The organism is Tuberibacillus sp. Marseille-P3662 (genome assembly GCF_900178005.1).
GTDB lineage: Bacteria > Bacillota > Bacilli > Bacillales > Sporolactobacillaceae > Marseille-P3662.
This window is the reverse complement of the sequence record NZ_FXBS01000003.1, coordinates 342081-399751: the sequence shown is the minus strand read 5'-3', so window position 1 is coordinate 399751 and position 57671 is coordinate 342081. Positions and strand designations below refer to the sequence as shown.

Genomic DNA, 57671 nt, shown 5'->3' with positions numbered 1-57671 from the left:
ACCAGTGAAAGACATTTGGAACGTGTCTTCAGGTAAACCGTCAGCCCCATGCTCACTAGATATGTGATGGCCTAAGACGGTACCCACAGCCCGGTCAGTATTATTAATCTCATAATGTCTCATCATCGGTTGTTGTTCAGCTATCAAGCCTTGAAAATCAGGGAGCAAGTGCCGATAGTCAAAACTGTGCTCCAATTGATGATCCTGTTCACGAGCAAATCGGCGCTCCAAATTCGCATCAACGGGTTGCAGCAATGGATCTAAGTTAAGATGCTTAGCTTTAGAATGGGAATCCAGCTTTGATTTCTTGGCTAATACCGATGTGTCACCAATCAATTCATCAAGAGTACGAAATCCTAGTTCAGCAAGCAGCTCCCGGATCTCTTGTGCAATAAATTGCAAATAATTGACGACATGTTCCGGTTTTCCCATCATTCGTTTTCTTAGCTCTGGATTTTGAGTGGCAACACCAACGGGACAGGTGTCAAGGTGACAGGCTCGCATCATCACACAGCCAAGAGCAATCAGCGGAGTGGTTGAAAAGCCATATTCCTCAGCACCTAAGGATGCAGCTATTAACACATCCCGTCCCGTCATCATTTTTCCGTCAGTTTCAATAGTGACTCGATCACGCAGCCCATTTAACACCAATGTTTGCTGGGTTTCTGCCAAACCTAATTCCCACGGAAGGCCCGCATGCTTAATACTTGAACGTGGTGATGCTCCTGATCCACCGTCATGACCACTGATTAATATCACATCAGCTAATCCCTTTGCAACGCCGGCAGCAATCGTACCCACACCTGATTTCGCAACCAGTTTGACACTAATCCTCGCCTTTGGATTAGCCCGCTTCAAGTCGTGGATGAGTTGAGCCAAATCCTCGATTGAATAAATATCATGGTGAGGCGGCGGTGAAATCAGCCCAACACCCGGTGTCGTGCCGCGAACCTCTGCTATCCAGGGATAAACTTTATGGGAAGGGAGCTGCCCCCCTTCACCTGGTTTGGCCCCCTGGGCCATTTTGATTTGGATTTCGTTAGCGTTTGATAGATAGTGACTGCTCACACCGAATCTACCTGATGCCACTTGTTTGATCGCACTTTTTCGATCAAGGCCATCATCATCAAGTTCGTAACGCTCTGGATCCTCACCGCCTTCACCGCTATTACTTTTTCCGCCGATGATGTTCATAGCAATCGCAAGCGCTTCGTGAGCCTCTTGACTTAACGCACCGTAGGACATCGCTCCGGATTTGAACCGGCGCGTAATCGCCTCAACTGGCTCGACTTCATCAATGGGAACTGGCTGACGGTTGCTATTCAACGTCAATAAATCGCGGATATTAACTAAACTCTCTTGGTTGGCTAATTCACTAAATTGCTTATATAATTCATAATCATTTTTTCGTGCAGCCTGTTGTAACGTATGGATGGTCTTCGGATTGAGCTGATGATGCTCACCACCGCGGCGCCATTGCATGTCACTGCCGGAATCCAATGTTGCTTCAGCTGAATCATCAAAGGCTTGCTGATGTCGTCTGAGGGCATCCGAAAAGATATCTTCTAACGAAATGCCATCCAGTTGCGAAACCGTTCCCGTGAAATAGCGCTCAATCACGTCTTGACCAATACCGACCGCTTCAAACGTTTGCGCACCACGATAACTTTGAATTGTTGATATTCCCATTTTTGACATAACCTTGACAATACCCGTGGTCAAAGTAGAGAAATAGGTTTGAGTTGCATCTGCCTTCGAAACCCCTTCAATATGACCATCATCAATGAGTTGATGAAGCGTGGCCACACCAAGATACGGATACATAGCGTCTGCTCCGAATCCAAGCAGCATCGCCATTTGATGCACGTCCCGTGCCTCTGCCGTTTCAATAATCAAACTGACTTTTGTCCTTATCCCCTGGCGAATAAGATAATGATGGACGGCCGATGAAGCAAGCAACGCGGGAATAGCGGCATGATTAGTATTAACACCTCTGTCTGACAATACCAAGACCTCAGCCCCCGCTTCTAGGCAATCATCCACTTGAGTGAATAAGCGGTCCATCAAATCCTTGTAATCAATTGAAGCATCCGTTTCAAAGTTAAGCGAAACAGTATCCGTCTTTAATAAACCTGCAATTTGTTGAATTTGGTCATAGCCAATAACAGGTTGCTGCAATTGCACCCGACGACAATGATCGGCTTCCGGTTGCAGGATATTCCCTTGCGGCCCCATCCATGTCAGTGTTGCCGTCATGCTTTCTTCACGGATGGCATCAATGGGCGGATTCGTCACCTGAGCAAACCATTGTTTGAAATAGTTATACAATAACTGCGGCTTTTCCGATAACACAGCTAAAGGGGTATCCACCCCCATTGAACTAAGCGGATCCTTACTATCCGTAACCATCGGTTTTAACCCTTTCATTAACTCTTCATAGGTATACCCAAAAGCCGTCTGTAACTTAAAGAGTTCCTCCGGCGTTATATCAGGTTCCTGCTCATGTTCATGATCCACCGTCATTTTCTCTTGACTGAGCCACGCCCCATAAGGTTGTTCCGTACTGAGATTTTGTTTATATTCTGTATCAGGGATGATACGTTTTTCTTCTAAATCGATGACTAATAGTTCACCTGGTTTGATCCGGCCCTTCGTCTTGACTTCCGATTGAGGAACGTCAACGACACCGAATTCCGATGAAAAAATGATTTTATCATTGTTCGTTAGATAATAGCGTCCAGGTCGTAAGCCATTCCGGTCTAATAAAGCTCCGATTTGCTGCCCATCTGTGAAAGCTAATGCCATTGGACCATCCCAAGGTTCCATAAATGCACTATGATATTCATAGAAATTCTTCATAAGTGGATCAACATCGTCTGAACGTTCCCATGGCTCGGGAACCATCATTAATGCCGCATGCGGCATCGGACGTCCGCTAAGGGTTAGAAATTCTAATACATTATCAAAAACAGCCGAATCGCTGCCCTCATTATCAATAACCGGATGCAATTCCGATAAATCATCACCAAAAACGTCGGTCGACATCTGCTGTTCCCGGGCTTTCATCCAATTAATATTGCCTCTCAACGTATTAATTTCACCGTTATGAACCGTTGATCGATTCGGATGCGCCCGCTCCCATGTCGGAAAGGTATTTGTGCTAAAACGCGAATGCACTAAAGCTAATGCTGATGCAAACGAAGGATGACTTAAATCAAGATAAAAGTCTTTCAAACGTTCTGGTTTGATCATCCCTTTATAAACGATCGTCCGACTGGAAAAACTGCAAAAGTAAAGATCTGAACAACGTTTTTCCACGCTTCGTCTTATAATATATAACGCCCGTTCAAATTGTTTTTGATCCATGCCGAACGCTTTTTTTACAAACACCTGCTTGATGGAAGGGCAATCTTCATTAGCTTTCCGGCTGATCCTTTCGTTATTTACCGGGACATCGCGCCACTCTATTAAAGTTAAAGATGATTTTTTTATAATTTGATTGATTTCGGTTTCATAAGTTTCTCTTAAACGTTGCTCCTGTGGCATGAACACCATACCTACAGCATAATCGCCCGCTTGAGGTAAATGACACGGGAGATGATCGCGAAAGAATTGATCCGGGATCTGAACGAGGATACCCGCACCATCACCCGTATCATCATTTTGACCAGCCCTGTGATTCAGTCGGCTTAACATATGCAAACCATCTATAATCGTTTCGTGTGATGGTTGATTATTAATATCAGCAATGAAACCGATCCCGCATGCATCATGCTCAAAATCCGACCGGTACATTCCGTTGTTTTGCATCAAAACATCTCCCTTCCTAGTCGAGCGACAGAAATTTTCTGTTAATTACCAGTTTACTGCAAATCAATTGTTCTATACAATATATAATTAATATATAAACAATCTCAAAATAAGAACGGTTGTGAAATAACCATGGAATTACGGCAGATTCATTACTTTATGGAGGTCGCAAGAAGGGAACATGTCACGGAAGCGGCTCATGTTCTGCACGTGGCTCAGTCAGCGATCAGTCGCCATATCTCTTTATTAGAAGAAGAATTGGGCGTATCGCTTTTTATTCGAGAAGGGCGGAACGTTAAATTAACATCCGTGGGGCGAGTGTTTCTGAAGCACATGGAGCGCGTGGTGTCTGAGCTCGATCAAGCCAAACAGGAAATTGACGATTATTTGAATCCGGAAAAAGGATTAATTCGACTAGGATTAGCAACAAGCCTGTCAATTGAAACCTTGCCGATGGCCCTCTCACAGTTTCGGGATGAGCATCCAGACATCCAATTTCAACTTCACCAAGGGTCAGCACAATATTTGAAGCAGTTAATTGATCAAGGTGATATTAATTTGGCTGTGATCTCACCGGTCCCGCACAATGTTGAACGCCTAACCGGCAACATTTTTTATACAGAAAAGCTCATCGCTTTGCTACCCTCTGACCATACGCTTGCTGAACAGGAGCGGTTAAGTTTAAAACAATTACGCCGAGAGCGGTTTGTGACTTTTCACAAAGGGATTGCGCTTCACGATATTGTCGTCAATGCTTGCAAGCAAGCCGGTTTCACTCCAGACATTGCGTTTGCGGGGGAGGATATTGAAACCATTAAAGGGTTGGTTTCCGCTGATTTCGGCATTGCTTTATTACCTGAACACGCCTTCCCTCATTCCCGAACGCCTGACTTGGTCACCAAGCAGATAACAGAACCTGAAATCACTCGAACGGTTGGCATTATCAAACCCAACACAAGAACAATGGCACCATCAGAAGAATTATTTAATCAATTTTTGATTGACTTCTATGAACGATTGTATAAATTCGGAAGCTAATCTCTATAAAGAAAGTACAGGATACTGGAACAAAAGGATATGAGTCACAGAATCATCCGAACATGTTTATTTAATCAGTTCGGATGATTTGTTGACACTTAAAGAAAGTATAAAAACTTTCTTCAAGTATAAGTGCAACTAAGGCTTTCGCCATTAAGGCTTGGCGACAAGCCAAGTTTTCTTTAAAATCGTCATTCCTGTCATCGCGTCGTCAAAATCCTTCGCTTGCCGCGAGCGTCTACGTATTTTGACGACGCTTAGAACGTGCTTTCATATCTCATGTCGGCTTCTGAGTACCCTGTTTTAGATTTGTCCCAGCCTTTGTTGGATTGACATTTCACATACTGCTTTCGACATCTTCCTCTTCGTATTGTAATTGACGGCGTCGTGAAGCTTCATTTACTTGCTCATCAGCATGATAGGAAGAGCGCACCATTGGTCCTGCCTCACAATGACGGAAACCTTTTTCTAAAGCGATACGCTTGAGTTCGTCAAATTCATCCGGATGATAATAACGCTCAACGTTCAAATGTTTCTTCGTTGGTTGCAAATATTGGCCAATAGCCATAATATCCACATCATGAGCAAGCAAATCATCCATCGCCTGTTCAATTTCCTCTTTGGTTTCACCCAAGCCAACCATCATACTTGATTTCACAGGTGTATTTGGCGAGATCTCTTTGACCCGCTGTAGTAATTGCAGTGAACGGTCATAAGTTGCAATTGCCCGAACCCGTTTCGTCAGACGACGGACGGTTTCAATATTGTGGTTGAAAATATCCGGCCCTGAATCCATTAACGTATGTAAACTATCGTAATCGCCCTTCATATCAGAAGGTAAGATTTCAACAGTACACCAGGGAACACGGCGGCGAATCGCGCGCACCGTTTCAGCAAAAACGGCTGCTCCACCATCTGCAAGGTCATCACGAGCAACAGCTGTAATCACGGCATGACGCAGTCCCATCATTTCAACCGATTCAGCAACGCGTTCAGGCTCGGCCCAATCTAATTCATTTGGTAAACCGGTTTTAACAGCACAAAAGCGGCAACCGCGGGTACATGTATCACCGAGAATCATGAAAGTGGCGGTCTTTCTAGTCGCCCAGCATTCATGAATATTCGGACACTTAGCTTCTTCACAGACCGTATGTAAGTTTTTCTCCCGCATCATTTTTTTCAAACCGGTATAATTTTTATTAGTATTCAGTTTAACTTTAAGCCAATCTGGTTTACGAACATGCTCTTCCTTCTTTGTCATATGTCAGGTCACTCCTTAACCGATTTAGCGCGAAAATGTATAGCTATCATCACTATATTTTGTTTTGGCCAATGTTTCAACTTCTTCTAATTGTTCCTTGGTTAAAGTATAGGGCTCTAACTTTACACCCAAACCCTTTTCAAATCCAGATTTAAATGCCGCCTTAACATCGGCAAGGTTTTTTTTATCCTCAAGAACATCGTTAATGGCCACTGCTTTACCTCCAAAGGACCGCCGCGCCCGTTCTTTGATACGTTCATTCGGATAGACAAATAAGTCAAAAAGCGCAACTTCATCAACATCAATCGGAATTGACCCGTGTTGTAAAATAACGCCCTTTTGCCTAGTTTGGGCGCTCCCGGCAGCTTTGCGGTCTTCAACAATCAACTCATACCAAGAAGGTTCTTCAAAACAAACGGCAGAATTCGTTTGTCCAAGTTTACCCTCGGGAATGGAAAAGTCAGCCTGAATGCCCAGACCGCTAAATCCTTCCAAAAGTCCTTGGGAAATCACCCGATAAGCTTCTGTCACCGATTTCGGCATTTTTTCATGCTCTTCCGCGACAATAACACTATAAGTGAGCTCATTATCATGCAAGACCGCCCGGCCTCCGGTTGGACGTCGCACAATGCGATAGCCGTGGTTGTGAGTGGCCTCAATATCAATTTTTCCTTTTGATTTTTGAAAATACCCTAATGACAAGCCTGGAGGGTCCCAACCATAAAACCGCAAGACAGGGGGAATCAACCCTTGACTGTGCCAATTCAGTAAAGACTCATCCAACGCCATATTGAATTCTGGCGTATGATAACCTGTATCCAAAAACACCCAAGTCTCAGTCATGATGTCACCTCAATTCTGATTAAGTTACTTTATTGCAGTAAATTAATTTCCATAATTATCATAACAAGCTTTGAACCAGGGTGTAAACATAATTGTGTTATAAAAAAAGAGGGGTGCTCCCTCTTTTTTACACCTTATACCGGTTCATATCATCGTTCAAAAGAGCCACCATAGTATCTAACTCTTCAACCTGGCTTAACATTTTTTCAATGGCTGATTCCTGTTCTGAAGTTGAAGCGGAAATTTCTTCTGAACTCGCGGCTGATTCTTCAGTTACGGCACTAATATTCTGAAAGACAGCAAGGATGCTTTGACTATTTTCTTCAGATTGTTGGATACGTTCCCGTAACGTTTGAATCTGTTGATTAATATGACTGACTTGTCCATCAATATCGCCAAAAGCCTCCGTTGTTTCTTCCATCGCCACATTTTGTTGATTCACTGTTTCAACATTGCTGTCCAAATTTGCAAAAACAGATTTTAAACCTTGGTGAATGTCATTAACACGATCAAAAATTTGTTTCGTAGCCTGGTCAGATGCCTCAGCTAATTTTCGAATTTCATCCGCGACCACTGCAAACCCTTTACCGGATTCCCCAGCACGGGCGGCTTCAATAGATGCATTTAATGCTAGTAAGTTGGTTTGTTCAGAGATATCCGACACTGTTTTTGCCATTTGATCAATCCCAGATGCATGACTTGAAAAATCCTTCAAAGCCTTTTCCATGTCTTTCGTAACCTTTTGACTGTTCTTGACCGCAGTCTGTTGTTTATCAACAGCTTCACGCCCTTTATTAATGGCCGTAACGGCTTGTTCAGTTTGTTGGACTGATTCATTAGAAACATTAAGTGTGTCACTGAATTGCGTTTGAATTTGATCCATCGACTCAACTGCACCGGCTAAATCACCCGAGACATTTTGCGTTCCTTGAGCCAGTTCATTGGTTGATCCAGCAATCTGCTTACTAATGTCTTTCAAGGTATGATTTTGATTCTTAATATCTGATGAAAATTCACCGAGTGTATAAGAAACCCCTTTAATCGAGTTCACCATACCTTTCAAATTAGTGACCATTTCATTGAAGGAATCATAGAGGTGCCCAATTTCATCATTGCGTTCATTATTAGGAAGCTCTGTCGTTAAATCGCCATCCGCAATCTTGCCGGCTGTTCGGGATAACCCATTAATAGACTTTGAAACTTGCAATGATAGAAAGGTGCCACATAAAGCAGCGATAACAAATAGAATCGCTCCTGCAACAGCGGCAAATATAACGATGGATTGAATTTCACTATCCGTCCGTTCTTCAAGGTAGTTATAGTAGTGATTCGCTCTTTCTCGCAATGTATACACATCATTAAGAATCCCTTTTATTCGGACAGACTGTGTTTTGGCGAGTGACGGCTTCTCATTTTCTAATGCGTTAAGAGCCTGATCTGTCAACGCTTTGGTTTTGTCTTGCATTTTTGCCAACAATTTGTCGTGCTGATCAATAAGTGTGGCCTGACTTAGTTGATCAAGCCGCTCTGATACACTTTCTAATTTCGATGTCGCATTGTCTTTATTTTCAAGTGTGTCATTCGTTGCATAATTGCTTAATGCTTGTTGAGCGCCAACCAACGAGGCATTGAGTTTTTCAATTTTCACCTTAACATCAACGTAATTGTTGTTTGAGTGCACCCCAAGTATTTGCCAGATGATAACGCCTAATAAGATAAAGACTAGAACTAATGGGGTTAAATTGATCAATAATAACCGATTTTTTAACTTTAAGTTCATGATTCTCCCCCCTCATTTTTCACAACGATCGTTCCGTCTTTAATCTTTTTCTTGATTGTTTGTAGGGTCTGTTTTTCTTTCTCAGTCAGTTTTGTTACCCGAATCGGTGCCAACGACACGCCTTCTTCATTTAAACCGAGAACCATTTGTCCCTTATCTAACTTGTTATCCTTAACAAGATCTTGAACAACCGTGTACATGGCCGTGTCAACACGTTTCATCATTGACGTCATGACAGCTTTTTCTGCGACATGAAATTGATCACTATCTACACCGATCGCATAGACACCGTTTTCCTGAGCGGCCTTTATCATCCCAACACCACTTAAGCCAGCGGCAGCGAATAAAACATCCGCCTTCTGATTGATCATGCTTTCAGCTATTGTCTTACCTGGAGCGGTTTGATTAAAAGTCCCAGTATAATCAATCAATACTTCAGCATCAGGATTCACTTTTTTTACTCCTTGCTGAAAACCGGATTCAAATTTTTTAATAACAGAAGCTTTCTCCCCTCCCACAAATCCGACAACATCAGATTTTGTTTTCATACCAGCGATCACACCCGCAAGATAACTGCCTTCATGTTCTTTAAAAGTGAGTGAAGTGACGTTTTTTAATTTTGAGACACTATCCACTAACAGAAATTGTTGGTCAGAGTGGTTCTTAGCAACTGTTTCAAGCGCTTCTTGACCTTCAAATCCTAAGCCGACAATTAAATCATAATCACCTTTCGCCAAATCCTTAAATGCATCCTCATAGGTCACCTCATCAGAGATTTCTCTATAATCAAATAAAATATTGAGTTTATTCCTTGCTTGGGTCAAACCGTTAAAAGCGGCATCATTGAAGGATTGATCCCCTAATCCACCATTTGATAAGACAATGCCAACTTTAGTAAATTCCTTTGGTTGATAATTTGCCTCGCTCTGACAGCCTGATAGCAATAGTCCCGTTGCAAGACATAGTATGACAAAAATATGGCGCACAGCTAACTCCCCTTTTAAATAAAAAATGTTTATGTTTTACATATCGACAAACGAACACATTTTTTTATGAAAAGGGTAATTTCAGCAATTGTGGCTATATAATGAATAATCTAATATATAAAACACGAGCCGCAGATCCACTTGGTAAAGGGGGGTTCTTGACCAAGTTAACTGAGGCCGTGCCCGCGGCAAGCGAAGGATTTTGACAAAACGATGACAGAAATAACTATTCTAAACAAATCATCCGAACGGATTAAATAAACAAGTTCGGATGATTCTATGACTCATATACTTTTGTTCCAGTCTCTTAGGATAAGATATAAAAACTTGAACCATCCACAATTTCTACATCTTCACGCTTTTTCAAATCAGTTATCAACTGAAATAAAGCGCCATCTTTTTTCTTTGCTTCAATCATGCAATCAATTTGCGGAACCGATCCGTTCACGGCTTTGACAAAGTGCATGAACCTATCAGCATCAACCGTATCGGCGTGACTGCGAAAGGCTTGGTCACTTTTCGGGCTTGAGATATGCATTTTCAACGGCAAGGGCGAGTTAGCCCATGTATCCACAATTCGGGGCCAATGACTTTCCCAGTCAGGATCGTCATGGTTAGCGAGATGATGGTGATAGTCGAACACCAATGGTACACCCAGTTTTTCACTTAAATAAAGGCCGTCCAACAGCGTAAATGACTTATCGTCGTTTTCAATCATTAACATCTGTTGAATGTCTTTGGGAATATACGCCCAGTTTGTCACAAACCGTTCCAAGGCCTTGGGTTTATCCTTGTAAGTACCGCCGACATGCAAGACACAACGATGCCTTGAATCTAAGTTCATACCCATTAACAATCGTCGATGGTAGCGTAAAATGTTGATGGATGCTTTCAATGTTTCCTTCTTAGGTGTATTGAGAACAACGAAATGATCCGGGTGAAAATCTAAGCGCATTTGGTGTTCTTTAGCGTAAGCACCCAATGATTGCAGCGGCTCCTGAATGGCTGACATGTAGTCCCAATCAGCAAGGGCCTCGTGTGTAGCTAACGGGACGAGCCGGGAACTTAAACGAAAAAAATGAATATCATGCGCCCAGTTATGCTTTAATAAACGTAGACAATTGTTAATATTAGACTGTGCGATATGCTCCAAACGCCGTCGGGCAGCGGCTGGATCATCCAACTGATTATAGCGTTTATACGTCATCGTTTGCGAGGGTGAGCTGTTTTCCAAATGGACACTCATCGCAACGTAACCGAGTCTGAACAACGTAGATGAGGGCATATGCTTCACTTCCTTGATCATCATTTTTACTAAGTCTCGCCTTTGGCACCATTGTTAAAATGCTATAGTGGTGCTTAGCGAGCAGGGAAGTGCCCTTAGATAGAAACTAGGATTAGTATATCGCATCACCGACATCATACTCATAAATGTTGTGTTTTATCGTTCACCGGTAGCTTTTTAATGTTTTGGCTACAAGTCCACTTAATGCCAACAAAGCCATCACATTTGGCAAGATCATAAAAGCATTAAGGGTGTCGGCGATTTCCCATACCAATCCAATTTTCAGCTGAGTACCAATAAAGACAAATCCAAGGACAAGACATCGATACAACACCGTTCGATTACCGAATAAGAATCTAACGTTAGTCTCCCCATAATAGTACCAGCCTAATATGGTGGTAAACGAGAAAAACAATAAGCTTATGGCAATGAAGTATTGACCGAATGCTCCAAACCCGCGCATGAAGCCCTCTTGGGTCAATGCAATGCTTGTTTCGTCGGTTGTAAATGCTCCTGTGGAAATGATGACCAATGCCGTCAAGGTACAAATCAGCAATGTATCAATAAGTACGCCTAACATCGCGACAAAGCCTTGTTCAACTGGATGATTCACGTCGGCCGCTGCATGGGCATGCGGCGTGGAGCCCATCCCTGCTTCATTCGTGAACAAACCACGGGAAATGCCGTACCTTATTGCTTCTTTGACCGTTGCACCAAGCAAGCCACCGCCAGCAGCTTCTGAACTGAAAGCATCGTTAATCATCAAACGAATCCCCGGCAAAAGTGCATCTACATGCATCACTAGAATCACAATACATCCAATAATATAAAATAACGCCATAAATGGGATCACTTTCTCGGCCACGGAAGCAATCCGATTAACACCACCAAAAATGATCAAACCAACAAAAACAACAAGAAGAATTCCGATCGTCGAAGATCGTATGGGAAAAGCTGTACTAAACGCAGCAGCAATTGAATTCGATTGAACCATGTTACCAATGAGTCCTAATGCGAGAACAACCGCCACCGCAAAAAATCCAGCCAACCACCGTTGATTAAGTCCCATGGATATGTAAAAGGCCGGACCACCATAAGCTTGATTACCAGATTTCACTTTAAACAATTGCGCAAGAACCGCTTCTGAAAAAATGGTAGCCATACCAAGAAATGAACTGATCCACATCCAAACAATCGACCCCGGACCGCCGCTGGCAATCGCCGTTGCTACTCCTGCCAGGTTACCCGTACCGACTTGCGCGGCAATCGACGTTGCTAATGCCTGAAATGACGTCATGCCGCTTGGTTGTCTTTCATTTTTCTTAAAAAGCGGACCCACAACTTGTTTTATCATCGCAGGCATTTTAAAGACTTGTAAAAAGCGTAGCCGGATCGTTAAATAGCATCCCGTACCAAGCAGGACAATCACCATCACCGATCCCCATAAAACATTATTAATGGCGTGGAAAATATCTGTTAACACCTGCATGTGCATTCACCTTTTTCAGTAACAATGTTGTAAAGAAAATGAATACAACATTATATGTGAAAGCAACGCCCAGCTATGCGGACGAGTTTATTTATGGGTACATTTGGGATATATGAATGGGATGAGGTACCTTCTATGGGACAAGTGCGTTCCAGCATTCTTCATTTTCGGGACAGAATAATTACAGTACGGGACACTTTTGTTGCGTTGCGGGACACCTACGGGACAGCGCACCTTCTATGGGACAAGTGCGTTCCAGCATTCTTCATTTTCGGGACAGAATAATTACAGTACGGGACACTTTTGTTGCGTTGCGGGACACCTACGGGACAGCGCACCTTCTATGGGACAGATGCGTTCCAACTTTCTTTATTTACGGGACAGAATAATTACAGTACGGGACACTTTTGTTGCGTTGCGGGACACCTACGGGACAGCGCACCTTCTTGAAGGCTACGGTCAAATTTACCCTAACCTAAAAAATTAGTTAGTAATGATCTGCAACCGTACATACCGAGCAGCAAGAAGACAAACCAAATAAAAAAATATATCAAGTCACCGAAAAAGGAAAACAAGCTCTGCAAGACTGGCTCGAAAACCAATTGAACATTTGCCACCAGCGATTGTGACTGTGACACTCGCCATCAATGCAGCCAACGTCCTCCTACTCCACAATGCCCGATTTTGCTTATCTGATTCCTGCCAACCATCATCGGAACACCGATCATTTCTTTAACAATACGAAAATATGCCAAAAATAAACACAAAGGGAAACCATTGAAGACGAACTAAGCCTTCCATTTCTCCCCTTGCTTCATTGCACTTTTACAGATCGGACATTCTTTTTCTTGAATCTGGGTTTCTTTATGGTTCGTTATTTGCTGCCAGCCATTACAAGACGAGCTTGTACACACCCAAGCGACAACTTTCTTATTTTTCTCATGGTTATCCTTTCTTCGATGATGTGGCTGCCGCTGGTTTTGGGTCTTCCGAGAGTCTGTTTCTTTTTCTTGAACCGGTTCGCCAAAGGCTTCGCACAAAAAGCGTGAGACGGCCGCTTTTTTTCCTCGATAAAAGGCGGGCGAACCTATGTATAATTCGTTTTCAGCTCTAGTGATCGCAACGTAAGCAATCCGCCTTTCTTCTTCAAGCGCTTCTGTGACTTGATCCCATGCCACACCGTCTTCCATATCGCCAGCTTCCAAGGCGGACCGATGTGGCAAGATGCCTTCTGACGCACCAATCACATAAACGACTGGGAATTCAAGTCCCTTGGCCCGGTGAATGGTCATTAATGAAACAGCATCAACTGACATATCGTTACGATCGTTCTTCATACCCTCATTTTTTTGAATCATATCATCGATGAAAGCAATAAAATTCGAAACAGTGTTAAACCGTTTTGCTGAGGATTCCAGTTCGTCCAACGATTCCTTGATGACTTCTTTATTCATCGTTAGCGACTGCCCCTCATCCGCTTCGATAAATTTATCATAAAATGTATCTCGAATCGTGCGGATTGCCTTAACGGGTTGATCTTCCTTCAATTTTTTAATCAGACGGATCCGTTCTTCAATCTTTTTCTTTTGAAAATCTTTAACCCGCGAGAAGCTCTGCAAATGTATCAGCGGGTATTTTTTCTTAGTCCAGGCTTCTTGATGTCTGACAAACTCAATACCTTTTTCTCTATTAATATACAAACTTGGTAAAATACTTTCGATCGCGTCTAAATCCCGTGGATTGAGTGATAACCTTAAATGGTCGATTACCGGTTTGACGCTCCATTGTTCATAGAAAACCTGATTGACCGATGAATAGTGAACGAACGGGAGCTCGTCGAGCGTTAATTGCTCGAACATAGAACGGCTATTGTTGGCGGTTCTATGTAAAATCGCAAAATCACCGTAATGATAAGCACCGCTCGCGACCTTAGCTTCGATATCTTCAGCGATCCACTTGGCTTCATCATCTGTCGTATCCGGATGAAAAAATTGAGGAACATGATGACTTTGTTTTGTCGCTTGCAGTATCTTGCTTTTTCGTTGTTTATTAGTTCGAATCACATCATTCCCAAGGCCAACAATCCCCACGTTTGATCTATAATTAATATCGAGCGTCACCGTTTTCACCTTAGAAAAAATCTTGTCAAAGTTTAAGATGATATCGCTTTTGGCGCCATTAAATGAATAGATGGTTTGGTCATCATCACCGACGACCATTAGATTTTGATGGCTGTCGGCCAGCATTTTAACAAGCTCATATTGTAAAGTATTCGTATCTTGAAATTCATCAACCATAATATAGCGAAACCGCTCTTGTAAAACTTGCAGCAACTGCGGCGACTGCTTTAACATTTGATAGGCTTCACATAAGATATCGTCAAAATCCCATTGGTTATTCTCACGTTTCCAAGCCTCGTACCGTTTGAAAATGGATTGAACATTCTTATCAGCCGTCGTCTTAGAAGGCATTTGTTCAGTCCCCATCCGATTCACCTTATAATAGGAAAAAAGCGCCAAAAGGGTTTCCGGTTCATGCGCGTCGACAATGCCCATCTCTTTTAAAATGAGTTTAATAATGGTCTGCTTGTAGCGTTCATTGCTTAAAATCACTTGCTTGTAACCCCGGCTTCTAAGGAGTTTTAAGAAAAACGCATGGAATGTACTGGCTTGGATACTCCGAGCCATTTGCTCCGTTAATCCCGGCAATCCTCCGATTCTCTCTTTCATTTCTTCCGCAGCTTTCTTGGTAAACGTAACGAGAAGAATATTTTTGGGATGAACCTTTTGTATGCTCACTAAATATCCCGTACGACAAACTAATACGGAGGTCTTCCCTGAACCCGCACCGGCCAGCGTCAATAATGGCCCTTCAGTATAACGGACGGCTTCAGTTTGCGCTGGATTGAGATAGACACCCGACTCTTCTAGCTTACGAAAATAAGCGGCATCAGTGTCATGGTCTTGAACGATTTGACTGGTATGGACAGTATCAGCCACTTCTGCCATGGGCACCGGTCGCTCTTTGACCCCAAATGGCCTTTGATAAAAGCGTTGCTCTGACATATGTATCACCTTGGATGTAAATTAAAATGTATCAATTGTTCGTATGTCGAATCCTGTAATCATCCCTCAATGTCACCTAAGGGATCCTTTTTGTATGCTTCATTTTACCGCGTGATGCTCTTAACGATCACAATACCCATCGGTAAATCGCTTGAGCAACACCATCATTATTATTCGTCCCCGTTATGCCATCAGCAGCATCTTTGACATCCTGCTGGGCATTACCCATAGCAATGCCATATCCTGCTTCATTGATCATCGCGATATCATTTAAACTATCCCCCATAGCTAGGACATGATCCATGGTTATATTAAGTCGATCACAGACTGATTGTAATCCATTGGCCTTGTTCACACCTTTTGCATTAACTTCAATATTGGTCGGATTAGAATTGCTAATTTCAAACTGATGACGGTTAGCCAATGTTCTGAGAACGCTCGTCCTCGCTTGATCATCACTTGTTTGAAATCCAAATTTGAGCCATTGGTGAAGAGACACATCATCTGGAAATTCATTGCGCCATACCTTGTCTGTTGTGACACACCAAAAGTTTGTAAGATACCGTTCTGCCAGTTCATGCATCCATAGAATTGAATCAGTTGGAAGCGAATGTTGTTCCACTAATTCGCCAGAGTCACCCCAAATTTCGCTACCATTAACCGTAACGAGATAAGATGATAATTGTAGTGCATCGGCATATTCTCGGCAAGTAGCGATTGAACGCCCTGTGCTTAAAACAACATAGATGCCCCGTTCTTGAGCTCCACGAATAGCCTGGCGATTCTTCTCCGTTATCTCTTCCTGATCGTTTAATAGCGTTCCGTCCATATCTAAAGCAATGAGCTTAATCTGGTTCATAGCGATGCCCCCAATTTAATTCCGCATAACATAACTAAATTATATCCAAACTCCCACCGCCATTCAATGGAAAGTAAAGGCCTATTAAACCCTTCCACAAGATGATGTATGTTAATATTGATTTGGAAAGATCCTATTAAGATTAGCTAAATTAGAGGTGTTATGAATGGAAGCATTAAATCTTAATCTTGAAGAAACCGCGCTTATAGTGATCGATTTACAAAAAGGCATTGTTGGTATGGGTGGACAACCTTATGACAATCAGGATGTCGTCAACAATAATAAGAAGCTAGCTGAAGCTTTCCGTGAAAAAGGCGGGTTTGTCACTCTTGTTCATGTGGATTTTCATGATGGCGGAGATGCTTTACAACCCATCACGGATCAACCCAGCGCTTCAGGTCAATCTGAAAGACCTGACGATTGGACCGATATGGTCCCTGAACTTGGACCTGAATCCACTGATCTTATTGTCACCAAACGCAATTGGGGCGCCTTTTTCGGAACTGATCTAGATTTGCAATTACGGCGACGTGGTATCAAAAATATTGTCCTAAGTGGTATTGCGACAAATATTGGTGTGGAAACAACTGCTCGTGAAGCTTTCCAGCGGAACTATCAGCAAGTGTTTGCTACCGATGCGATGAATGCTCTGACCAAAGAAGAACATGACTTCACCGTATCATATATGTTTCCGAAAATGGGACGGGTGCGGTCAACTGAAGATATTTTAAACAACCTATAATAGGCAGTTGAATTGTTATCCAAACCATCATTAAAAACCCCCGGAAGCTTATGCCTCCGGGGTTTTTAGTGTCATCCTTATGCTTCTGTAACCACAATGTCGTCATCAGCGGCATCAACTTTAACGTTCGTGATATCACCTTTTTGTAACATTAAGTCAGCGATGCCGTCTTCGACTTTTTCTTCGATGACGCGTCGCAATGGACGAGCACCAAATTGTGGATTATAACCGAGTTCAGCAATTTTATCTTTTGCGGCGTTGGTTAATTCAATATTGACACCTTGTTCATGAGCCGCATCATAGACCTCTTCCATCATCAAATCAACAATTTTGATAAGATTGTCTTGAGAAAGTTGACGGAATTGCACGATACCGTCAAAACGGTTTAAGAACTCTGGACGGAAGTAAGCGCTAAGATTGTTAATGACATCGGCTTGCGGCTCTTCTTCTTCGGCATTTCCAAAGCCGACGGTAATCTTTTTCACACTTGCTGATCCAGCGTTACTTGTCATAATAATGACCGTATCTTTGAAGCTGACTGTACGACCTTGGCTGTCTGTCAATCGGCCATCTTCCATGATTTGCAAGAACATGTGTTGAACATCAGGATGGGCTTTTTCAATTTCATCCAAAAGAATAATGCTGTATGGCTGCCTGCGAACACGTTCCGTCAATTGACCAGCTTCATCATGACCAACATATCCTGGTGGCGAACCGATCAGTTTCGAGACAGAATGTTTCTCCATGTACTCACTCATATCAAGGCGAATCATGGCCTCAGGATCACCAAACATTTCTTCAGCTAATGTTTTGGATAATTCGGTTTTACCAACACCGGTTGGTCCCACAAACAAGAATGAGCCGATTGGACGGTGTTTCTTCCGGAAGCCAGAACGATTACGGCGAATGGCTTTAGCCACTTTTTGCACCGCTTCATCTTGACCAATAACATTGGCATTAATCCGATCAGCCAAGTTCTTCATCTTCTCTTGTTCATCGCGCTGCAATTTCCGGACTGGGATACCGGTTTTTCCTTCCACAATCTTCTGGACGGTTTCGATGTCCACAGCGGCTTTTTGATGATTGTTTTCATGTTCGCCTTTGCTATCCTTCAACTGTTCTTGAAGTTGCAATTCTTCATCACGAAGTTTAGCCGCTCTTTCATATTCTTCATTTTGCGTTGCCTGTTCTTTTTCCGCAGCAATTTGTTCAAGACGAGCCTCTACATCATCCGTCGCTTCAGATGCATTAAGAAGGTTGATCTTCGAGCCCGCTTCATCCATAAGATCGATGGCTTTATCCGGTAAAAACCGGTCTTGAATATAGCGGTTAGACAAGGTGACGCAGGCTCGCAGTACATCGTCATCATACTTGACATCATGGTATTTTTCATAGTTTTCTTGAAGTCCTTTAAGGATTTCCACAGCTTGATCAACCGTTGGTTCATTGACCATGACGGGTTGAAAACGACGTTCAAGTGCAGCATCTTTTTCGATTTTTCGATACTCATTAAGCGTTGTGGCGCCAATAACCTGAATGTCGCCGCGTGCAAGTGCTGGTTTCAAAATATTACCTGCATCGGATGAACCTTCCGCTGACCCTGCACCAACGATTTGGTGAATCTCATCAATGAAAACAATCGCGTTTTTACGCTCTTGCAATTCACTAACCAATTGCTTCATCCGCTCTTCGAATTGACCACGGACACCCGTTCCGGCAACGAGAGAATTCACATCTAGTAGATAGATGCTCTTATTCTTCAATTTATTTGGAACGTTGCCATCAGCTATGCGCAAGGCTAGTCCTTCAGCAATTGCTGTTTTACCAACACCTGGTTCACCAATTAAGGCCGGATTGTTTTTGTTACGGCGATTGAGTGTTTCGATGACACGTTCGACTTCTTGATCGCGTCCGATCACTGGATCAACTAACCCTGCTTTAGCAGCATCGGTTAAGTTTTTACCTAACTCATCCAATAAACCTCCGCCGCCTTGACCAGACTGGCTTTGGGCTTGTTTCGTACCTTGCTGTCCGCCGTTCATACCGGCATTCTGTTGCATCATCTGTTTCAAGAGATCATCGATGGATGAAAAATGACCACCCATGCCTGCCGGAAATTTGCTTTGTTGTCTTAGTTGTTTATAACATGTCTCACATAGACTTAGGTTTTGTTGTTGCTGATTCATTTGAATCGTTAAATCAACTACGGCAGGGTTCTGTTGACAATTATCACATTGTATTGCCATGAACCTCAGGCCTCCTTTAAATAGTTTTGATTTCACCATTAATTTTAGACTTTGACTTTCTTTGACCTTTTGATTTATATTTTAACTCTCATTCCTATACCCTTTCAAGTACTATGCTTGAATCAAGGAATCAGAGTTATGAGCAAGATCATTACTGACTTTCTTTGACCTTTTAATTATATTATAACAAGCATATTAGGTATATGCAACGTGACCCGTTTCGTAGATGGTTAACCAATAACCATCTAACCCATATTATACTCTGACCTTTTTTGACTTTCAAGGATGAAATTTGACTTGTAAAGTATAAAAACGTCAAAACCCGGTTACAATGTTAATGAGATGCATTGGATCCTTGCATTGAACATAAAACTCCCCCAAAGTTTGACCCCGCCTTATTTCAAGGCGGGGTATTTTATGATTATTTCAATTGTGGACGAAGCGCGTCTGTACTTGGATTTAAATCATTGCTCTTATTTGTTTCTCGTTCTTGTCTGAACCATTTAAAGAAGATATAACCGAAAGTTGCAATAAACACAATTTCTTGCATGACCTTCATGACGACACCGCCAGTATGTTGGTCTTCCAAACGTGACATGATCCAAATAACCGGCTCCGTAGCCACACTTTCATAGAGCATGCCTGGGGCAAATGTGATCATAGCACATGCCGGTGTTAATAAAACACTAGCAAAGAAGACATAAATCAACTTCTTAGGATTATCGATTGTTCCCAGTTCATCGGTCGGTGGTATAATCACCCACCACATGATGAAAGCAAGAAAGATTAAAAAGATATTCGCTAAAATCATATAGGTCATGTCGCTCATAATAGCATCAAAAAATATCGGGATATGATAAAACGATAAGAACAAATTAAACAGGGAAACAGCTAATAACGGTTTCAATAATATTTTTAACACAAACTTAACAGGCGTAACTCTAATGACTGGGATGACCATCCATTCATATAAGCCCGCAAGCAATAACGGTGGAAAAACAAAATAAATGACGGACATCGAAAACATATGAACACTGAAAAAGAAATGGTGACCAATCGCCTTAACCGGGCTACCCTCAGCTATGTAAAATGCGAGCAAACCCGCTAGAAAAAAGAATAATTTCATCCCTTTTTTTTCCAGTTTCACTGTATGCCGTTTTTCATAGGAATGGACACTCCATATATATATAGCGCCTATAAAGAGTAAAATCCCAATCATAACCGGTGACCACATTTGGACAAAGGACAAATCAGAAATGGAATCATAATCACGCATATATTAGCCCTCTCTTATTACTATAATACTGTCTCTATATTAACAGCATACCAAATAAACTGTCAGTATAACCACTTATTATGTGACCATTCTTTAAAGAAAACCACCAAGCCCATTAGCCTGGTGGTTTTCAATGATCATGCTCATGGTGGCCTTGATCGCTATCCTCACAAGTCAAGGAATCCTTGTGCGGATGACTACCGTCCTCTAATTGAATGGTGACATGGCCAATGCCCTGATGCTGCAATTGATGCTCAACATCACGAAGGATTTCTTGCCCATCTCTAATCGTCAAATTTTCATTTACTACTGCGTGGCAGGATAAAGCATTTTGACCACTTGTAATACTCCATACGTGCAAATCATGAATTTTGGAAATACCACTAATCGACTGGACACAGTTGATGATGGCATCGATATCAACATTTTCCGGCGTGCCTTCCATTAGAACATGACAAGCATCACGCGTCACGCGCCAACCGCTTACCAATACCAAGACAGCGACAACCACACTCGCAATAGGATCAGCGATTCCCCAGTTGAAAAAGAGAATCAATAATGCTGCGATAATCGCACCGACGGACCCCAGCAAATCCCCGATAACATGAAGAAAAGCTGCCCGGAGATTCAAATTTTCTTCGGATTCCCCTTGCATTAAAATCCATGCAACAGCGATATTAACAATCAGTCCGATAATAGCCACGACTAACATGCCTGTGCTGGCAACGTCAGGCGGGTTTAAAAAACGTTGATAAGCTTCATAAATGATATAAAGGGAAATCAAAATGAGAACAATACCATTAAACAACGCCGCTAATATTTCAAATCGTTTGTAACCGTAAGTCTTATTTAGGTCCGCATTTTTTTCACCAAATTTAAAGGCTAATAGACCCACAGCTAAAGAAACGGCGTCACTCAGCATGTGACCAGCATCAGAAAGCAAGGCTAGACTATTTGTCAAAAACCCACCGATAACTTCAACCAACATAAATGCAGCAATAAGAATAAAACTAATGAGTAGTGCTTTTTTGTTCGCGTTATGAGAATGATCGTGTCCATGTTCGTGACTCACTTTTTCTCACTCCAAATTATCATATATGAACATGTGCTCATATATGATTGTATGAAAAAAATCGAAGTATGACAACCAGCTTTTTATTATTATGGCTTTGTTAAAAAGTTATTTCTTCTTTGCAGCACATTTCCCTTATTTCATTATATTCCTCATCATCATATCATGCTCAATCTGTTTGTTTCCCATTAAGGAATGATATGATGGATAGTAAGCAATGAACAAAAGGGGATGCTTATGACAGAGAACCAGTATGAACACTTAGATCAAGAAACGTTATTCATGGTTTCGCAAACCTTTAAAGCCTTATCTGATCCGACACGGATTAAAATTTTGCATTTATTGTTTCACCGAGAATGTTCCGTCAATGAAATTGCATCAGAACTGGAACTGACACAGTCTACTGTCTCGCATCAGTTGCGGTTTTTAAAAAACTTGCGTCTCGTCCAATTTCGACGATCAGGAGCCTCCTTTTATTATTCCCCTGATGACGACCATGTCATGAATGTTTTACAAGCCACGATTAATCATGCCCTGCATATTTAAAGCGTCCGAAATCACGGACGCTCTGACACTATAGTATGACATGTATTGAGAATTATCATGACTCACCATGCATGACTCCTACAAGTCCCTCGCACACTAAGGATGGCATTTTACGGAGAGGAAGGTTTTATGTCATCCAATAAACGAAATGATCCGGACTTAACTGTCAACGTCGGTGAACATCAATTGATCGTTCATCACAGATACGAAGTTCTAACCATTTTCAATGAGGTCTTACTAGCCATCACGTTCACGGTTGGAAGTATTTGTTTTCTCATAAGTAAATGGGAAGACATTGCAGCATGGCTGTTTCTTATTGGAAGTATCCATATGGGCATACGCCCATTTTTAAGAATGTGTCGGCACATTCACTTGAGAAAGGGACGCCGCAATCTAGCTAAACATATGAGTAGCCGTTAGGATTTCTTAGCATACACAATATGAAGCATGTGATTAATTTGTCTCGTTTTCACGTCGTAATCTAGCGTCTGCAGGAAATCAACAAGCTGGAAGCGGTTCGCAAAGTATTCATCATTGATGGCGTCAATAGCATCAACATCGCCGGCTTGTTCATAGTCATGGATCACTTGCCTGCGATTTTTTTGATCAATGAACATAAGATCGGCGATGCATAGACGTCCACCCTGCTTTAATACACGATCCATTTCCTCTAATGCTAAAAGCTTATCATCATCAGGTAAATGATGAAGCGCATAACTCGTTCCAATCGCATTAACAGTATGATCCATTAACGGCAAAGCGAGAAAGTGCCCTTTCCGTAAATCGAACGCTGGATGTTTTTCGGCACAAACCTTCAACATTTCCTCAGATTGATCAATACCAATGATGGTTGTCGCTTGATCTTTCCAATGATCAGCTAAATTACCCGTACCGATACCAATGTCAAGCAACACATCTCCCGCTTGGGGGCAGAGCCAATCAGTGGTCATTCTTAAGGCTTGCTGATAATCTTGATGAATATTGAAGCGATAGCCCGTCGTTTTAATGCTCTGATCATAGCTACCTGCTTGACTGTCAAAATCCCACCGGTCATTCCAATCTTTGCGTTTATCCTTTAGTGATTTCAAGTGCCGGGCCAGTACCGATAAGTCCTCAGGATTTAAACAAACGTTTGATTGACGCTGAATCACATCATCCAGAGTCGCAAGCATATCCTTCATTTCTAACCATTCTTCATATAATATAGACCGTTGGATATCCAGATATCTTCCTATATCCTCATTTTCATGATTCAATAAGTGTTTGATTGTCTTAACAGGTATTCCAAACTGTCGTAACGCCAAAATGGTCTGTAACCGCCAGAGGTCATGATCGGTAAATTCCCGGTATTGATTATCTGCCTTTTTCTCCGGCAGTACGAGTCCCTGCTGCTCATAATAGCGAATTGTTCTAGGTGTTGTATCTAAATGCTTGGCAGCTTCTTTAATTTGCACGAGCTCTCAACTCCCCTTTCGCCTTAACTATAAACGTTAACGTTGCGTTAATGTAAAGGGGGGGGGTAAAACATCCACATTATAAGGTATCAAACACCTTATAAAGAATCCCCCGAGGTCTCGGGGGATTCTTATGGTAATTAACCTTCTAATAACAATGTTTCCGGATCTTCAACCAGTTCTTTCACCTTAGCTAAGAAACTAACCGCTTCTGAACCATCAACTATGCGGTGATCGTAGGACAAGGCAATATACATCATCGGGCGATTTTCCATTCGCTCATTATCGATAGCAACCGGACGCGTTTTGATGGTATGCATGCCTAAAATACCTACTTGTGGTGCATTCAAAATCGGCGTCGACCATAGCGAGCCAAACACCCCACCGTTTGTGATTGTGAATGAACCGCCTTGCAACTCTTTCAATGTTAACTTGTTGTCCCGAGCCTTGGTACCTAAATCACCAATTTCCTTCTCAATACCAGCAAAGTCGCGTTTATCCGCATCGCGAACAACAGGAACCACAAGACCTTCCTTGGCTGATACGGCAATGCCGATGTCGTAGTATTTTTTAAGCAACAATTCGTCACCTTGAATTTCAGCATTTAGGTTTGGAAATGCCTTCAACGCACCGACAACAGCTTTGGTAAAGAAGGACATAAATCCAAGTTTCACATCATGCTTTTCAAGAAAAGTATCTTTCCGGCGTTTACGCAATTCCATAATGTTAGTCATATCAACTTCATTAAATGTTGTTAACATGGCTGCATTATGCTGGGCTGCAACCAAGCGATTAGCGATGGTTTGGCGCCTGCGTGACATTTTCACCCGCTCAACCGGTTTGCTGTCTGATTGTTCAGCTGGTTGCTTTTGGCTTTGGGATCCACTTGCTGTCTGACTAGATGATTGTTTGGGTTGTTCCGAGTGTGCCTTAACATCTTCAGGACGAACTCGGCCGAGCGGATCTTTACTTTGCACGGCGCTTAAGTCAATCCCTTGTTCCCGTGCCATCTTTCTAGCTGCCGGTGACGCAACAGTACGCCCGCTGTCATCATTACTTTCAGACGCAGCCGGTTGAGGACTTTCATCAGCTGCTGAGCCGGAGTCATCCTGCTTTTGACTACCTTGCTCGGTAGCAGCCGAATCGTTATCAGTATTAGCCGCTGCACCGCTACCTGAGCCTAAAACAGCAATGATTTCACCAACTTCGACTGTATCGCCTTCTTGACGTTTAATCTCCTGTAATACGCCTTCATCTTCTGCGCTAATTTGAACATTGACCTTATCTGTTTCAAGTTCAACAACATCTTCGCCTTTAGTGACTTGATCACCAACGTTTTTTAACCATTCCGCAATCGTTCCTTCAGTGATGGATTCTGCTAATTCAGGTACTTTAATATCAGCCACGACCGCTACCTCCTATTTTTCATAGAAATAAAAACTATAAGCTCTTTAAAGCATCCAAAACGATACGTTCTTGTTCTTTTTTATGAATATCGGCTTCTCCGGTTGCCGGACTGGAACGATCCGGGCGACCGACATAACGGACAGAAACTCCCTCAGGCGACATCCCTTTAATTTTCGATTCCATATAAGACCATGCACCCATATTTCTAGGTTCCTCTTGTAACCAAACGATTTCTTCAAGATTCTCATAACGATTAATAACGTCTTGAATCTCTTTTTCAGGCAGCGGATATAATTGCTCAACCCGCGCAGCATGGAGCCAATCAAAATGATCTTCTGATTGATTCAATTGTTCTTCTAAGTCAACGCCGACTTTACCACTACTTAAGATCAGACGCTTAATATTCTCTGTTTTTTCCTCGGTGCCATTTGGTTCTAAAACCCGTTCAAAATGGCCTTCACTAAACGATTCAATTGATGAAGCAACATTCGGATTCCTAAGTAAACTTTTCGGTGTCATGAGTACGAGTGGACGTGCCTCATCTTTACCAGCAATGGCTGCTTGTCGGCGTAGAATATGGAAGTATTGGGCCGAACTTGTTAAGTTTGCCACCGTCCAATTATTTTCGGCTGCCGACTGTAAAAAACGTTCCAAACGTGCACTCGAGTGCTCCGGTCCTTGACCTTCGTAACCATGAGGCAAGAGTATGACAAGGCTGGATTTTTGCCCCCATTTTGCACGTCCGGCAGAGATAAATTGATCAAAAATCACTTGACCAGCATTGGCAAAATCACCAAATTGCGCTTCCCATAGAACCAATGTTTCAGGTGCAAACACGTTATAGCCATATTCAAAGCCAAGCGCCGAGGCTTCGGAAAGCGGACTATTATAAATGGAGAATGACGCTTTAGCTTCAGGGATTCCATGTAACGGTGAATACGTTTCGCCAGTTTTGCTGTCATGTAGAACAACATGCCGTTGAGCAAATGTACCTCTTTCAGTGTCTTGACCTGTTAGTCTGATCGGCAAACCATCCGCCAATATCGTCGCAAAAGCAAGCGTCTCTGCATGTGCCCAATCAACGGTGCCGCCGTCCGCAAACGAATCTTTTCGTCGCTCCAAAATGCGTCTTAATTTGGAATAGACAGTAAAACCATCCGGCCATTTTAACAAGTTTTCATTGATTTGTCGGAGTGATGCAAAATCAACACTCGTATCAATTTGAGGTAATCCCTTAGCCACTGGCTCAGGAAGTTCCATTTCTTCCACATCATCTCCACTGTCAGCTTTTACTTTATCCATAACTGATTGCATTTGGGAGTGGAGGTCTTGATCCATGGCTTTGAATTGGTCTTCACTAATAACACCATCAGATACAAGCGTTTGTCCATAAGATGTTTTGACGGTCGGGTGTTTTTTGATTGTATCGTAAAGTTCAGGCTGAGTCGCTGCTGGATCATCCATTTCATTATGACCATGACGGCGGTAACCAACCAAATCAATTAAAAAGTCTTTATTAAACAACTTACGATATTTATAAGCTAAGTACATAGCAGAGAGACAAGCTTCAGGATCATCCGCATTCACATGAACAATCGGGATTTCAAAACCTTTCGCCAAGTCACTCGCATAGCGAGTCGAACGTGAATCGCGACTGTCAGTTGTAAAACCAAGTAGATTGTTGGCAATGATATGCACAGTTCCACCGGTTTGATAACCTCGTAATCGACTCAGATTTAACGTTTCACTGACGATCCCCTCACCTGGAAAAGCCGCATCGCCATGTATCACAACAGCGACGGATTTCCCAGAGTCTTGTTGCGGATAGCCGGCTTCATCTGTATCTTCTTGGGCTGCTCTTGTATAGCCTTCAACAACAGGATTAACAAATTCCAAGTGACTTGGGTTATTAGCGAGTGTTAAACGAATCCGTGCATCGTCGTTTTCTTCAATGGATCGATCGGCTCCAAGGTGATATTTAACGTCACCTGTCCAGCCGTAATTAATTCCTGTTGATCCCTCAGAAGGAACCAATTCCTTATTCGGTGAATGGTGAAATTCCGAAAAAATCTTTTCATAGGGTTTTTCAAGGATGTGGGCAAGCACATTTAGACGACCTCGGTGGGCCATGCCAATTAATAGATCCCCTACTCCATCTTTGACACCCTCACGAAAGATTTCATCTAACATGGGAACTAAAACATCAACACCTTCTATGGAGAAACGCTTTTGACCAACAAATGTACGTTGCAAGAAATCCTCAAATCCTTCAACTTCGGCCAAGCGCTTGAGAAGAGCCACTCGTTCATCATTGGTCAATGCACTTTTGATCGTACCGGACTCAACAATTCGATTCAGCCACTCCCGTTCTTCGCCGTCTGGAATATGACCAAATTGGAAAGAGAGGGTCTTGGTATAAATCTCACGCAATTCATTAATGACGTCTAAGCCATTTTCAAGATAATTGGGAGCTTCTTCCCATATGACTTTAGCTGGTATCGCTTGCAAGTCCTCTTCTGTTAATTCATAGGTATCGAGATTCAACAGTTGCTTGTCAGTCTGACTGCCAGCGGTATCCATACCTAACGGGTTAATTTGTGCATTCAAGTGTCCATAGGCGCGTATATTATCAGCCAATTTAACTGCAGCGACCACTTTATTTAAATCTGTTTGTTGATCGCCCGATGTTGCAGGTTGTTCCGTACCGGTGCTCAGAGTTGCAGGCGGTGGTCCCCAATTTGTAAATAATTCTCTCAATTCTGCTTCAACAGAATCTGGATCATTTTTGTACTGTTCATACTGATCAGCAACATAGCCCAGATTGGGACCGTAAAATTCTTCCCATGGTTTCTTTCCGCTAAAATTTCCGGTTGACATTGTCATACCCCTTACCATACATTTTAATCACTTAAAAGAATATTCCTTTGTGCTAAAACTTTCAAGACCATCAGATGATTTTTTTCGCCACAGACCGAATTTTTCACATTAACTCGATCCCACTCATATTATCATCCTCTTTTAGCCCTTTGGTCAAGTTAATCACTAAAGATAGTTCAATAAATTTTTGACCACTATGCTCCTGAATTCCTCATTTTCATTCCATATATATTAAAACACACTGTTAATGCTTGATTCAAAAAAGATGATACCCTAACCCTGAATTTTTTATAATAACCTCTTAATTCTTTGACAATATTTATTTAGACCGCATAAAATAAAGTTGAGCTTATGCAAAATTATTTTAATAAGTTAATAAGATAAGCCGCACGAAACATATGATGTATGACATAATATAGAGATAGTGATCCTTCCGATAGTCAATTAAAACTGTATTGAAAATGAGGAGGAAATCGTATCATGACGGTATTTAATGATTTAAACCCTGTTATGCAAGCCTTGATTGCGACCTTATTTACTTGGGGATTAACCGCCTTGGGAGCCGCAACTGTCTTTTTCACAAAACGTTCCAACCAAATGTTTTTAGATAGCATGTTGGCTTTCGCGGGTGGTGTAATGATTGCAGCAAGTTATTGGTCATTACTAGCACCCGCCATCGAAATGACTGAAACCCAAGGTTCTATACCCGCTTGGATTCCTGCTAGCATAGGATTTTTATCAGGCGGTATTTTCCTAATTTTAGTCGATCAAGTCTTACCATTCATTGATCAGGATAAATATTTGAAGGATATCAAAGACAGGCATGCAAAGCACCGGACAACATTGCTGGCTTTTTCCATCACCTTGCATAATATTCCTGAGGGGTTAGCCGTCGGTGTTGCTTTTGGTGCTCTAGCCACTAACCTCTCATCTTCTACATTAGCCGGTGCAATCGCTCTTGCTTTAGGGATAGGGATCCAAAATTTCCCTGAAGGTTTAGCTGTGTCCATGCCATTAAAGCGAGACGGCCTTTCCAATATGAAAAGTTTTATGTACGGTCAATTCTCCGGAATGGTCGAACCGATTGCTGCTGTTATTGGTGCCTACGCTGTCATTGTCATTGAGCCGCTGCTCCCCTATGCTTTAAGCTTCGCTGCAGGCGCTATGATCTTTGTGGTTGTTAAAGAAATGATTCCAGCTTCACAGGAAAAAGGACATGTCCAACTGTCTGCCATCAGTCTTATGATTGGCTTTGCGGTAATGATGGCCTTGGATGTTGGGCTAGGGTAAAAAAAAGGATCCCGAAGTTTCGGGATCCTTTTTCGAATCAAATTTAAAGTTTTATATATCTTGATTTTTCGGTTTTCTCACTAAACACATAATACCTGCAATTAAAAACAGAATACCTATAGGAATCCCTAGAAACATTGATATTAGCGTGCTTAAGACAGCACCGATAATGAATAACGTACCAGCCAATTTCGGCTTCTTATTCCCCTTGATAAAAATGATTGCGAGAATGCCTGAAATCATCCCTATAACTGCGGCAATTGTCGCAAATAACCCGTAGTTAGCGATCCCAGCAGTCATTTGATCAGCAGAAATAGACGATTGCATTTGCGATTGCTGATTGATTTGATTGGCAAAATCATTGATCATGTCTTGTTGCCCTTTTAGCCAAAAGAAAGCAAGACCCAAAATAAGCAGTAGTACACTTAAGATGGTGCCAATCACTCCTAAGGCTATTTCACCCGTTCTTTTCATCAATAACTCCCCTTTAAGTATGTCATTGTTTCAATCACGATATAACAATAATAAAAACGTAAAAAGTCGACAAGAAGTTTCATAAATATAGTATGTTTGACAATAAAAGGACCAGCGTAAGGACAATTAAACACTACTATCACATTATGGACACCTATTATCATTTATACCTATTTCCAATTTGCGAACGCTAACAATTGTATTATAATAGAAAAAAATCAATCTTCATAAAGGAGGCATTTAATGCAATTCCCAAAATTATCAGCATCCTGTCAATGGTTTTGGCATGAACACAATAAGACCAAGCAGCTATTGTTAATGTTTTCTAGTCGATCAACTGAGAAAACAATCAATGAAGTGTCCAATAACCGTACCAAACAAAGTAGTGATGATAATGGAGGCTACACACCTAAGCAATTAACGGGATTAATCTTAGGTCCCTTACTTTTCGTTCTCATCCTATTATTCTTTCACCCTGATGATTTATCCCCTGGAGGACGAGGCATTTTAGCTGGGACGATTTGGATGGCTGTCTGGTGGATTACAGAAGCGATTCCAATTCCAGCAACCTCTTTGTTGCCCATTGCGATATTTCCATTAGTTGGGGGCCTAAAGGTTGAAACGGTAACAGCACCTTACGGAAATGATACTGTGTTTCTTTTCATGGGTGGTTTTATGATTGCTCTAGCCATGCAAAAATGGTATTTACATAAGCGAATTGCTCTGGCTATCATCTCCGCCATTGGAACAAGTACCGATCGGATCATTCTCGGTTTTATGGTTGCCACAGGATTTCTCTCCATGTGGATATCAAATACAGCGACATCCATGATGATGATGCCGATTGGCTTAGCTATTATTTATCAATTGTCTGATTCGCTTAAGGAACAAGGTGAGGACACATCACAGGGCAATTTCAAATTCGGTAAGGCCTTAATGCTGGGAATCGCCTATTCGGCATCCGTCGGTGGTATTGGAACCATTATCGGTACCCCTCCGAATGCTGCCCTTGTTGGGGCGGCCGAAAATCTTTACAACGTCGAAATTGCCTTTGCGCAATGGATGCTGTTCGGTGTGCCGATCGCTGTTATTATGATTGCTTTAATTTGGGTTTATCTTGTCAAATTTGCTTTCCATATGAGCACAAAAGAAATGCCTGGCGGGAAAAGGGTCATTCATGAGGAACAAGATAAGCTGGGCACAATAAAATACGAAGAAAAAATTGTATTAACAATTTTTGCACTTACAGCACTTGCTTGGATTGCCCGGTCACTCTTCCTTGACGATTATATCCCGAATATCAATGATGCTACCATTGCCATGATTGGAGCTATTATTCTCTTCATCATACCAGCTTCCAGTAGTAAAGGATATATTCTAGACTGGGAAACGGCGGTTAAATTACCATGGGGGATTTTACTCTTATTTGGCGGCGGTTTTGCGATCGCTAAAGGGTTTCAATCTTCCGGTTTAGCTCAGTGGATTGGCGAACAATTGACCGTCCTCAATGGAGCTAATCTCCTATTAGTGATCTTCGTCACTGTGTTACTTGTGATTTTCCTGACCGAAATCACTTCCAATACGGCAACAGCCAACATGATGTTCCCTATTATGGGAGCTTTAGCTATGGCTCTTGGCGTTCATCCCTACGCCCTGATGATCGCTGCAGCTGTCGCCGCATCGTGTGCTTTTATGTTACCCGTCGCCACACCACCGAATGCCGTTGTTTTCGGCTCAGGTTATTTAAAAATCCCGGACATGGCTAAAGCAGGGGTCGTCCTTAACATCATCAGCATCGTACTTGTCACAATTTTTATTTATTATCTACTCCCAACAATGTGGGGAATTGACCTTCACCACATTCCGAATAAGTTTCAATAAGGATTTAAAACACCCGTCTCTCAGACGGGTGTTAATGTTTATCCATGGCTAGTATAATAATAGTTATGTATTGCAATTTGAACGAATTCTGTGGACAATAGTCTTTAAAATGTTCTATTAATTCAATCAAACATAAAATCAACTAATGATCAAAGGAGACAATGACATGGGAAATGCAACAGTCGGTTTTTTAGGACCTGAAAATACATTTACAGAAATGGCGGCAAGAGAACTTTTTGAACACAGCAGACGCCAACCTTTTTCAACAATTTCCGATTGCATGGATGCTGTGGCGCATGGTGACATTGATTATGGTGTGGTACCGCTTGAGAACACCATTGAGGGTTCAGTGAACCTGACTTTGGACTATCTCATCCATCAAACACCTTTATCTATTGTGACTGAGATTACGATTCCCATCCAACAACACTTTGTCACATATGATCATTCGAGGAAACTAGAAAACATCCAGGCGGTCTATTCACACCCTCAGGCGATCGCCCAATGTCATCACTTTTTAAAGGAATATGTGCCCAATGCTAAGATTCATTATATGGATTCAACAGCATCGGCCGCTGAATTTGTTCAGCAACATCCTGAGGAAAACTTCGCGGCTATTTGTAACGAATTAGCAGCCCAAACATTAGACCTCTATATTGCTGAAAAAAATGTCCATGATTACAAGAACAATCATACGCGATTTGTCACTTTAAGCCATTCGGGCGCCATTGACGCTACAGAACAACATGATGTTGATTATAAGACAACTTTCTTAGTCACCTTGCCGTCTGATTATCCTGGTGCCCTGCATCAAGTATTATCGGCCTTTTCGTGGCGGAGATTAAATCTATCTAAAATTGAATCACGCCCCATGAAAACCGGTCTCGGTCGTTATTGCTTCATTATCGATGTGATGCAAGGGATGGATGAAACGATGATTCCAGGTGTTAAAGCAGAAATTGAAGCCCTTGGCTGTAGTGTGGAAATTTTGGGGAGCTACCCTTGTTTTACTATTAATACACCAAAAGTCAAGTAACTATATTCAAATGAAACAAAGGATGCTCTGACATTCAGAGGCATCCTCTTCTTGTACGCTATGCTTGATTCTCCAAGACCCTAATAAATTCACGCATGTATTCTGGTAGATCTGGCGGACGGCGACTGGACACAAGATTTCCATCAACGACGACAGGCTCATCCAACCAAGTGGCACCGGCATTTTCCATATCATCTTTAATCCCAGGTGTACTGGTCACTTGTTTGCCATCTAATATCTTGGCTGAGATTAAAACCCAACCAGCGTGGCAAATTTGGCCGATTGTTTTTTGCTGTTCATTCATTTTTCGAACAATCGACAATACATCCTTATCACGTCTTAATTTGTCCGGCGACCAACCGCCCGGAACTAGCATCGCATCATAATTATTTGGGTCGATATCCTTAAAAGCAAAGCCGGAATCGACCGGCACACCATATTTACCTGTATACCCCTCACTAGCGCTTTCACCAGCAATATGAACTGTCGCGCCTTCTTCTCTTAAACGTAATACTGGATACCATAGTTCTAAATCCTCAAAATCCTTACTGGCAATTTGAACGACTTTCTTACCTTCCAGACGCATACAAATGCCTCCTTTTTTATCTATTTTCAATGATAAAAACGAGGATTGCAAACATCGTGCGGGTTCTGACTTTGAGTGAAACACCTTTTATCTGTACGCTTAATCAAACGTTTGTTTAACATTTCTCTCTTTAAGCTGGAAGCCCTCGCAAAAGGGATAAAGGGGGGCTTTAATAATGGGGGATAATTCTAATCAATACTATTCCAAGGTGTTAATTCTCTTGCCCAGGTTTATAGGCATAAGAACCTTGATCATTATTACTGGGGTCCTCTGAGTCCACGTCAAGTGTGCCCTGCTGGTTGACAGCAGCAAGTGTGATTTCATCAAGCACATTCATGGAATAACCTTGTGCGATTAACTGTTGCTCCAGCCATTCTCGATTTTTATCCAAGTATTTAAGATTATGATCAATAATTTGTCCATCTAAAATAATTGGGATAGGAATAAATGTGGGTGACGGACTTAATTGAATGTCTTTGGGCTGTAAGGGACGTGCCCTTGCCTTGGGGATAACGCTAAATTCTCCAACATCTTCAAGGGTGGCCATTTCAACATCCGCGACATTCTCATACCCTTTGATTCTCAACTGAGAAATCAACTCCGGTGTCGTCATCCGAATTTTTTTCAATCCTTTTTTATCAATATCACCATTTCGAATGAGAACGGTGGGACTGTCATTGAGCTTCCAACGCAGTTTATTATTTAGAACTAGATAGGTGAATCCAAAGTAACCTAATGTAAGGACTAATGCCCATACTGAGGCTTTCCACAGTGTTTTTGTAACAATGGGTTCACTAATAACTGTACCAAGAATGAGGACAAATAATAAATCAAAACTCGTCATTTGTGAAACGGCTTTTTTACCTGTAAACCTTAGAAGGACTAAACCAACGATAAATACAATGACTGGGGTTATCACTAAATCAAACAAAGTTCCCATGAACGTTCACCTCATCAATATTTTGCATCAAACCTTTCAATTTATGCTTAAAATGAAACACCCCTATCGTTTCCACAACAAGGGGTGTGATGTTTTGTCTTTTATGTTTTTAATTTTGCTTATATTGGGGTTCTTGACTTTGAACATATTGGAGCCGTGCATTTAGATTATCTAAGATGGTTTGCTGTTGTTGAGAAAGGTTTTGAAACATTTGTTTCGCATTTTGATCCTGAGTTTCTAAAGAAAAACTTTTTAAATTGGCTAATGTACTCTCACAGCTAGCAATTGTTTGTTCAATCTTTGTTCCGACCGTCATAATAAACCTCCTTTCGCCCCATAATATGGGCGTCATCAACGTTTTATATTCTTCAAGTTATTACCAAATGACTTTCCGAGTCCACGGTCAGGCCATGCTAATGAGCGGTTAACAAGGAAACGGGGCGATACTAAGATCAGTCCCGACATGACGATGGCGCATAAAATAAACGTCAAAATCATCGTCGTCCCGTTTATGACGAAAGAGTACCAAACGGCCGACATATTTTCAGGTGCATATTGATCAAAAAAGTAAACACCAGCAATAAAGTGGCAAAAATAACGTGCGAAGCTTCCAAGAAAAATAGCCAATAAAACCATAATGACAGCCGGGCGTTTTTTGTCTTCAGCGATTTGTTGTTGGACTTTATATACAAATAGACCAGCAACACCTACTAAAGGAAAGGCAATCAAGTACTCAATGAACGCTTGAACGATGTAAAGGATGGTGGCATCACCCAAGACGACTTGTAAAACGCCCCACAAAAGTCCAGAAAGCATTCCTGTTCTAAAGCCCCAACGCAATGCGACAACAAAAACGGGGATCATGGAGAATGATATTGATATACCCGCGGTCAATTGAATGGACGGAAGAAGGTCCAGCACCATAGCCATGGATGCTAAAATCGCCGCTTCAATCATCGCGTGAAGACGCATATTTTTCATAAAAAAACCTCCTATGTTGAGTTAGACAACGCACCCATAGGAGACCACAGAGACAGGAACTCGGACATACCTGTCTTCATCACATCCCTCCGCTAGCATTAACTAACAGGTTCGAAGGGTCAGAACGGTAAACCGTTCACTCTCAGCAAAACTGCTCCCCTAGTGATGCGTTTATTCAGTTATCTTTTTTATAACATGGTAAACGTTAACATTCAAGATTTTTATCCACTGCAATCTATTTTCCGCTGCGTTGCCACATCAGCATCATCATTAACATGGCAATCTGTGCTATATTCCACAACATCAATATCACACCCACGGCCAATATAAACATTGTCGCCGCGCACAATTTTGGCAACGGTGTTCTCTAGAATGATATAATGTCCTTCAATCAAATCAGCTTTTAAGGCACGTTCTGTTAGAAACAGATCTAATAGTTTACTAATAAATGACCAGCGTTGTCGCTTACGAATTTGAATCGATTCTCCTAGTATTTTATCCGCTTTAGCATCATGGTCCAGACGAACATCAATGGTATTAGCATTAAGCACACCACCCACGGTGAAGGCACCTTGGGCATTGAAGAGATCTGCCGTACAGTCCCCGCCAATTGTGACGAACCCACTGATATCAAGTGTTTTTCCCGTGAGATCCTTACCCACGCGCATCGCTCCACTACTTTCGAGCTGGTCAGTAATAACATGACCTGAAATATGGCTACTGCCACTGCTATCAATCGTGACCGCCGTCACATCACCATGAACATGCGATGACCCACTCAAATCAAAAGAATGAGTATGGATATCCCCTTTCACATGACTCGAACCCGAAGCATCAAATGTTCTACATTCAATATCCCCCGTAACTTTTCCCGACCCGCTGATGTCAACCGAGTCATAAAGACCACCGGCAACACTCCCACTACCGGAAATGTCTAGGTCCCTTAATTTTTCTCGTTCCATTTTATTCGCCCCTAAACTATCCTTTTCACTTAGAATAAATGAAAATGAAAATAAATAAAACGCTCTGTAGATGTATCAGCATTCAGTCTTAAGTCGGACCACAAAGGCATTTAATTTCTTGCAGATTGTCGGCTTGGGTGCCGTAGGCCTAGACAAACAACGAGCACACTCACAGCCAGACAAACCATTGCCACATAATGGAGGTGGGTAATATCTAAATGAGTATTAAATAACAGTCCGAGCAACGTAGATGATAAAATTGAACCCAAGTAACGACTTGTTTGGAACAATCCTGAGGCCGTTCCCGTTTCTTCAGCATTCACTTGCTCATAGAGTGCTGTCTGCATTGAGATATTATTGAAACCATTACTAATTCCAAGAATAACCATGATGATGATCAACCACCATAGCGGTGAAGCTTGATTCAATGTCAAGATCAAACCCGTTCCAACTAAAATCGTTACCGCTCCTGCTAATAATGACGGCTTGGAACCGCGAAGATCAATCCACCGGCCAGCAAGCGGGGCCACAATCACGCCACAACCAGCCATCGCCAACATGATGATCCCCGCTCTCCCACTGCTATAATTTCGAACCTGTTGCAAAAAGGTAGGTAAGCCAAAAAAGTAACAATAAAAAATAAGATTGATACTCATGAACTGAACATAGATCAATGTCACATTCACGTTCTTCTTCAATGCATCCAAATCAATAAAAGGCTCATGCCGGCGTTTTTCATAAAGATAGAAACTGCTTCCGGCAATGATCAGAATAAATAAGGTCCACCAGCGAATATCTGTCTTTAAAGAAAATAGAAACAGAATAAAGCTAATCATACTGACACTAAACAAAACGATGCCGCCGAAATCAATGCGGCCGAGTTCAATTTTTCCCATTCCCTTATTAGGTAAAACAAAAATAGCCATCAAAAACGAGACAATAATGAACGGAAAGTTAACTAAAAAAATCGCTGGCCAATCCCATGATTCAATTAAAAAGCCACCGATTGAAGGGCCGAAAGCAGCGGACGTTGATGAAAATACCGCGAGTGCTGCCAATGCTTTCCCTTGCCCCTCTGTAATACTTGTTCTGACCATAGACATACCACTTGGAAATAACGTTGAACTGCCAATAGCTTGGAGCACGCGAAACACGATTAACCAACCAAAACTGGGAGAAAACGGCGCAAGAAGCGATGCCAGAGCAACGACAACAAGTCCTGCCAAAAATAAACGTTTCGGACCGAACATATCACTGAGTTTGCCTGTAACAGGCTGGGCAGCCGCACTTGCTAAGTAAAAGGCAGAAATTAACCAAGACGCATCAGCAAATGACAACTGGAATTCACTTTGAAGCCGCGTTAACGCCACAGCGATCATAGATGAGTTCAAAGGATTAAGCAGCGTACCAAGGCCAATGGTCAAGACTAGAACCCATGACTTTGGTCTTTTAATTAATTCGGACATAGAATGACTTCATCACCTTACATCAATAACTGATTAAATCAATCATACGAAAATTTTGAACGTGATAAAATCTTTCTGCTCAATCACCAACTATTGTCGTATGTTTACCCACCCCTTATAAATTCAATAGATGTCGTATCACTCTTAATAACGATTTCGGATATGTATTTTTTTTAATAAAAATGTTATTATAAAATAAGAAGCTCAAGGAGGCTTACGTCAACTTAGCGCTTCTTAACTAGTCCAAACAAGCACTTTTTGATGTTGGCGATGAGTATAAAAGCGAATGATATCTGTTCTCTCATTTCAAGCATAAGAGTGAATAGATTTTATTTATTTTCACTTGTGCACTATTACACAAGGAAGTGAATCACTAACAGCACAAGGTGTTTGTCAAAAACCGCTGCAGTTATTGGAATCATCTTAATAACTATATATTCGTAGCGGTATCATTTTATAGCAAAGGAGACATCGGCTATGTCAGAAACATCGAATCAACAGCCTTCTGAAAATCAAGCTGCCGCACAACAGACTTCAAGTCAAGTCCAACGTGATGTGCTTGATCAACTGTTGAACCCTGAAGTTCAACAGTCATTGACGGTTCTCATCGAGAATCTTCCGAAGTTAACAGAATTGGTGACTGTGCTAACAAAGTCCTACGACACGGTTCAATCCTTAGCAACGGATGATGTCCTTAAGGAAGACTTCAAAGGAGGTTTTCAAGAAGTTCTTGATCCTTTGCAAGGCAAAGCAAAAGAGGTTGCTGCCAATGCTATTGAAGCAAAAGAACGTGCTGAGGACAGCGAAGAAACCATTGGACTTTTTGGTCTATTAAGATTGCTCAAAGATCCACAAGCCCAAAAGCTATTCCGCTTTGCGCAAGCTTACCTCACCATTATGGACGAACAAGAGCGGAAACAACAGTAATATTATCATGATCACGAACAAATGAAGAACGGAGGATGATTATGTCTAAACATATTGTCATATTAGGCGGCGGCTATGGCGGATTGTTGTCTGCTTTAACCGTACGTGAACATTTAAGTGCAGACGACGCTTATGTCACAGTCGTTAACCGCTATCCAACGCATCAAATCATAACAGAACTTCATCGTCTGGCCGCGGGCAACGTCGATGAAAAAGCCGTTGCTCTACCATTAGAAAAGCTGCTCAAAGGCAAAAATGTGGAGCTTAAAGTGGCCAACGTCAAAGAAGTCTCACCAGACAAACAAGAAGTGGCGCTTTCAAATGGCGGCACATTAAATTATGATGCTCTTGTTGTGGCCCTCGGCAGTCATACGGCCTTCTTCGGCATACCAGGATTGGAAGAGAACAGTTTCCTTCTAAAATCTGTAGACGATGCCAATCGTATCCGTAAACACGTCGAAAATCGCATTCGCGAATATGCGCAAACGAAGAATAAAGCCGATGCCACTTTCATTGTCGGCGGCGGTGGTCTAACCGGTGTTGAACTTGTCGGTGAATTTGCTGATCTTATGCCAGAGCTAACGAAAAAATATGGTGTCGACCCTAATGACATCTCACTCATGTGTGTCGAAGCGGCCCCATCCATTCTTCCTGGATTCTCAGAAGAATTAATTGAACGTGCAACTTCCAGCTTAGAAGCCCGCGGTGTCCAATTTTTGACCGGTCTTCCTGTAACAAAGGTTGAAGGCGACGCTGTCGAACTAAAAGATGGTCAAACCATCAATGCGAAAACATTAGTTTGGACAGGCGGTGTCCAAGGCAACCCGGTAGTTGCTGATTCCGGCATTGAAGTTAACCGCGGCCGCGCCGTTGTGAATGATTACTTGCAATCCAATTCCCATGACAACATCTTTGTAGCTGGTGACAGCGCCGTTGTTATGAAGGAAGATGGCAAGCCATATCCACCAACAGCCCAAATTTCTTGGCAAATGGGTGAACTCATTGGCTACAATCTCTATGCTTACTTAAAAGATAAGGCCTTCGATACTTTCGATCCTGTTATGTCAGGGACGCTGGCTAGTCTTGGCCGCAAGGATGGTATCGCGACAGTGGGTGCCAACAATACCCAATTAAAAGGTATGCCTGCATCTATGATGAAACAAGCCAGTAACGTTCGCTACTTATCCCATATTAAAGGCCTATTTTCCTTGGCTTACTAAAATTGACTTGACGTCAAAAAAAGCAGAGACCGCTTGGGTCTCTGCTTTTTTTATTATTTTATTAACGTTGCATGCCCTCTCCTATTCATCCTTCATCGGCGTTGACGCTTGGTGCAGCATATCTTCCAGTTCCTTAGTGAAACGCTGGACGTCAGTCTCACTCCAACCTAGAAGATCGGCCATATACCGGGTCACAGGTGCCTTCCATTGTCGAACCCAATCAATATGGAACAGCAATGCCCCCGAACGACGAAGGAAAAAGTCGAGCAATGTCGCCGTCATTTCTTCCTCAATACCGTAACGAACCATAGCCATAATGGTTTTTGGCAGACCATACTGCTCGGCATCCTCATCTGAAATATTGTGAATGGTATCATAGATCGTTCCGACATTCGAACCATAACGTTCGACAAGTTGCCGTGCAGTTGTCTCCTCTAAGCCCATTCTTTTGCCGTCCTTAACTCGTCGATGAATAAAATCGGAAAAACCGTCGCCACCACCAACATCACCACCCGATAATTTGATATGAGCGGTCTGACATTGGTCAATGAGCATGTGGCCCTCGTCTTTCAATTGCTCGCCGACGAGGTCCAGCACCCGTTCCGCCATTTTTCTATAGCCCGTCAATTTACCTCCGGCAATCGTAATTAAACCAGAATCGGAAACGAAAATCTCATCTTTACGTGAAATTTCATCCGCTGATTTTCCTTCTTCATAAATTAATGGTCGAACCCCGGCCCAACTTGATTCAACATCTTCTGGACGAATATGGACATCGGAAAACCGGCCGTTAATCGCCTCGAGAAGATAATCACGATCAGCTTCTGTCATTTTTGGATTCGAGAAGTCTTCTTTTTTATAGGTGGTATCTGTTGTTCCAACATAAACTTTACCTTCCCTTGGAATCGCAAAAATCATACGACCATCGCCGTTTGTCGTATCAAAATAGACGGCTTGCTTAAGCGGAAAAGCGGCTTCATCAATAACAATATGAATCCCTTTCGTTAACTGCAAGAATTTCCCTTGCTTGGAACCATCTTGTTCACGTAAAGTATCAACCCACGGCCCTGCCGCGTTAACTATTTTCTTCGCATAGATATTGTAATTTTCACCGGTCAATTGATCAACCACACGAACCCCTTGTAACTGCTTCGCGTCATCATATAATAGTTCTTCAACTTTGGCATAGTTCGACGCTTTGACCCCGCGATGTGCGGCAGCTTTCATTGTTTCCAGCGTCAGACGAGCATCATCAGTCCGGTATTCAACGTAATAGCCGCCTCCCTTTAACCCGTCCTTCCGCAGCATCGGTGCTTTATTAAGGGTCGTCTCGCGATCTAACATTTGTCGGCGCTCACTTTTTTTAACCTTGGCAAGAAAATCGTACATCCAAATACCGATTGACGTCATGAATTTGCTGAAAGAACCGTCACGATAAATCGGTAACAACATCCAAAGCGGCGTTGTCACATGCGGGGCATTTTCATAAACAATTGCCCGCTCTCTCCCGACTTCAGCGACCAACTTCACTTCATATTGAGCAAGATAGCGGAGACCACCATGAACCAATTTAGTTGAGCGGCTTGACGTTCCCGCTGCAAAGTCCTGCATTTCCACAAGACCAGTATTAAGGCCACGAACACTTGCGTCCAAAGCAATACCTGTACCAGTAATTCCGCCGCCAATGATTAGTAGATCAAGGGTATCATCAGCCATGGCTTGTAGCTGTTCCGAGCGGTTTAATGTTGAGAAAGTCATTTCGAACACCTCTATGTCATGTTATTCATTTAATCGTACTTAGGAGATGAGAAAAATAAAAAAGAGGCCACTTCAACCTATATAGTTACCCGTCAACTACATAGGCTAAGCAGCCTCTCATAAACTCATCCGAAATTATTAACTTAATTTTATTATATAACAATTAGCTTCAATTGTAAATGCCAACTGCATATTATTTAAACGCTTGTGCCGCTTTCACAGCCTTCTGCCAACCGCTGTATAAATCTTGGCGTGTATTTTCATCCATATCTGGTGAAAACGCTCTGTCTACATTCCATTGCTTCGCAATTTCGGAACGATCATGCCAGTAACCGACAGCCAAACCAGCGAGAAAGGCGGCTCCAAGTGCTGTCGTTTCACTCACCGTCGGACGTTCGACGGGAACATCTAATATATCACTTTGGAACTGCATTAAGAAGTTATTAGCGACCGCACCGCCATCGACCCGTAATTTTTTCAAATGAATGCCGCTGTCTTTTTGCATAGCATCAAGAACATCTTTCGTTTGATAGGCTAAAGATTCCAAAGTTGCCCGGATAAAATGAGCGCGCGTTGTACCGCGAGTCATTCCAAAGGCAGCGCCGCGTACATCACTATCCCAATAAGGCGTACCGAGTCCAACGAAAGCGGGAACGACATAAACCCCATCCGTTGATTCTACCTTTGATGCATAGGTTTCGCTTTCAGGTGAATCTTCAATGACTTTCAATCCATCACGCAACCATTGAATCGCTGAACCAGCCACAAAAATACTGCCTTCCAAAGCATACTCAACCTTACCATCCAGTCCCCAGGCAATGGTCGTCAACAAACCGTTATCCGATGCTACAGGTTCTTCCCCTGTGTTCATCAGCATGAAACAACCGGTGCCGTAAGTGTTTTTCGCATCCCCTTTTTCAAAGCAAGCTTGCCCAAACAATGCAGCATGTTGATCACCTGCTGCTCCGGCAATCGGAACTTCTTGATTAAAGAAATGATGCCCGACTGTGTGACCAAAGATACCTGAAGATGGACAGACTTCCGGCAACATGCTTTTAGGAATACCCAAAACATCAAGCAGTTCATCATCCCATTTAAGATCATGAATGTTGAACATCAAGGTACGTGAGGCATTTGAATAATCAGTGACATGGGACTCCGAACCAGTCAGCTTCCAAATGAGCCAGCTGTCGATCGTGCCAAATAACAAATCACCGTTTTCAGCTTTTTCACGGGCCCCATCAACGTTATCCAAAATCCATTTGACTTTTGTTCCCGCAAAGTAAGGGTCAATCAATAGCCCCGTCTTTTTCCGAAATGTATCTTCTAATCCTTGACTGCGCAAGTCTTCACATATGGACTCCGTTTGCCGTGATTGCCAAACAACCGCATGGTAGACGGGAAGCCCTGTATTCTTATCCCAAACAACCGTTGTCTCTCTTTGGTTAGTGATACCGATTCCCGCAATTTGATCAGCCGTCAGATTAGCGTTGGTTAAAGCTGCAGCCATGACAGATAAAACCGAGGTCCAAATTTCATTGGCATCATGTTCAACCCAGCTCGGGTGTGGAAAAAACTGCTGAAATTCCTTTTGCCCTGTAGCGACTGTTTCCCCTTGTTCGTTAAAAATGATCGCCCGTGAACTCGTTGTTCCTTGATCTAACGCCATAATGTACTTCTCACTCATTGTTACCCCTCCAAAATATAATCTATCTTTAAAATATTAAGCTGACATGGAAGTATTAACGACTTCCTTTTTTCTATCACCAATGATAGCCCCTATAATTACTATGAGAACGATTGCTGATACAATCCAGAAACCTACAGAAATTTTGTCTTGAAATAGAACATTATACAAAAGTGCGCCAAACGCCCCCCCAATAATCGGTCCAACAACCGGGATCCAAGCATAGGTCCAATGCGATGTTCCTTTCCCTGGAATCGGCAGAAGAGCATGGGCAATTCGCGGTCCAAGGTCACGGGCCGGATTAATTGCATATCCTGTTGGTCCGCCTAAAGACATGCCGATGGCCACGATTAAGAAACCTACAATTAGAGGATTCAGGCCTTCAGTAAATTCATTAGCGCCAATAAATTGCAACCCAAATACAAGAATGAATGTGCCAATCATCTCATTTAAGAGGTTAGCAAAAGGCTGAGAAATCGCCGGTGCTGTTGAAAATACAGCCAGCTTAGCACCAGGATCCTTTGTTTCTCGCCAATGCGGCAAATAGGCCAAATAAACAATACAGGCGCCAATAAGCGCACCAATCATTTGACCAATAATATAGGCTGGTACTTTGGCCCAAGGAAAAGCACCGGCAGCTGCCAAACCTACAGTCACTGCTGGATTAACGTGAGCTCCTGTAATTCGACCCACAGCATAGACAGCGAAGGCCACTGCAAACCCCCAACCAAACGTAATAACGATCCAACCTGACCCTTCAGCATTAGACTTCTTCAGATTAACACCGGCAACCACACCACCGCCAAAGACAATCAAAATCATCGTCCCTACAATTTCGCCAAGAAACTCCGACATAGGTTTCACCTTCATTATAAAAGATTTTTAAAAACAACTAAAAAAGACCCACGAATACCATAGATATATCCCTATGGAACAATCGTGCGTCTCAATACTCAAGTTCACGCTTTATTAACTTAATTACATTATATAGCTAGATGAAACCGCTGTCAACAGGTTGATAAAAAAGTTATGACTTAATTTTCGTCAATTGTAAAATGCCAAAGCTTTGACGTTGACGTAGAAATCGCCACAGCCCCGCTATCAAAAGCTTGTTTAAGCTCTGCTTCGTCCCTAATTAGACCACTGGCAATAATCGGTATACCCGTTTTTTGAGTGATTTCAGCAATCATTTTGGAAGCAAGGCCTGGAAGCACCTCCAGATAATCAGGTTCAATTTTTTCAATCAAACGATAACTTGTCTCTAAAGCCATCGAATCGAGCAAAAATAAACGCTGGATCGCTGTAATCCCTTTCTTCTTCGCTGTCATTAACACATGGGAGCGTGTTGAAATGATCCCATCGGGTTTGACTGTTTGACAGAGAAATTCGGCGGCATACTCGTCACTTCTAAGTCCATGGACAAGATCAGCGTGCAGAAACACTTTTTTATGATTGCGTTTGGCATAACTTACCATGCTTTGTAGATGAGCCACATGTGTATCAAGTAGAACAATATGATCAAAAGATGACTCCAGTAATTTTTCAAATCCTTTAAAATTCCTAACTGCCGGTAAGATCATTTGCTGAATATCGGACATTTTCAATCCCCCTTCCCATTATACGGGAAACATTAGACCCTAAACCATCATTGTACCCTTTTTTCTCCGATTTACAACTGATGAAACGGTAGTATTTAGGATACAGGACAACAATTAAAAAAGATGTCCCGAAGCATGATTAATACTTCAGGACACCTCCTTATGTTAGAGTGCTAGTGACAGGACTTGAACCTGCGACCTGATGCTTACGAGGCAACTGCTCTACCGGCTGAGCTACACTAGCTTACTTATTATGGCTCCGAAAAGCGACATTCATATTATACAATAATGAAACTTAATTGTACAGAATCAAACTATGAAAATTATGGATCGTTCAACTCAACTCCTTTGTCACTGGACGCCGATCACGCTTCATTTTTTCAATAACTGACATAAAAAAATTAATGATCACACCACTCAAGAACGCATTCAATAACGTTCCAATTCCGATTGAACCATCAAAAACAAATGCAAGAAACAGTAGGACGACACTTATAATCGCTCGGGAGTACATAATATTAAATCCTGTTAAATCCGAGACCACCAACATCGTCCGATCAAACGGGTTCGGAGCATAATCGGCCTGTAAATAGATCGCAATCCCAAGTCCCATCAAAATTAAACCCAGTGCTAAACAAATGGTTTGACTGATGAATATGCCGGGTGCTACCCAATCGTTCAATAAGAACATCCAACCATCAATACCCATTCCCGTCACCAGTGATGTCAGTAAAGCTAAGAATTCAGGCATCCGCTTTTGAGCAGCCGCGTTCAACAGGACCATAGCCAAGCCAACAATGATTTCCCACGACCCTATTGTTAAACCAATCGTTCGGTACAAGCCGACCAAAAGGGCATCAAATGGTGACGTCCCCAATTTCGATAAAATCGTTAAGGCAATGCCTAGGGTTAAAATCATTAAGCCAAATACGTAAAGAAATGTCTCCCGCATGGACATGCTTCCCCCATCATCTTTCTGAGTTGCGACCGCAGCAGATAATTGTAGATTTTTTTAGCCGGTGTTTCTGCGGAGCTTCAAAGCTACGATCCCGGCATCTTAATATCTTTCTTTGGTTTACCGTATAATGTTCGTGTAATCTTCGGAGCAAGTAAGAATAATCCGATGCCAATCATGGCCGAACCAAGTATGTAAATACCTGTAAATATTTTGACCGTTCCGGTCATTAAAGTTGCGATAACAACGGAAAATTCGCCACGTTGTGTCAAGGACAGCCCGGCCCGCATCGAAACTCGCTTAGGTAAACCATACCATTGTCCGCCCCACATACCGGTGACAACTTTAGCAAGAATACTCCAGACAAGTAGAACGATGAGCAGCCAAACCATTGGAACACCGTTACTAAGATCAACAGTCATTCCGAACGAAAAGAAAAATACAGGCAAAAGTAAGTCCCGCACAGAAACGGTTGTGGATTCGAAGTCCTCCATTTTATTTGTTTCTGCCAGCATCATTCCAGCAAGAAAAGCACCCAATACTTCGGATAGTCCTAAGTAAAGCGATAACCCCGCGTAGGACAACGAAATACCAGCCGATAACAAGATAAAAATATCTTCATCATTAATCCGTTCAATCACCTTGCCAAGCTTACTGAATCCGAACTTCCCAATCAGAATGGCTCCCAATGTAAGGAGTATAATTTTTATTAGAAGAATAAGAAACTGCAGCACCGTGATTTGTTCACCAGAAGTTAGGCCAATTAAAACAGCAATAACAATCGGAGCGATCAAATCTTCAAAGATAAGCAGGCCAAGCATATATTCCCCTTCAAGATTGGCGATTCGCTTCGTACGTTCTAACAAATTGGCTGTAATGGATGAACTCGTGGCATAGACAGCACCACCAATCAAAAACGAAGGAATCCATCCAAGACCAAATAGGTTACAAATGAGGGTCGTCACACCTAAACTCAAGATGATATCCAATACCCCAGCTGGCCATACTTTTTTGGCTGTTTCTCCGAGTCGATTAATTGGAAATTCAAGGCCAAGAAGGAAAAACAAGAAAACGATGCCGATCTTTCCAGCTATATCAATGACTTCATTCGTAGACATAAAGCTACCAATGACAATACCTAAAATAATGTATAGAACGACACTTGGCACCCGGATTTTCCACCCTAAATAACCAACAAGAAAAAGGGCGATAACAAGAAGTCCTCCGCCGAGGATAACAGCTGTCTCTCCTCCATGCATTAAAGCTCTTCCTCTCCGTTGCACATGACAACGAGTTGATCATTTTGCTCTTGTTTTCCGATTGAAATGATCGTATCACCTGGACGTAAAACTTCATCTGAATCCGGTGAAGCAATGACATCTTCACCTTTAACTAGGCCGACAATGGCAGCCCCCGTGAGCTCACCAACACGCGATTCAGCGATGGTTTTATAGGCAAGCTCGGATTCCTTAGCTAACTCAGTCCATTCAATATTAATTTGGTGATGGAACATCTTAAGTAGATTGGCATTCGCCGGTTGATACACTGCACCAAGCAGTTGCGCACCAATTTCCCTTGTTTCATCAGCATTTAAGGTAATGGATGAATCCGGTTGGTCATCACCCGCTTCTTCAAAAAAGTAAAGACTCCGCTTACCTGTATGATGAACGATGATCACAATCATATTATTTTCAGCCGTAATGATTGAAATCTTTTGCCCAATGCCAGGCAGACGTGTTGATTTAATTTTCATTTTGATCCCCTTTCAAGCCTTACACATTGCTCTACAATTATATTAACCAAAGTGTATCATAATTGTTCAGGGAAAACGAAAATTCTCAAGGTCATCAAATGATTTGATGAATTTTTATAGCTCACTACGTTCAGATAAAACCTGAAAGGCAGGTGAGGGTATGGCGCGAAAAATCAACTTTATATCCCACTACGTTCAGATAAAACGCGGAATGTTTCGCTTGTCTTCCACAAATAGACAACTTTATATCCCACTACGTTCAGATAAAACGCATACAAAAAACCTCAAAAAACCGCTTGATATCAGCGTTTTTCAGGCCTGCAAAAAGTAGCATTTGCAGTGTATCGATAGTGTTATTTTTAAAATTCCGCTGATAACCTCTACAATCCTTATTATATCAACGGTTTTGACATTTTTAAAGAAAATGAGGTTCACTGCAAATGATTTATATAAAACCATCAAGATGTCTCGTTCGGAGGGGTAAAAACTAAGGAACCAGCTATCCTGGCTCCTTGTCCATTACCTTCATTTAAACATTTATTCTTTAACCATATCAGCAAGCAGTTCATATGACCGTAGCCGTTCTTGATGGTCAAAGATTTGTGAGGTGACGATGATCTCATCAGCCTGCGTCTTATCTTGAAATTGTTGCAGCTGGTCTTTAACAGTTTCTGGGGTGCCTGTGAATGATGAATAAAGCTTGTCTTTTAATGCTAACCATTCATATTCACTCATAAGGTCTTTGATATCCTTAACTGGCGGTTGCAAACGACCAGGGTTATTTCGTACAAGGCTAAGGGTTTGCTGTTGTTGAGAGGTGGCTAGGAATTGCGCTCTCTCCTCAGTATCGGCCAAGACCACGCTAGCTCCAAGCATCACATAAGGTTCCTCAAGTATACTAGAGGGTTGGAAATTGTTTCGATACGCTTCCAAAGCTGGCAAAGTATTATCCGCAGCAAAGTGGCTAGCAAATGAAAAAGGCAAGCCAAGTTCGGCAGCTAATCGGGCACTAAAGTCACTTGAACCCAATAACCAAATCGGAATCGTTAAGCCTTCACCAGGTACAGCGTGCACATGATGCTGCTGAGATGATAGTGAAGGATCTAGGTATTGACGGAGTTCATCAACCTGCTCTGGAAAGTTCTCACCATTCGGTAAGACTTCACGCCGTAAAGCTCGTGATGTAATATGATCAGTACCAGGAGCTCGTCCCAGCCCTAAATCAATGCGCCCAGGATACATGGATGCTAACGTTCCGAATTGCTCAGCGATCACTAAAGGCGGATGATTCGGAAGCATGATACCGCCGGAACCAACACGAATCTTCTCAGTTCCTCCTGCAATATGGCCGATCACAACCGACGTTGCCGAACTTGCAATACCTGGCATATTGTGGTGTTCAGCCACCCAGTAACGATTAAATCCCCATTTCTCTGCATGCTGAGCCAGATCCAAACTATTGTTGAAGGACTCACTCGCTGATCCGCCCTCAACGATCGGCGCTAAATCTAATACAGAAAAGGGTATATCATTTAATTGCTTTTTTGACAAACTGATTCACCTCTAATTTTTATCATATCATTCCCTAAAAAGCGCTCTACATAAATAAGGTTACATCCTTTCGCCGGACTGATACCAATTTTTTGCTTGATCTTATCATCTTTTGTATTCATTTTTGATGATAACATCAAAAATCCCGCCAATTCTTTAAAATTTCTTCAATTCAACTAAAATATGTTGATAGGCAGCTGCTTCTTCTGGCATTCCTTTATGTTGATACATCTTGCTTAAATGTTCGACGGGGGTGGCATGCTGCGGGTGAAGTTCCATTTCCCAAGAGAAGCAGTCAATGGCGGCATCGTATTGTTGAAACTGAGCATAATACTGTCCCAATTCCATCATCCGGTCGGGCGACTCTGTTAATCCTGCCATATGGTCAATATCACGAATGACCTCCGACTGTGGAAATATTGTTTTGATAGGTGTCAATTTTTCATGAACCGTGTTCACTTCATGTTTTTCTAGCAATTTAACAGCAAGTTGACGTATCTTTTGTTCGGATTGGCTTTGATCGTTATGAGGGAACTGCTCGATCACAAGGATGAAATCATCTAAGTGGCTAACTATAAACGCGGCATTAAGATTTGTCCACAACGAATCCAAGATTGAATCATAGTTGTCAGGAAGGTCATCAATAAAATCTAATAAATGTAAGGCTGCTTGTTCATAATAGCCTTCTTGAATCAAGGTCTCGATGACTGACTTAGCCTCAGAAAGTTGTTGAAAAGGATTAATATTGGCTTGTTCCAACATCAACATCCATGCCTCTTTGGATACAAATTGTGCGGCAATATCAGTATAAAGCTTCAGTGATTCAGTATCGACCGTTGCTTCTCTTTTAGCTTTTTCAAGCCATAATAATAGTAATTCAAACAAGCGGTCTTGTTGTCTCAAAACATCTTCTAACAGGTTCCGTTCTTCTGGATTAAATCGATGTTCAAAGCAATAACGCTCAACATAGAGGGGGTCTTTTTGTTGAATAGATGGCCAATCGGAGGACTTGTAAAAATCTTTATAAGAGAGAAAATCAAGTGAATTGAAACGATCTTTAGCTGATTGTAAGTCAGGAGCAAACGCTGTTAATATTTGCAGCACTTGAAAGGCTTTAAAATACTTCCCGCCTCGTTTGAAGTAAGAAAGAATTTTGTTTACTACCTTGATAATATGGTCCCTTGTAAAAAATGAATCGAGAGTTGTGGCGATATAGGCCGTTTCTTGCAGATCATATTGATTCTGCAATTGAGCAAAGAGCTTATTTTTATTCGGAAGGGTGACTGATGATTTGGGCAGCAATTCTGACATTATTGTGTGCTGTGATTCAAACACCACTCCTTGCTGAAAGGCATGATCAATAAAAGAACCTTCTTCGATACCTTCTACTTTGTCTCCATATATAAAAGCATTCTTATAATAGATCAGATAATAACTTTCGTTGTTGATTGTTGTGACTTCAAAAATTTCACTTCTTGCAAAGATTGCCGCTCGAACGACTTGCCCGTTGATCATTTGCTTTGAATCTTTTATGGCTATTTCCGTTGGCTTGACAAGTTCATCATTCATCTTTGACTGCTCCTATTTTTGAAATTTAGACAATTATTTATATGCAACTTTCATCAACAACTTGTTTGCTTCTATTTATAGTTTAACATATTAGGACGCCTTCACGTGAATCCGAAATCTGACGGTCACTATATCATTGTGTTAACATGACTTTAAAGCTATTAAAAAGGGAGGGTACTACCTTGAAAATTGGCTTTATTTCAGACATTCATGGCAATGCCGTTGCACTTAAAGCTGTGCTCAATGATTTAAGACAAAAACAGGTTGATAAAATCGTGGTCTTAGGCGACATTTGTTTCAGAGGCCCACAACCAAAGGAATCTATAGATATTGTCCGCTCATTACATACAGATGTCATCAAAGGCAATGCCGATGCTTGGGTCGTCAGAGGCATCAACACCGGTGAAGTGCCAGATCAAGCTTTCGAGATCATGACAAAGGAAAGAGATTGGGCCTATTCATTGCTAGATCAAGATGATATTCACTATTTGAATCATTTACCCCATCATTTTTCAATGACAGCAGATGATATTAAGATAGCTGCTTTTCATGCTACACCAGATGATTTATTTGAAATGATTCAGCCACATGAATCTGAACAGGTGTTTAGAGAAAAAATGATGGATGATAAGTCTGACATTCACCTTTACGGTCATATTCACAAAGCGTTTATCCGCTATATCGAAGGCCAATCCATCGTGAACTTAGGCAGCGTCGGGCTACCCTTTGACGGCATTCAAAAAGCATCCTATGCACTTCTAGAAACAAATGCCGATCAATGTCAAACAAGCATTGTTAAAGTTGATTATGATGTTGACAAAGTCATCGGTCAATTTAATGAATCTAACTATCCTAATAAGGATTTTATGATCAACGTGCTCAAAAATGCCAAGATTTAAGGAGGATGATTATGACAGCTGATCAAAACTCAAATAAAACCATGCGATCATATCGACTTAAAGATACGGGCAGTATTGACAACTTAAACTTAGTGACTGAGGATATCCCATCTGTTCAACGGGGAGAAGTGCTTGTTCGTGTTAAAGCCTCAGCATTGAATTACCGTGACCTTGCCATGATCTACGGCGACTATCCAGGAGAGATACACAACAATCTCATCCCATTATCCGATGGGGCTGGGGAAATCGTTGCTGTCGGTGAAGGGGTTCGACGTTTTCAAGTAGGCGACCGTGTTGCAGGTAATTTTACCCGGGAATGGTTCGGTGGCAAGCGACCGGATTATATAGAACCTTATGGCTCTCATAGTGATGGTTGGTTGACCGAGTATAAAGTATTGAATCCTGAACTTCTCGTTTCGATACCATCCCACCTCACCTATGAACAAGCAGCGACTTTACCATGTGCGGCCGTAACCGCTTGGAACGCCCTTCATGGTCCTCAGCCCCTATCAGCTGGTGATACGGTCTTAACACTAGGAAGCGGCGGGGTCTCTGTTTTCGCGATCCAACTCGCCAAATTGCTTGGCTTGAATGTCATTGCCACGACCTCGAGTGACAGGAAGGCAGAAAAACTAAAGGCATTGGGTGCGGAAAAAGTCATTAATTATAAGACAACGCCAAACTGGGGTGAAGTGGCTAAGGACCTCACAGACGGACGCGGCGTCAATCGTGTCGTCGAAGTTGGTGGTCCAGCGACGATCCACCAATCTCTTCAAGCCATAGCCCCTGGGAATGAACTTGCGCTTATAGGTGTGCTCACTAAAACCGGTGATAAAATCGGCTATTTTGACTTGTTTGGAAAAGCCTCGACCCGGACCATTGGTGTAGGCAGTCGCAGTGACTTTGAAGCTATGAACAGGGTTATTGAAGACAAGGCGTTAGCCCCCGTTGTTGACAGCGTCTTTCCGTTTGAAGAAGCAAAAAAAGCCTATGAATATCTGGAAAGCCAAACATTTTTCGGCAAAATTGTTATTTCACATCAATAAGAGCAACGACTCTATAAAACCAACAAGGCTGGGACAAATCTAAAACAGGATACTCAGTAAGCCGAACAATGAGATATGAAAGCAAGTTCTAAGCGTCGTCAAAATACGTAGACGCCTGCGGGAGGAGCACGAGCCGAACATCCTTGTTTGAAGAAAGTTTTTATACTTTCTTTAAGTGTAAACAAATCATCCGAACTGATTAATAAACCAGTTCGGATGATTCTGTGACTATATACTTTTGTTCCAGACTCGTTTTTTACATAACACGATTCATATATCTATTAAAAATCATATTCCGCTTCTTTGGCTTCACGAATGTTCGTATAGGTTTCCGTTAATATAACTGTATCTTCAACCAAACGATCGATTCGGAATAATACATCATCATTGATAATGTCTTTCCGATAAAAGTCTTTTTCTTCGATAAACACATACGACTGAACAACTTGTGCTTTCATATAAGTCAGAACAGGTCTTAATTGTTGATCCGCGATTAAGTAGTGCTTAGGTGAACCGGCTGTCACGAGCATACTGACAACCTTATCCCGAAAAGCGCTCACAGGAAGCAAATCAAATATATTCTTTAATGTAGCTGGTATCGACGCCTGAAAAATGGGTGTTCCAATAATAATGGCATCTGCATCCATTATGGTTTGGGCCACATATTTTGTATCACCTTCATATTCCATGTAGTTTCGCCCATCACTAAACTGAACATCATATTCAGCTAAATCAATTAATGTGACGTCTGTATCCGGATATTTTTCAGTGAGTCTCTTTACTGTATCATTCATAGCCGTTCTTGTTTTTGAACCAACTATGGAACCGGCTAAAGCGACAACCTTCATTTCAATGCCTCCTAGTTTTTGGCCGTATGTTTTTTTATAGCAGGTATGATTTCTGTACCGATCAGCTCAATATTTTTCCTTAATTGATCAAATGGCACACCGCCAAAATCAATTTGTGCAATATATCGCTGATGACCAAACATTTCATGTTGATAGAGAATTTTTTCAATGATTTGCTGCGGACTACCAACATTCATGATATTATGTGGATCTGCGCCTTGTGCAAAGTGCTGCTTCGGAAAGCCTTGTCCATTCGTTTTCTTCATTCCCTCATTAATGTGAGGGTAATACTCTTTTAGAGCCTGTTGCGTTGTATCAGCGGCATAGAAAAAGCCGGCCGTTGCAACGGGAAGCTCCGATGGGTCAAAGCCGCTCTGACTTGCCGCTTCACGATAAGCATCAATCGTCCGCTTAAAAACACTCGCTGGCCCACCTAAATGGGCTTGAAACATCGGAACACCTGCATAACCGGCTTTAATCGCGCTAGCAGGCGTACCACCCACCGCACGCCAAATCGGCATTGAGCCATTTTGAGGACGTGGAAGCACCTTCGCATTGTTTAATGGAGCACGGTAATCTCCACTCCAATTAACAACCTCCTCTTTATTCAATTTCAATAACAGATCAAACTTTTCCTCATATAACTCTTCATAATCACGAAAATTATAGCCTAATAAATCAAAGAGCCCTATTCTTGATGCACGACCAGCAACAATCTCGGCACGACCCTTCGAAATTAAATCAGCTGTGGCAAAATTCTCATACACACGCACCGGATCCGACGTGCTGATAATGGTTGAGGAGCTTCCGATTTTCATTTTTTCGGTCGCCTGAGCAATCGCTGAGAGAACAACCGCGTGCGCTTGTGTTGCAAAATATTCCTGATGACTTTCACCGACACTGAAAAAATCAACACCTGCTTGCTCAGCCAGCTTAGCATATTCTATGATTTCATGAATGCGTTGTTCTGCAGAAATTCTCTCTCCTGTTAAAGGATTCGGTAAGTGGTCACCAAGTGTGTAAATACCAAATTCCAGCCCTTTACTAGGATCGATTCTATATTTCTCCATTATTTATTCCACCTTTCAATGAACCCTTCACAAGGTTATTATAGATGATTATAATAAATAATATAAGTACGCACATATAAGTGGTATAGTATACAAAATGATACTTAGGGAGAGATACAATGACAAAAGTACCGGAAGATTGCCGTGTAGAGAATGCTTTAGGTATTTTAGTTGGTAAATGGAAACCGATTATTTTACTCCATTTGTTGCAGGAAGGGACCAAACGTTTTAGCGAACTCAAACGTAGCATGCCCGGAATCACGCAGAGGATGTTAACAAAGCAATTGCGAGAACTGGAGGATGAAGACATTATTGAACGGGTTGTATATCCGCAGGTGCCTCCCAAGGTCGAGTATTCTATTTCGGAATATGGCAGGAGCTTGGAACCCATTTTAGAAGCGATGCATGAGTGGGGAACCAAGCATATGTTGCACAAGCAGGAAAAATTGAATAAAGAAAGCATATAAAAAACGCTTGTTAAAAACAAGCGTTTTTTTGTTCACTTTTGTAGTATAAGCTCGTTATCAACAAGTGTCCAAATTCAATTCAAGGCTGTACGTCAAGCAATTGAAAATCATAGGATAAGTTTGAATGATTGGAGAAGGCAGTGAAATAAACCTCTCACAATTGTGTCACCAGCATAATCACTAAGGAGGTTGAGAGAAAACTTGCGTCCTATTAGTTCTTTACTCAAAAAAATTTTTGCAGCATTAATGGTGATCACCGTTCTAGCAGGCTGTTCGGGGCAATCATCAAAGGAAACAACCGAAGCCCCTGACTTACTAAAGGTTGATCATTTCCGAATGGGTCCACCTATCAATCAAAATCAGCCGACAACAGCGGTTGATTTTACCTTTGATCAAGCAGCATTCTTAAACGGGGGAGATCGCTCAAGCTTTCATCTCATTCCATTGAATGGAGGAGATGTCCTGAATGGCACGACTGATGTGAAACCCGAAAATGACAAGGAAGGAGATAAAACCGTCACCGTTCTCTTTCGTGGTGAATTGAATCCAGAAAATTACGCACGTGGATATGTCGGTTCTAAAGCGGTAAATTCGGATAGCAGCAACACAAGTCCTGACAATCCTCTGAACATCAATCAAGCCGTGACAATCAACAACGAGGGAAAGACGGAGAATCCTGACCTTGTGAGTGCAACCTTAGACGGGAACGCCTTTGTATTCGAATTTGACGAGGCACTGACGGATGATGACATTATCCAGAATTCAAGCGGATTGCGTTTGTACTTTCCACAGGCAAAGCAAAATAGTACCATTCCTTCTGCGGGTTCCTCACGCGTGGAAGTTGTGAATGACACAACTTTGCGAGCTTACTATGAAGGAACAATTCCAGGTGATTACACATTAGAGGATGCCGTTGGCGCCTATGTAGTGCAAAGTACAGTACAGGCGGCAGAAGGGAGCCGAGGTGCCAATAGCGGAAAAAATGCCTTCGACGAGCTTCGAAAGCGTCAATAATGCCATCATTAATGAAGCATATTCTTGCCACGACGGCGAGGATATGCTTCAAATTTACGCAAAATATATTGGTACCCGACACTTTTTAATGGAAGGAAGCGGCTTTTAGAATACTTTTATCTGATTAGCTTACTATTATAGGTATTTTCTATTATTAAGAAACAACTATGATTTCTTTTGTAATTTGTAATAGTAAAGCGGAATACCTTTTGTACTTTTTGGACCAACTATGACTATGTACGCAGGCTTTTCTATATTAAAATCATCATAATAGTAATACAAATCACCCACTACAAAATCAGTAGATACTGTCAAACTTACACTTTCATCTTTTTTAAGTGCACTTATGGAAGAAAAGGCCCCCTCATTATTCAACTGGCCATGGTAATCCACAAGTGGTAGGTTTATATAATCTTTATATTTTTCATAAACAGCAAATTTATTCTCTGATTTAAGAGGGGCATCAATTTTTTTGGTTATTTTAATTGGCAGTTTATAAACTGCCTTTTTTCCATTTGATTGATTCCTCGTTCCTATTATTTTCGGGGAGGTTGTTACCAAATGACAGTTCTAAATCTCCTAGGGTAATTATATCCCCGTTCTGCCTGCGGAACAACTTTTAACGTTTGGGATGATGTATTGTTAAAGTACATAGATGATGCTGACCCTTTTCTTTCACCGGGTGTATATTCATCTTCATGAAGATTTGAAAATTCAAAATGGAAAACTTTATCCGTATAATCTGGAGCATGACTCGCCGCATGTGCTCCAACTGCGGCAGATAAAAATGCCCCAACAAATAAAAATGAAGCTATTTTCCTTTCCTTTTAGCAATAAACCTCACCATTGGTTCTAATTGTAAAATAATCTGATGTGAAAATCGAGTCCAATCCAATATAAAGAATGGGTGGTACTGACCCATTACGCAAGATGGGAAGCAAATCCTTATTCCAAATAGGCACCTTTTTACTGAATATCGTACTACAGCTGTTTCACCATTGAAACAACTTTTATACTTGTACCATTCGGTTTATTTATCACCTCTTCATCATAAATGCTATAACCCATTGAACTATATAACTTTATATTCTTGGATACATTCATACGGACTTTGCATAGCATTGTAGGTATACTGTTTTGCTTTGCATAATCTTCCAATGACCTTAATATTTTTTTCGCGATACCTTGCCCCTGTTTTTCTGGAATAACAGATAGTCTATAAAAATAAACAGCGTTTTCCTTCAGGCGAAAACGAACCATACCAACTGCCTCACCATCAACATAACTAATTAAAGATTGTTCATCATCTTTTAAGGCGGTTGCTATTGATTCCACTGTTTCTTCTAAAGCACTTGATGGAGGTTCCGCGTCATTATATTCTACAAATGCCTTAATCATTAAGTCGTGTATTAAAGCTGCATCAGATCTATCTGCTAGTTTTGTTTTCATTAAAATCCTTCCTTTTTCATTTACACAATAGGATGAATATTTATTCGATTAACTGGCCCTTATACACGATATTGGCGCTATTCTTATAGAGAATACCAGCTAATAAGAGGTCAACCCTTAAGGCTAAAAAAGTTCTTAAGAACATGATACAATAAAATAAGGAACGACAAATAGCCCTCCAATTTGGAAGGCGTTGGAAATATTCGTT

The 57671-nt window shown here is 41.8% G+C and carries 48 protein-coding genes, 1 tRNA gene and 1 riboswitch (1 of these 50 only partly in view); of the genes, 13 read left to right on the top strand and 36 right to left on the bottom strand.

Annotated elements, in window-relative coordinates; translation table 11 throughout:
• Positions 1-3810 carry the 5' portion of a glutamate synthase large subunit gene (gene gltB / locus B9Y89_RS03535; protein ID WP_085521562.1) on the bottom strand. It extends 720 nt beyond the left edge of the window, so the window shows 3810 of its 4530 coding nt (coding positions 1-3810); it begins with the start codon at positions 3808-3810; the stop codon falls past the left edge of the window.
• A gap of 132 nt (positions 3811-3942) precedes the next feature.
• Here gltB and B9Y89_RS03530 point away from each other — a divergent pair, with 132 nt between their 5' ends.
• The gene (locus B9Y89_RS03530; protein ID WP_085521560.1) at positions 3943-4848 is read left to right on the top strand and encodes a LysR family transcriptional regulator; all 906 of its coding nucleotides are present in this window, start codon (positions 3943-3945) and stop codon (positions 4846-4848) included.
• Positions 4849-5185: 337 nt separating this feature from the next.
• On the opposite strand, the gene lipA is transcribed toward B9Y89_RS03530, so the two are convergent.
• From lipA to B9Y89_RS03490, 8 genes are all read right to left on the bottom strand, one after another.
• Entirely contained in the window at positions 5186-6109 is a 924-nt protein-coding gene (gene lipA, locus B9Y89_RS03525) for a lipoyl synthase (protein ID WP_085521559.1), read from the bottom strand.
• 24 nt (positions 6110-6133) lie between these two features.
• On the bottom strand, positions 6134-6955 hold the full coding sequence (locus B9Y89_RS03520; protein WP_139822693.1) for a lipoate--protein ligase family protein: 822 nt from the start codon (positions 6953-6955) through the stop codon (positions 6134-6136).
• Positions 6956-7079: 124 nt separating this feature from the next.
• Positions 7080-8732, bottom strand: coding sequence for a methyl-accepting chemotaxis protein (locus tag B9Y89_RS03515; protein ID WP_085521555.1), 1653 nt, complete (start codon positions 8730-8732; stop codon positions 7080-7082).
• Positions 8729-9718, bottom strand: a complete 990-nt coding sequence (locus tag B9Y89_RS03510; protein ID WP_085521553.1) for a BMP family lipoprotein — start codon at positions 9716-9718, stop codon at positions 8729-8731. The genes B9Y89_RS03515 and B9Y89_RS03510 overlap by 4 nt, the downstream gene beginning before the upstream one ends.
• 307 nt (positions 9719-10025) lie before the next feature.
• Complete coding sequence (gene uvsE, locus B9Y89_RS03505; RefSeq protein WP_085521551.1) at positions 10026-11003, bottom strand: UV DNA damage repair endonuclease UvsE; 978 nt, start codon at positions 11001-11003, stop codon at positions 10026-10028.
• A 163-nt stretch (positions 11004-11166) separates the two neighbouring features.
• Complete coding sequence (locus tag B9Y89_RS03500) at positions 11167-12492, bottom strand: alanine/glycine:cation symporter family protein (protein ID WP_085521549.1); 1326 nt, start codon at positions 12490-12492, stop codon at positions 11167-11169.
• Between the two features lie 788 nt (positions 12493-13280).
• A complete protein-coding gene (locus B9Y89_RS03495) occupies positions 13281-15557 on the bottom strand; it encodes a UvrD-helicase domain-containing protein (RefSeq protein ID WP_085521547.1) in 2277 nt (758 codons plus the stop codon).
• A 127-nt stretch (positions 15558-15684) separates the two neighbouring features.
• Positions 15685-16416 carry a Cof-type HAD-IIB family hydrolase gene (locus tag B9Y89_RS03490; protein WP_085521546.1) on the bottom strand — a complete coding sequence of 244 codons (732 nt, stop codon included), beginning with the start codon at positions 16414-16416 and terminating at the stop codon, positions 15685-15687.
• A gap of 166 nt (positions 16417-16582) precedes the next feature.
• Between B9Y89_RS03490 and B9Y89_RS03485 the strand changes: the two genes are divergently transcribed.
• Positions 16583-17158, top strand: a complete 576-nt coding sequence (locus B9Y89_RS03485) for a hydrolase (protein WP_085521544.1) — start codon at positions 16583-16585, stop codon at positions 17156-17158.
• Positions 17159-17235: 77 nt separating this feature from the next.
• Here B9Y89_RS03485 and B9Y89_RS03480 read toward each other — a convergent pair whose 3' ends face one another.
• The 3 genes from B9Y89_RS03480 to B9Y89_RS03470 form a co-directional block, all read right to left on the bottom strand.
• Positions 17236-19398, bottom strand: a complete 2163-nt coding sequence (locus tag B9Y89_RS03480; RefSeq protein WP_085521626.1) for an ATP-dependent Clp protease ATP-binding subunit — start codon at positions 19396-19398, stop codon at positions 17236-17238.
• A 427-nt stretch (positions 19399-19825) separates the two neighbouring features.
• A complete protein-coding gene (locus B9Y89_RS03475; protein ID WP_085521542.1) occupies positions 19826-20680 on the bottom strand; it encodes a cytochrome c oxidase assembly protein in 855 nt (284 codons plus the stop codon).
• Between the two features lie 130 nt (positions 20681-20810).
• Positions 20811-21752 (bottom strand): cation diffusion facilitator family transporter, encoded by a 942-nt coding sequence (locus tag B9Y89_RS03470; protein WP_085521540.1) that lies wholly within the window; start codon positions 21750-21752, stop codon positions 20811-20813.
• A gap of 237 nt (positions 21753-21989) precedes the next feature.
• Between B9Y89_RS03470 and B9Y89_RS03465 the strand changes: the two genes are divergently transcribed.
• Together B9Y89_RS03465 and B9Y89_RS03460 are read left to right on the top strand one after the other, a co-directional pair.
• On the top strand, positions 21990-22298 hold the full coding sequence (locus tag B9Y89_RS03465; RefSeq protein WP_085521538.1) for an ArsR/SmtB family transcription factor: 309 nt from the start codon (positions 21990-21992) through the stop codon (positions 22296-22298).
• A 129-nt stretch (positions 22299-22427) separates the two neighbouring features.
• A complete protein-coding gene (locus tag B9Y89_RS03460; RefSeq protein ID WP_139822692.1) occupies positions 22428-22718 on the top strand; it encodes a YrhK family protein in 291 nt (96 codons plus the stop codon).
• On the opposite strand, the gene B9Y89_RS03455 is transcribed toward B9Y89_RS03460, so the two are convergent.
• The 3 genes from B9Y89_RS03455 to B9Y89_RS03445 form a co-directional block, all read right to left on the bottom strand.
• On the bottom strand, positions 22715-23752 hold the full coding sequence (locus B9Y89_RS03455; protein WP_085521535.1) for a MerR family transcriptional regulator: 1038 nt from the start codon (positions 23750-23752) through the stop codon (positions 22715-22717). The genes B9Y89_RS03460 and B9Y89_RS03455 overlap by 4 nt on opposite strands.
• Positions 23753-23892: 140 nt before the next feature.
• The gene (gene odhB, locus B9Y89_RS03450) at positions 23893-25158 is read right to left on the bottom strand and encodes a 2-oxoglutarate dehydrogenase complex dihydrolipoyllysine-residue succinyltransferase (RefSeq protein WP_085521533.1); all 1266 of its coding nucleotides are present in this window, start codon (positions 25156-25158) and stop codon (positions 23893-23895) included.
• A 34-nt stretch (positions 25159-25192) separates the two neighbouring features.
• Entirely contained in the window at positions 25193-28036 is a 2844-nt protein-coding gene (locus tag B9Y89_RS03445) for a 2-oxoglutarate dehydrogenase E1 component (RefSeq protein WP_085521532.1), read from the bottom strand.
• A 477-nt stretch (positions 28037-28513) separates the two neighbouring features.
• On the opposite strand from B9Y89_RS03445, the gene B9Y89_RS03440 reads away from it, so the two are divergent.
• Entirely contained in the window at positions 28514-29326 is an 813-nt protein-coding gene (locus tag B9Y89_RS03440; protein ID WP_085521530.1) for a ZIP family metal transporter, read from the top strand.
• Between the two features lie 51 nt (positions 29327-29377).
• On the opposite strand, the gene B9Y89_RS03435 is transcribed toward B9Y89_RS03440, so the two are convergent.
• Positions 29378-29800: a DUF4064 domain-containing protein gene (locus B9Y89_RS03435; protein WP_085521528.1), complete on the bottom strand. Its 423-nt coding sequence runs from the start codon at positions 29798-29800 to the stop codon at positions 29378-29380.
• A 243-nt stretch (positions 29801-30043) separates the two neighbouring features.
• On the opposite strand from B9Y89_RS03435, the gene B9Y89_RS03430 reads away from it, so the two are divergent.
• The gene (locus B9Y89_RS03430; RefSeq protein ID WP_085521526.1) at positions 30044-31681 is read left to right on the top strand and encodes an SLC13 family permease; all 1638 of its coding nucleotides are present in this window, start codon (positions 30044-30046) and stop codon (positions 31679-31681) included.
• A 166-nt stretch (positions 31682-31847) separates the two neighbouring features.
• Positions 31848-32717 carry a prephenate dehydratase gene (pheA, locus tag B9Y89_RS03425; RefSeq protein WP_085521524.1) on the top strand — a complete coding sequence of 290 codons (870 nt, stop codon included), beginning with the start codon at positions 31848-31850 and terminating at the stop codon, positions 32715-32717.
• 58 nt (positions 32718-32775) lie between these two features.
• Here the strand turns inward: pheA and B9Y89_RS03420 are convergent, their stop codons facing one another.
• From B9Y89_RS03420 to B9Y89_RS03395, 6 genes are all read right to left on the bottom strand, one after another.
• Positions 32776-33303 (bottom strand): type 1 glutamine amidotransferase domain-containing protein, encoded by a 528-nt coding sequence (locus B9Y89_RS03420; RefSeq protein WP_085521522.1) that lies wholly within the window; start codon positions 33301-33303, stop codon positions 32776-32778.
• Positions 33304-33514: 211 nt separating this feature from the next.
• Entirely contained in the window at positions 33515-34243 is a 729-nt protein-coding gene (locus B9Y89_RS03415) for a DUF421 domain-containing protein (RefSeq protein ID WP_085521520.1), read from the bottom strand.
• Between the two features lie 109 nt (positions 34244-34352).
• Positions 34353-34559, bottom strand: a complete 207-nt coding sequence (locus B9Y89_RS03410) for a DUF1657 domain-containing protein (RefSeq protein ID WP_085521518.1) — start codon at positions 34557-34559, stop codon at positions 34353-34355.
• A 35-nt stretch (positions 34560-34594) separates the two neighbouring features.
• On the bottom strand, positions 34595-35224 hold the full coding sequence (gene thiT / locus B9Y89_RS03405) for an energy-coupled thiamine transporter ThiT (RefSeq protein WP_085521516.1): 630 nt from the start codon (positions 35222-35224) through the stop codon (positions 34595-34597).
• 67 nt (positions 35225-35291) lie between these two features.
• Positions 35292-35395: riboswitch (TPP riboswitch) on the bottom strand.
• 50 nt (positions 35396-35445) lie between these two features.
• Positions 35446-36186: a polymer-forming cytoskeletal protein gene (locus B9Y89_RS03400; protein ID WP_085521514.1), complete on the bottom strand. Its 741-nt coding sequence runs from the start codon at positions 36184-36186 to the stop codon at positions 35446-35448.
• Positions 36187-36296: 110 nt separating this feature from the next.
• Positions 36297-37652, bottom strand: coding sequence for an MFS transporter (locus B9Y89_RS03395; RefSeq protein ID WP_085521512.1), 1356 nt, complete (start codon positions 37650-37652; stop codon positions 36297-36299).
• Positions 37653-38129: 477 nt separating this feature from the next.
• Here B9Y89_RS03395 and B9Y89_RS03390 point away from each other — a divergent pair, with 477 nt between their 5' ends.
• Both B9Y89_RS03390 and B9Y89_RS03385 read left to right on the top strand, forming a co-directional pair.
• Positions 38130-38579, top strand: a complete 450-nt coding sequence (locus tag B9Y89_RS03390; protein ID WP_085521510.1) for a DUF1641 domain-containing protein — start codon at positions 38130-38132, stop codon at positions 38577-38579.
• Between the two features lie 41 nt (positions 38580-38620).
• On the top strand, positions 38621-39799 hold the full coding sequence (locus B9Y89_RS03385) for an NAD(P)/FAD-dependent oxidoreductase (RefSeq protein WP_085521508.1): 1179 nt from the start codon (positions 38621-38623) through the stop codon (positions 39797-39799).
• An 81-nt stretch (positions 39800-39880) separates the two neighbouring features.
• Here B9Y89_RS03385 and B9Y89_RS03380 read toward each other — a convergent pair whose 3' ends face one another.
• The 10 genes from B9Y89_RS03380 to B9Y89_RS03335 all read right to left on the bottom strand — a co-directional run bounded on the left by B9Y89_RS03380 (position 39881) and on the right by B9Y89_RS03335 (position 50670).
• The gene (locus B9Y89_RS03380; protein ID WP_085521507.1) at positions 39881-41557 is read right to left on the bottom strand and encodes a glycerol-3-phosphate dehydrogenase/oxidase; all 1677 of its coding nucleotides are present in this window, start codon (positions 41555-41557) and stop codon (positions 39881-39883) included.
• A 193-nt stretch (positions 41558-41750) separates the two neighbouring features.
• Positions 41751-43244, bottom strand: coding sequence for a glycerol kinase GlpK (glpK, locus tag B9Y89_RS03375; protein WP_085521505.1), 1494 nt, complete (start codon positions 43242-43244; stop codon positions 41751-41753).
• 36 nt (positions 43245-43280) lie between these two features.
• A complete protein-coding gene (locus B9Y89_RS03370) occupies positions 43281-44099 on the bottom strand; it encodes an MIP/aquaporin family protein (RefSeq protein ID WP_085521503.1) in 819 nt (272 codons plus the stop codon).
• Between the two features lie 179 nt (positions 44100-44278).
• A complete protein-coding gene (locus B9Y89_RS03365; protein WP_085521501.1) occupies positions 44279-44842 on the bottom strand; it encodes a glycerol-3-phosphate responsive antiterminator in 564 nt (187 codons plus the stop codon).
• A 171-nt stretch (positions 44843-45013) separates the two neighbouring features.
• A tRNA-Thr gene (locus B9Y89_RS03360) sits at positions 45014-45086 on the bottom strand.
• Between the two features lie 90 nt (positions 45087-45176).
• The gene (locus B9Y89_RS03355) at positions 45177-45794 is read right to left on the bottom strand and encodes a YczE/YyaS/YitT family protein (RefSeq protein ID WP_085521499.1); all 618 of its coding nucleotides are present in this window, start codon (positions 45792-45794) and stop codon (positions 45177-45179) included.
• Between the two features lie 89 nt (positions 45795-45883).
• Positions 45884-47056 (bottom strand): cation:proton antiporter, encoded by a 1173-nt coding sequence (locus B9Y89_RS03350; protein WP_085521497.1) that lies wholly within the window; start codon positions 47054-47056, stop codon positions 45884-45886.
• Positions 47056-47550: a cation:proton antiporter regulatory subunit gene (locus tag B9Y89_RS03345; protein WP_085521495.1), complete on the bottom strand. Its 495-nt coding sequence runs from the start codon at positions 47548-47550 to the stop codon at positions 47056-47058. Before B9Y89_RS03345 ends, B9Y89_RS03350 begins: the two co-directional genes overlap by 1 nt.
• Positions 47551-48087: 537 nt before the next feature.
• Entirely contained in the window at positions 48088-49101 is a 1014-nt protein-coding gene (locus B9Y89_RS03340) for an LLM class flavin-dependent oxidoreductase (RefSeq protein WP_085521494.1), read from the bottom strand.
• A 156-nt stretch (positions 49102-49257) separates the two neighbouring features.
• Positions 49258-50670, bottom strand: coding sequence for a tetratricopeptide repeat protein (locus B9Y89_RS03335; RefSeq protein ID WP_085521492.1), 1413 nt, complete (start codon positions 50668-50670; stop codon positions 49258-49260).
• A 182-nt stretch (positions 50671-50852) separates the two neighbouring features.
• Between B9Y89_RS03335 and B9Y89_RS03330 the strand changes: the two genes are divergently transcribed.
• Together B9Y89_RS03330 and B9Y89_RS03325 are read left to right on the top strand one after the other, a co-directional pair.
• The gene (locus B9Y89_RS03330) at positions 50853-51569 is read left to right on the top strand and encodes a metallophosphoesterase family protein (RefSeq protein WP_085521490.1); all 717 of its coding nucleotides are present in this window, start codon (positions 50853-50855) and stop codon (positions 51567-51569) included.
• Positions 51570-51580: 11 nt separating this feature from the next.
• Complete coding sequence (locus B9Y89_RS03325) at positions 51581-52615, top strand: zinc-dependent alcohol dehydrogenase family protein (protein ID WP_217807170.1); 1035 nt, start codon at positions 51581-51583, stop codon at positions 52613-52615.
• A 281-nt stretch (positions 52616-52896) separates the two neighbouring features.
• Here the strand turns inward: B9Y89_RS03325 and B9Y89_RS03320 are convergent, their stop codons facing one another.
• Together B9Y89_RS03320 and B9Y89_RS03315 are read right to left on the bottom strand one after the other, a co-directional pair.
• Complete coding sequence (locus B9Y89_RS03320; protein ID WP_085521488.1) at positions 52897-53463, bottom strand: NADPH-dependent FMN reductase; 567 nt, start codon at positions 53461-53463, stop codon at positions 52897-52899.
• A gap of 11 nt (positions 53464-53474) precedes the next feature.
• Complete coding sequence (locus B9Y89_RS03315; protein ID WP_085521486.1) at positions 53475-54533, bottom strand: LLM class flavin-dependent oxidoreductase; 1059 nt, start codon at positions 54531-54533, stop codon at positions 53475-53477.
• 119 nt (positions 54534-54652) lie between these two features.
• Between B9Y89_RS03315 and B9Y89_RS03310 the strand changes: the two genes are divergently transcribed.
• Both B9Y89_RS03310 and B9Y89_RS03305 read left to right on the top strand, forming a co-directional pair.
• Complete coding sequence (locus B9Y89_RS03310; RefSeq protein WP_085521484.1) at positions 54653-55000, top strand: winged helix-turn-helix transcriptional regulator; 348 nt, start codon at positions 54653-54655, stop codon at positions 54998-55000.
• A gap of 201 nt (positions 55001-55201) precedes the next feature.
• A complete protein-coding gene (locus tag B9Y89_RS03305) occupies positions 55202-56014 on the top strand; it encodes a hypothetical protein (RefSeq protein ID WP_085521482.1) in 813 nt (270 codons plus the stop codon).
• Positions 56015-56179: 165 nt separating this feature from the next.
• Here the strand turns inward: B9Y89_RS03305 and B9Y89_RS03300 are convergent, their stop codons facing one another.
• Positions 56180-56575 carry a hypothetical protein gene (locus tag B9Y89_RS03300; RefSeq protein ID WP_085521481.1) on the bottom strand — a complete coding sequence of 132 codons (396 nt, stop codon included), beginning with the start codon at positions 56573-56575 and terminating at the stop codon, positions 56180-56182.
• 420 nt (positions 56576-56995) lie between these two features.
• Positions 56996-57463, bottom strand: a complete 468-nt coding sequence (locus tag B9Y89_RS03295) for a GNAT family N-acetyltransferase (RefSeq protein WP_085521479.1) — start codon at positions 57461-57463, stop codon at positions 56996-56998.
• Positions 57464-57671 lie beyond the last annotated feature (208 nt).

Coding starts and splice junctions, on each gene's coding strand:
- B9Y89_RS03530 (WP_085521560.1), top strand. CDS start 3,943: ATGGAATTACGGCAGATTCATTACTTTATGGAGGTCGCAAGAAGGGAA.
- lipA (WP_085521559.1), bottom strand. CDS start 6,109: ATGACAAAGAAGGAAGAGCATGTTCGTAAACCAGATTGGCTTAAAGTT.
- B9Y89_RS03515 (WP_085521555.1), bottom strand. CDS start 8,732: ATGAACTTAAAGTTAAAAAATCGGTTATTATTGATCAATTTAACCCCA.
- uvsE (WP_085521551.1), bottom strand. CDS start 11,003: ATGCCCTCATCTACGTTGTTCAGACTCGGTTACGTTGCGATGAGTGTC.
- B9Y89_RS03500 (WP_085521549.1), bottom strand. CDS start 12,492: ATGCAGGTGTTAACAGATATTTTCCACGCCATTAATAATGTTTTATGG.
- B9Y89_RS03495 (WP_085521547.1), bottom strand. CDS start 15,557: ATGTCAGAGCAACGCTTTTATCAAAGGCCATTTGGGGTCAAAGAGCGA.
- B9Y89_RS03490 (WP_085521546.1), bottom strand. CDS start 16,416: ATGAACCAGATTAAGCTCATTGCTTTAGATATGGACGGAACGCTATTA.
- B9Y89_RS03485 (WP_085521544.1), top strand. CDS start 16,583: ATGGAAGCATTAAATCTTAATCTTGAAGAAACCGCGCTTATAGTGATC.
- B9Y89_RS03475 (WP_085521542.1), bottom strand. CDS start 20,680: ATGCGTGATTATGATTCCATTTCTGATTTGTCCTTTGTCCAAATGTGG.
- B9Y89_RS03465 (WP_085521538.1), top strand. CDS start 21,990: ATGACAGAGAACCAGTATGAACACTTAGATCAAGAAACGTTATTCATG.
- B9Y89_RS03460 (WP_139822692.1), top strand. CDS start 22,428: ATGTCATCCAATAAACGAAATGATCCGGACTTAACTGTCAACGTCGGT.
- B9Y89_RS03445 (WP_085521532.1), bottom strand. CDS start 28,036: ATGTCAACCGGAAATTTTAGCGGAAAGAAACCATGGGAAGAATTTTAC.
- B9Y89_RS03435 (WP_085521528.1), bottom strand. CDS start 29,800: ATGAAAAGAACGGGTGAAATAGCCTTAGGAGTGATTGGCACCATCTTA.
- B9Y89_RS03430 (WP_085521526.1), top strand. CDS start 30,044: ATGCAATTCCCAAAATTATCAGCATCCTGTCAATGGTTTTGGCATGAA.
- pheA (WP_085521524.1), top strand. CDS start 31,848: ATGGGAAATGCAACAGTCGGTTTTTTAGGACCTGAAAATACATTTACA.
- B9Y89_RS03420 (WP_085521522.1), bottom strand. CDS start 33,303: ATGCGTCTGGAAGGTAAGAAAGTCGTTCAAATTGCCAGTAAGGATTTT.
- B9Y89_RS03415 (WP_085521520.1), bottom strand. CDS start 34,243: ATGGGAACTTTGTTTGATTTAGTGATAACCCCAGTCATTGTATTTATC.
- B9Y89_RS03410 (WP_085521518.1), bottom strand. CDS start 34,559: ATGACGGTCGGAACAAAGATTGAACAAACAATTGCTAGCTGTGAGAGT.
- thiT (WP_085521516.1), bottom strand. CDS start 35,224: ATGAAAAATATGCGTCTTCACGCGATGATTGAAGCGGCGATTTTAGCA.
- B9Y89_RS03400 (WP_085521514.1), bottom strand. CDS start 36,186: ATGGAACGAGAAAAATTAAGGGACCTAGACATTTCCGGTAGTGGGAGT.
- B9Y89_RS03395 (WP_085521512.1), bottom strand. CDS start 37,652: ATGTCCGAATTAATTAAAAGACCAAAGTCATGGGTTCTAGTCTTGACC.
- B9Y89_RS03390 (WP_085521510.1), top strand. CDS start 38,130: ATGTCAGAAACATCGAATCAACAGCCTTCTGAAAATCAAGCTGCCGCA.
- B9Y89_RS03385 (WP_085521508.1), top strand. CDS start 38,621: ATGTCTAAACATATTGTCATATTAGGCGGCGGCTATGGCGGATTGTTG.
- B9Y89_RS03380 (WP_085521507.1), bottom strand. CDS start 41,557: ATGACTTTCTCAACATTAAACCGCTCGGAACAGCTACAAGCCATGGCT.
- glpK (WP_085521505.1), bottom strand. CDS start 43,244: ATGAGTGAGAAGTACATTATGGCGTTAGATCAAGGAACAACGAGTTCA.
- B9Y89_RS03370 (WP_085521503.1), bottom strand. CDS start 44,099: ATGTCGGAGTTTCTTGGCGAAATTGTAGGGACGATGATTTTGATTGTC.
- B9Y89_RS03365 (WP_085521501.1), bottom strand. CDS start 44,842: ATGTCCGATATTCAGCAAATGATCTTACCGGCAGTTAGGAATTTTAAA.
- B9Y89_RS03355 (WP_085521499.1), bottom strand. CDS start 45,794: ATGCGGGAGACATTTCTTTACGTATTTGGCTTAATGATTTTAACCCTA.
- B9Y89_RS03350 (WP_085521497.1), bottom strand. CDS start 47,056: ATGCATGGAGGAGAGACAGCTGTTATCCTCGGCGGAGGACTTCTTGTT.
- B9Y89_RS03345 (WP_085521495.1), bottom strand. CDS start 47,550: ATGAAAATTAAATCAACACGTCTGCCTGGCATTGGGCAAAAGATTTCA.
- B9Y89_RS03335 (WP_085521492.1), bottom strand. CDS start 50,670: ATGAATGATGAACTTGTCAAGCCAACGGAAATAGCCATAAAAGATTCA.
- B9Y89_RS03325 (WP_217807170.1), top strand. CDS start 51,581: ATGACAGCTGATCAAAACTCAAATAAAACCATGCGATCATATCGACTT.
- B9Y89_RS03320 (WP_085521488.1), bottom strand. CDS start 53,463: ATGAAGGTTGTCGCTTTAGCCGGTTCCATAGTTGGTTCAAAAACAAGA.
- B9Y89_RS03315 (WP_085521486.1), bottom strand. CDS start 54,533: ATGGAGAAATATAGAATCGATCCTAGTAAAGGGCTGGAATTTGGTATT.
- B9Y89_RS03310 (WP_085521484.1), top strand. CDS start 54,653: ATGACAAAAGTACCGGAAGATTGCCGTGTAGAGAATGCTTTAGGTATT.
- B9Y89_RS03295 (WP_085521479.1), bottom strand. CDS start 57,463: ATGAAAACAAAACTAGCAGATAGATCTGATGCAGCTTTAATACACGAC.